46 protein-coding genes and 1 tRNA gene (1 of these 47 only partly in view) are annotated in these 57,671 nt (G+C 66.4%); 24 read left to right on the forward strand and 23 right to left on the reverse strand.

All coding sequences use genetic code 11. The features are described from left to right. Nucleotides 1-66: 66 nt before the first annotated feature. A complete protein-coding gene (locus tag AC58D2_RS19265; RefSeq protein ID WP_497392663.1) occupies nt 67-1,263 on the reverse strand; it encodes a DUF932 domain-containing protein in 1,197 nt (398 codons plus the stop codon). A 312-nt stretch (nt 1,264-1,575) separates the two neighbouring features. Continuing rightward, a tRNA-Gly gene (locus AC58D2_RS19270) sits at nt 1,576-1,650 on the reverse strand. A 251-nt stretch (nt 1,651-1,901) separates the two neighbouring features. Here AC58D2_RS19270 and AC58D2_RS19275 point away from each other — a divergent pair. After that, a complete protein-coding gene (locus tag AC58D2_RS19275; protein ID WP_497392664.1) occupies nt 1,902-2,813 on the forward strand; it encodes a tetratricopeptide repeat protein in 912 nt (303 codons plus the stop codon). Beyond that, nucleotides 2,813-3,463, forward strand: coding sequence for an LON peptidase substrate-binding domain-containing protein (locus AC58D2_RS19280; RefSeq protein WP_497392665.1), 651 nt, complete (start codon nt 2,813-2,815; stop codon nt 3,461-3,463). The genes AC58D2_RS19275 and AC58D2_RS19280 overlap by 1 nt, the downstream gene beginning before the upstream one ends. A 3-nt stretch (nt 3,464-3,466) precedes the next feature. On the opposite strand, the gene AC58D2_RS19285 is transcribed toward AC58D2_RS19280, so the two are convergent. Both AC58D2_RS19285 and AC58D2_RS19290 read right to left on the reverse strand, forming a co-directional pair. Then, nucleotides 3,467-4,135 carry a sigma factor gene (locus AC58D2_RS19285; protein ID WP_497392666.1) on the reverse strand — a complete coding sequence of 223 codons (669 nt, stop codon included), beginning with the start codon at nt 4,133-4,135 and terminating at the stop codon, nt 3,467-3,469. 137 nt (nt 4,136-4,272) lie between these two features. Beyond that, on the reverse strand, nt 4,273-5,502 hold the full coding sequence (locus tag AC58D2_RS19290) for a UbiH/UbiF/VisC/COQ6 family ubiquinone biosynthesis hydroxylase (RefSeq protein WP_497392667.1): 1,230 nt from the start codon (nt 5,500-5,502) through the stop codon (nt 4,273-4,275). A gap of 124 nt (nt 5,503-5,626) precedes the next feature. On the opposite strand from AC58D2_RS19290, the gene AC58D2_RS19295 reads away from it, so the two are divergent. Further along, entirely contained in the window at nt 5,627-7,951 is a 2,325-nt protein-coding gene (locus tag AC58D2_RS19295; RefSeq protein WP_497392668.1) for an FtsK/SpoIIIE family DNA translocase, read from the forward strand. 138 nt (nt 7,952-8,089) lie between these two features. Continuing rightward, nucleotides 8,090-8,746, forward strand: a complete 657-nt coding sequence (locus tag AC58D2_RS19300) for a LolA family protein (protein ID WP_497392669.1) — start codon at nt 8,090-8,092, stop codon at nt 8,744-8,746. 320 nt (nt 8,747-9,066) lie between these two features. On the opposite strand, the gene AC58D2_RS19305 is transcribed toward AC58D2_RS19300, so the two are convergent. The 4 genes from AC58D2_RS19305 to AC58D2_RS19320 all read right to left on the reverse strand — a co-directional run bounded on the left by AC58D2_RS19305 (nt 9,067) and on the right by AC58D2_RS19320 (nt 11,258). Further along, nucleotides 9,067-9,516 carry a Dps family protein gene (locus AC58D2_RS19305; protein ID WP_497392670.1) on the reverse strand — a complete coding sequence of 150 codons (450 nt, stop codon included), beginning with the start codon at nt 9,514-9,516 and terminating at the stop codon, nt 9,067-9,069. A gap of 111 nt (nt 9,517-9,627) precedes the next feature. Beyond that, nucleotides 9,628-10,197 (reverse strand): TMEM165/GDT1 family protein, encoded by a 570-nt coding sequence (locus tag AC58D2_RS19310; protein ID WP_497392671.1) that lies wholly within the window; start codon nt 10,195-10,197, stop codon nt 9,628-9,630. Between the two features lie 25 nt (nt 10,198-10,222). Then, the gene (locus tag AC58D2_RS19315) at nt 10,223-10,537 is read right to left on the reverse strand and encodes a hypothetical protein (RefSeq protein ID WP_497392672.1); all 315 of its coding nucleotides are present in this window, start codon (nt 10,535-10,537) and stop codon (nt 10,223-10,225) included. Between the two features lie 76 nt (nt 10,538-10,613). Continuing rightward, nucleotides 10,614-11,258: a GGDEF domain-containing protein gene (locus AC58D2_RS19320; protein ID WP_497392673.1), complete on the reverse strand. Its 645-nt coding sequence runs from the start codon at nt 11,256-11,258 to the stop codon at nt 10,614-10,616. 188 nt (nt 11,259-11,446) lie between these two features. Between AC58D2_RS19320 and purE the strand changes: the two genes are divergently transcribed. The 10 genes from purE (at nt 11,447) to AC58D2_RS19370 (ending at nt 20,349) form a co-directional block, all read left to right on the forward strand. Further along, the gene (gene purE, locus AC58D2_RS19325; RefSeq protein ID WP_497392674.1) at nt 11,447-11,944 is read left to right on the forward strand and encodes a 5-(carboxyamino)imidazole ribonucleotide mutase; all 498 of its coding nucleotides are present in this window, start codon (nt 11,447-11,449) and stop codon (nt 11,942-11,944) included. Between the two features lie 11 nt (nt 11,945-11,955). Beyond that, nucleotides 11,956-13,038, forward strand: coding sequence for a 5-(carboxyamino)imidazole ribonucleotide synthase (locus AC58D2_RS19330; RefSeq protein WP_497392675.1), 1,083 nt, complete (start codon nt 11,956-11,958; stop codon nt 13,036-13,038). Then, entirely contained in the window at nt 13,025-13,516 is a 492-nt protein-coding gene (locus tag AC58D2_RS19335) for a dihydrofolate reductase (RefSeq protein ID WP_497392676.1), read from the forward strand. Before AC58D2_RS19330 ends, AC58D2_RS19335 begins: the two co-directional genes overlap by 14 nt. Next, nucleotides 13,516-14,709: a dipeptidase gene (locus AC58D2_RS19340; RefSeq protein ID WP_497392677.1), complete on the forward strand. Its 1,194-nt coding sequence runs from the start codon at nt 13,516-13,518 to the stop codon at nt 14,707-14,709. Before AC58D2_RS19335 ends, AC58D2_RS19340 begins: the two co-directional genes overlap by 1 nt. 118 nt (nt 14,710-14,827) lie before the next feature. Beyond that, a complete protein-coding gene (locus AC58D2_RS19345) occupies nt 14,828-15,757 on the forward strand; it encodes a bifunctional riboflavin kinase/FAD synthetase (protein WP_497392678.1) in 930 nt (309 codons plus the stop codon). Between the two features lie 46 nt (nt 15,758-15,803). Then, nucleotides 15,804-18,845, forward strand: a complete 3,042-nt coding sequence (ileS, locus tag AC58D2_RS19350) for an isoleucine--tRNA ligase (protein WP_497392679.1) — start codon at nt 15,804-15,806, stop codon at nt 18,843-18,845. Continuing rightward, nucleotides 18,845-19,372 (forward strand): signal peptidase II, encoded by a 528-nt coding sequence (gene lspA / locus AC58D2_RS19355; RefSeq protein ID WP_497392680.1) that lies wholly within the window; start codon nt 18,845-18,847, stop codon nt 19,370-19,372. Before ileS ends, lspA begins: the two co-directional genes overlap by 1 nt. A 26-nt stretch (nt 19,373-19,398) precedes the next feature. Next, nucleotides 19,399-19,818, forward strand: coding sequence for a DUF3035 domain-containing protein (locus AC58D2_RS19360; RefSeq protein WP_497392681.1), 420 nt, complete (start codon nt 19,399-19,401; stop codon nt 19,816-19,818). 65 nt (nt 19,819-19,883) lie between these two features. Continuing rightward, nucleotides 19,884-20,102: a type II toxin-antitoxin system RelB family antitoxin gene (gene relB, locus AC58D2_RS19365; RefSeq protein ID WP_497392682.1), complete on the forward strand. Its 219-nt coding sequence runs from the start codon at nt 19,884-19,886 to the stop codon at nt 20,100-20,102. After that, the gene (locus AC58D2_RS19370; RefSeq protein WP_497392683.1) at nt 20,086-20,349 is read left to right on the forward strand and encodes a type II toxin-antitoxin system RelE family toxin; all 264 of its coding nucleotides are present in this window, start codon (nt 20,086-20,088) and stop codon (nt 20,347-20,349) included. Before relB ends, AC58D2_RS19370 begins: the two co-directional genes overlap by 17 nt. On the opposite strand, the gene AC58D2_RS19375 is transcribed toward AC58D2_RS19370, so the two are convergent. Together AC58D2_RS19375 and dxs are read right to left on the reverse strand one after the other, a co-directional pair. Then, a complete protein-coding gene (locus tag AC58D2_RS19375) occupies nt 20,346-20,753 on the reverse strand; it encodes a hypothetical protein (protein ID WP_497392684.1) in 408 nt (135 codons plus the stop codon). The genes AC58D2_RS19370 and AC58D2_RS19375 overlap by 4 nt on opposite strands. After that, complete coding sequence (dxs, locus tag AC58D2_RS19380; RefSeq protein ID WP_497392685.1) at nt 20,750-22,678, reverse strand: 1-deoxy-D-xylulose-5-phosphate synthase; 1,929 nt, start codon at nt 22,676-22,678, stop codon at nt 20,750-20,752. The genes AC58D2_RS19375 and dxs overlap by 4 nt, the downstream gene beginning before the upstream one ends. A gap of 114 nt (nt 22,679-22,792) precedes the next feature. Between dxs and AC58D2_RS19385 the strand changes: the two genes are divergently transcribed. Both AC58D2_RS19385 and ribA read left to right on the forward strand, forming a co-directional pair. Next, nucleotides 22,793-23,584: an exodeoxyribonuclease III gene (locus tag AC58D2_RS19385; RefSeq protein ID WP_497392686.1), complete on the forward strand. Its 792-nt coding sequence runs from the start codon at nt 22,793-22,795 to the stop codon at nt 23,582-23,584. Further along, nucleotides 23,581-24,654 carry a GTP cyclohydrolase II gene (gene ribA / locus AC58D2_RS19390; protein WP_497392687.1) on the forward strand — a complete coding sequence of 358 codons (1,074 nt, stop codon included), beginning with the start codon at nt 23,581-23,583 and terminating at the stop codon, nt 24,652-24,654. Before AC58D2_RS19385 ends, ribA begins: the two co-directional genes overlap by 4 nt. 101 nt (nt 24,655-24,755) lie before the next feature. Here ribA and AC58D2_RS19395 read toward each other — a convergent pair whose 3' ends face one another. The 4 genes from AC58D2_RS19395 to AC58D2_RS19410 all read right to left on the reverse strand — a co-directional run bounded on the left by AC58D2_RS19395 (nt 24,756) and on the right by AC58D2_RS19410 (nt 28,556). After that, nucleotides 24,756-25,562 carry a LytR/AlgR family response regulator transcription factor gene (locus AC58D2_RS19395; protein ID WP_497392688.1) on the reverse strand — a complete coding sequence of 269 codons (807 nt, stop codon included), beginning with the start codon at nt 25,560-25,562 and terminating at the stop codon, nt 24,756-24,758. Continuing rightward, entirely contained in the window at nt 25,559-26,683 is a 1,125-nt protein-coding gene (locus AC58D2_RS19400; RefSeq protein ID WP_497392689.1) for a sensor histidine kinase, read from the reverse strand. The genes AC58D2_RS19395 and AC58D2_RS19400 overlap by 4 nt, the downstream gene beginning before the upstream one ends. A 62-nt stretch (nt 26,684-26,745) precedes the next feature. Then, on the reverse strand, nt 26,746-27,264 hold the full coding sequence (locus AC58D2_RS19405; RefSeq protein ID WP_497392690.1) for a winged helix-turn-helix transcriptional regulator: 519 nt from the start codon (nt 27,262-27,264) through the stop codon (nt 26,746-26,748). Nucleotides 27,265-27,323: 59 nt separating this feature from the next. After that, nucleotides 27,324-28,556 (reverse strand): glycosyltransferase, encoded by a 1,233-nt coding sequence (locus AC58D2_RS19410; protein ID WP_497392691.1) that lies wholly within the window; start codon nt 28,554-28,556, stop codon nt 27,324-27,326. A 161-nt stretch (nt 28,557-28,717) separates the two neighbouring features. Between AC58D2_RS19410 and AC58D2_RS19415 the strand changes: the two genes are divergently transcribed. Next, nucleotides 28,718-30,811, forward strand: a complete 2,094-nt coding sequence (locus tag AC58D2_RS19415; protein ID WP_497392692.1) for a RelA/SpoT family protein — start codon at nt 28,718-28,720, stop codon at nt 30,809-30,811. 686 nt (nt 30,812-31,497) lie between these two features. On the opposite strand, the gene AC58D2_RS19420 is transcribed toward AC58D2_RS19415, so the two are convergent. The 5 genes from AC58D2_RS19420 to gdhA all read right to left on the reverse strand — a co-directional run bounded on the left by AC58D2_RS19420 (nt 31,498) and on the right by gdhA (nt 42,654). Then, nucleotides 31,498-35,733: an LVIVD repeat-containing protein gene (locus AC58D2_RS19420; protein WP_497392693.1), complete on the reverse strand. Its 4,236-nt coding sequence runs from the start codon at nt 35,731-35,733 to the stop codon at nt 31,498-31,500. A 2-nt stretch (nt 35,734-35,735) separates the two neighbouring features. Then, nucleotides 35,736-37,655: a hypothetical protein gene (locus AC58D2_RS19425; protein WP_497392694.1), complete on the reverse strand. Its 1,920-nt coding sequence runs from the start codon at nt 37,653-37,655 to the stop codon at nt 35,736-35,738. A 3-nt stretch (nt 37,656-37,658) separates the two neighbouring features. After that, nucleotides 37,659-39,620 carry a heme-binding protein gene (locus tag AC58D2_RS19430; RefSeq protein ID WP_497392712.1) on the reverse strand — a complete coding sequence of 654 codons (1,962 nt, stop codon included), beginning with the start codon at nt 39,618-39,620 and terminating at the stop codon, nt 37,659-37,661. Between the two features lie 212 nt (nt 39,621-39,832). Beyond that, nucleotides 39,833-41,272: a multiheme c-type cytochrome gene (locus AC58D2_RS19435; protein WP_497392695.1), complete on the reverse strand. Its 1,440-nt coding sequence runs from the start codon at nt 41,270-41,272 to the stop codon at nt 39,833-39,835. Nucleotides 41,273-41,298: 26 nt separating this feature from the next. Next, nucleotides 41,299-42,654, reverse strand: coding sequence for an NADP-specific glutamate dehydrogenase (gene gdhA / locus AC58D2_RS19440; RefSeq protein ID WP_497392696.1), 1,356 nt, complete (start codon nt 42,652-42,654; stop codon nt 41,299-41,301). A gap of 160 nt (nt 42,655-42,814) precedes the next feature. Between gdhA and AC58D2_RS19445 the strand changes: the two genes are divergently transcribed. Continuing rightward, nucleotides 42,815-43,741 (forward strand): tetratricopeptide repeat protein, encoded by a 927-nt coding sequence (locus AC58D2_RS19445; protein WP_497392697.1) that lies wholly within the window; start codon nt 42,815-42,817, stop codon nt 43,739-43,741. A 127-nt stretch (nt 43,742-43,868) separates the two neighbouring features. Here AC58D2_RS19445 and putA read toward each other — a convergent pair whose 3' ends face one another. Next, on the reverse strand, nt 43,869-46,961 hold the full coding sequence (putA, locus tag AC58D2_RS19450) for a bifunctional proline dehydrogenase/L-glutamate gamma-semialdehyde dehydrogenase PutA (RefSeq protein ID WP_497392698.1): 3,093 nt from the start codon (nt 46,959-46,961) through the stop codon (nt 43,869-43,871). Between the two features lie 98 nt (nt 46,962-47,059). On the opposite strand from putA, the gene AC58D2_RS19455 reads away from it, so the two are divergent. The 3 genes from AC58D2_RS19455 (at nt 47,060) to AC58D2_RS19465 (ending at nt 51,210) form a co-directional block, all read left to right on the forward strand. After that, nucleotides 47,060-47,530 carry an Lrp/AsnC family transcriptional regulator gene (locus AC58D2_RS19455; RefSeq protein ID WP_497392699.1) on the forward strand — a complete coding sequence of 157 codons (471 nt, stop codon included), beginning with the start codon at nt 47,060-47,062 and terminating at the stop codon, nt 47,528-47,530. Nucleotides 47,531-47,625: 95 nt separating this feature from the next. Continuing rightward, nucleotides 47,626-49,386 (forward strand): class I adenylate-forming enzyme family protein, encoded by a 1,761-nt coding sequence (locus AC58D2_RS19460; RefSeq protein WP_497392700.1) that lies wholly within the window; start codon nt 47,626-47,628, stop codon nt 49,384-49,386. Between the two features lie 69 nt (nt 49,387-49,455). Then, nucleotides 49,456-51,210 carry a GGDEF domain-containing protein gene (locus AC58D2_RS19465; RefSeq protein WP_497392701.1) on the forward strand — a complete coding sequence of 585 codons (1,755 nt, stop codon included), beginning with the start codon at nt 49,456-49,458 and terminating at the stop codon, nt 51,208-51,210. Here the strand turns inward: AC58D2_RS19465 and AC58D2_RS19470 are convergent. The 3 genes from AC58D2_RS19470 to AC58D2_RS19480 all read right to left on the reverse strand — a co-directional run bounded on the left by AC58D2_RS19470 (nt 51,207) and on the right by AC58D2_RS19480 (nt 54,191). Beyond that, nucleotides 51,207-51,941, reverse strand: a complete 735-nt coding sequence (locus AC58D2_RS19470; RefSeq protein ID WP_497392702.1) for a hypothetical protein — start codon at nt 51,939-51,941, stop codon at nt 51,207-51,209. The genes AC58D2_RS19465 and AC58D2_RS19470 overlap by 4 nt on opposite strands. A gap of 16 nt (nt 51,942-51,957) precedes the next feature. Then, entirely contained in the window at nt 51,958-53,169 is a 1,212-nt protein-coding gene (locus AC58D2_RS19475; RefSeq protein ID WP_497392703.1) for a toxic anion resistance protein, read from the reverse strand. A gap of 62 nt (nt 53,170-53,231) precedes the next feature. Further along, nucleotides 53,232-54,191 (reverse strand): bile acid:sodium symporter family protein, encoded by a 960-nt coding sequence (locus AC58D2_RS19480; protein WP_497392704.1) that lies wholly within the window; start codon nt 54,189-54,191, stop codon nt 53,232-53,234. Nucleotides 54,192-54,255: 64 nt separating this feature from the next. Between AC58D2_RS19480 and AC58D2_RS19485 the strand changes: the two genes are divergently transcribed. The 3 genes from AC58D2_RS19485 to typA form a co-directional block, all read left to right on the forward strand. Further along, complete coding sequence (locus AC58D2_RS19485; RefSeq protein ID WP_497392705.1) at nt 54,256-54,954, forward strand: 5'-methylthioadenosine/S-adenosylhomocysteine nucleosidase family protein; 699 nt, start codon at nt 54,256-54,258, stop codon at nt 54,952-54,954. Nucleotides 54,955-55,109: 155 nt separating this feature from the next. Next, nucleotides 55,110-56,318, forward strand: a complete 1,209-nt coding sequence (locus AC58D2_RS19490) for a mechanosensitive ion channel (protein WP_497392706.1) — start codon at nt 55,110-55,112, stop codon at nt 56,316-56,318. A gap of 176 nt (nt 56,319-56,494) precedes the next feature. Beyond that, nucleotides 56,495-57,671 carry the 5' portion of a translational GTPase TypA gene (gene typA, locus AC58D2_RS19495; protein ID WP_497392707.1) on the forward strand. 656 nt of this gene lie beyond the right edge of the window, so the window shows 1,177 of its 1,833 coding nt (coding positions 1-1,177); it begins with the start codon at nt 56,495-56,497; its stop codon lies beyond the right edge, outside the window.

Raw genomic sequence — 57,671 nt, forward strand, 5'->3', positions numbered from 1 at the left:
TGGGCGCGGCGCGGCCCTCTCCCTTTGAAGGAGAAGGACCGCGCCGCACGGTCGCCGAACCGCAGTTCAGCGAACCGCCGCGAGCAGCTTCGCCGCTTTCCCTTCCATCTCGAGGCGTGCGTCCTGATGCGGCTTGTCGCGTGCAAGCGCGGTAATGCCCTGCACGAAATCGAAGATCGACGCCGGGGGATGGCCTTCCTCGTCAAGCACCGTGGCGATGATCTTCTCGGTCTCGGCCTTCGAGAAGCCGCGTTTGCGCAGGAAAGACTGGCGATCGTCATCGTCGCGTGCGACAACCTGTGCTCGCGCCGCCTTGATCCCGGCCATGAAAGGTATCGGCGACGACGACGCGAACCGTTCGAGCGCAGGCGCCGCCTCATGCGCAAAGCGGTTGGCGGCGAACTTGCTGTGCCGGATGCTGATCTCCTCGAACCCCTCCGCGCCCCAGATATTGCGGTTCATGCACACCGCGCGGAGATAGAAGGACGCGATGCCGAGCGTCTTCGAGCCGACCTCACTGTTCCAGGCATAGAAGCCCCGGAAATAGAGATCGGGATCGCCGTTCGGCAGCTTGCCCGCCTCGATCGGATGAGCGTCGTCGACGAGGAACAGGAAGACGTCGCGGTCGCTCGCATAGAGCGTCGTCGTGTCCTTGGTGACATCGACGAACGGGTTGTGGGTCATCGTCGACCAGTCGAGCAGGCCTGGCACCTTCCAGCGCGTATCACCGATGCCATTGCCCGCGATCTTCATCACGGCCGCGACCAGTTCATGATCCCAGATGCGGCCGTAATCGGGACCGGTCACCGCGCGCAACTCGGTGCGGCCGTCCTCGGTTTCGAGGGTCTTCATCAGTTCGGCGCGGTGCGAGAGCAGGCCGTGCTGCATGTTGATGCCGGCGAGCGGCGCTGGAAGCTGGCGCAGATAGCCGGCGGGCGCACCGACCAGGCTCGCAAGCTGTCCGAACGACCAATGGGTCGGCGCCACCGGTTCGTCGCGGCCTGGAATGATGAGCGCCAGCCGCTCGGCATTGTCGCGCGCGGCTTCGACCCGGACGGCGCGAGTCTCGACGGTGCGAGCGGTCGCGCGATCGGCGCGGGCTTTCACCGCGTTATAGAGATCGGACAGCGACAGATAGCGCTCGTCGTCGGGGCGCGAGAACCACTCGGAAGAGACGCGGCCCATACACTGGCCACGCGAGATATCGACCTTGTAGCCAGCCGTGGCGGGCGGACTCGAGGAAAGGGAAGAAACAGATGCCATGGGACGTCTCCGCGACGGACGCCGGAAGACTCTCTCCCGACCCTTCCCGTCACGGCCGTTCCCGTTTAACTCTTCCTCTAACCGGGGGCGTTGCGGGGGCGGAGCCTCCCGCACGAAGGGGTAGCGGGAGACCGCAGGGCTCACGCTCAGGGGAAGTCCTTCCCCACAGACAACTCGAAAAATGCCGCCCGAACTGTCCGATGGCTGGATTTCGGATGGATACGAATTGGATACGACAGCTCGGCGGCTTGGGCTCGTATCCACGAAACGCCGACAGCGCCGTTCCCAATGCGTTGATTTTTATTGAAAATCTGGAGCGGGCGAAGGGATTCGAACCCTCGACCCCAACCTTGGCAAGGTTGTGCTCTACCCCTGAGCTACGCCCGCTCTGGCGGCTGGCGACCGGGAGGTGCCAGCGGGTGAGGCGGGCGATTAGCACCGGCTTCTGGAGTCGGCAAGCCCCCAATATCCCTTTTCTGCGCGATTATGTTCGCGGGGTTGGCATCGACGGCGCAATTCCCACATAAGCGGCAGGACCGAGTCTTCTTCCGCGGTGCGGAAGGCGGTGCCGCACCCTCCCGCACGCGCGGGCGGCGGGCCGGACCAGACCCGAAACATAGGAAACAGGAGCACAGGCCGTGGCCACATTGGGGCTGAACCCGCAGGAAAAGGAAGCCGTCGAAGCGTTTCGGCGCGACGTCGTCGATCCCTCGATGACCAAATTGGTCATCCTCGATTTCTGGGCCGAATGGTGCGGACCGTGCAAGCAGCTTGGCCCGGTGCTCGAAAAGGTCGCCGCCGACTATGCCGACAAGGGGGTCGTTCTGGCCAAGGTCGATGTCGACGCGAACGGCTTTATTGCCAGCCAGTTCCAGGTTCAGTCGATCCCGACCGTCTATGCGATCTTCCAGGGCCAGCCGGTCGCCAACCTGACCAACGCTCGCAGCGAAAGCCAGTTGAAATCGATCCTCGACCAACTGCTGGCGCAACTGCCGATCGAAAGCGAGGCAAAGGATCTCGCGGTGGAGATCGCTCCGCTGATCGAAATGGGCGAGAGCGTCCTTGCGGAGGGCGACGGGGCGCGAGCGGTCGGCATCTTCACGCAAATTCTCGACATGGCGCCCGACAATGCCGCCGCGCATGGCGGCCTCGTACGCGCGCTGCTCGTGGCGGGCGAAGCCGAAGCGGCGCAGGCGGCGCTTGACGCCGTGCCGGCCGAAATGGCGGGAGACCCCGCGATCGCGCAGGCGAAGAGTGCGCTGGCGCTCGCGGCCGATAAACCCGACGATGGCGAACTCGCCGCGCTCGATGCCGCGGTTGCGGCCGATCCGACCGACGCACAGGCGCGCTTTGACCTTGCCGTGGCCCAGATCGGCGCCGGCCAGCGCGATGCGGCGGCCGACAACCTGCTGCGCATCGTCGAGGACGACCGCGAATGGAACGAAGGGGCGGCGCGCGCCAAATTGCTCGAATTGTTCGAGGCGGTGGGTCTGGAAGACCCCTGGGTCGCGGCGCAGCGGCGCCGCCTCTCGCTGATCCTCTTCGGTTGATGAACAGCGAGGCGCCCCTGACTATCCAGCGGATCGCGATCTTTCCGCTTCCCGGCGCGGTGCTGTTTCCAGGGCTGCATCTGCCGCTCCATATTTTCGAGCCACGCTATAAGGCGATGGTTCAGGAAGTGCTGGCACGCGACCGCCAGATCGGGATGATCCAGCCACGCCAGATCCCCGGCGAAGAGGACCGCGAACCCCCGGCGCTGTACGAAGTCGGCTGTGTCGGGCGGATCGTCGACGTCGAGGCGCTCGACGAAGGGCGTTTCAACCTGGTGCTGGAGGGGGTTGCGCGTTTCCGCGTCCGCCGCGAACTCGATGTCACCACGCCGTTCCGGCAGGTCGAGGCCGAGATAGAGCCGGAGATCGACGACGACGCGGTGCTGTCGAGCATCGAGCGCGCCGGGCTCGAACGCGAGGCAAAGCGGTTCGCCGCGCGGCAGGGCTATGTCGTCGATTGGGATTCGGTCGGACAGCTCGATGACGAGACGCTGGTCAACGGCATTGCGCAGGTCGCGCCCTTTGACGCTGCGGCGAAGCAGGCCCTGCTCGAAACCCGCTCGATCGATGCCCGCGCGGAGCTCGTCGTGCAGATGATGCAATTCTTCGGCCGGTTCGACAGCGACGACGGCCGCGCGACCTTGCAATAGCCGTCAGAGCCGCTTGGCGTGACGCGCCATGTCGGCAATCGCCCGGCGCAGGACGTGGCGGTCGGCCTCGCAAAGCCGCGCCGGGATGGAATCGACGTCGAGGAAGTGGCGCTGAAGGAGTGCCCGGTCGGCCTCCAGCTTGCGGTCGCGCCGCGTTGTTTCGGGGTCGCGTATCGCCGTACCGCGCCGCGCGCGCCAATCGGCGACCAGCCGCTGAAGGCACAGGTCGGCAAGGCGATCCGACGCGCCGCCCTCGGTCGCGGACAGTGCTTCGGGATCGGCGAGCCAGTCGTTTGCACCGGCATCGCACAGCGCGTCGAGCGATAGCGGCGCACCCGCCACCGTGCCGCCGTATAATTTCTGCCGCAGTGCCTGAAGTTCTGCCCGGATCTGCCAGTGGGCGAACGTGACGAAGCGCGCGCGGTCCGGGTCGTGGCGTTCGGCCGCGCGGTGCAGCGCGATTGCGCCGGCCTGCTCGGCATCGTCGAGGTGACCCGCAAGCCCATGACGGCGCGCCAGCCACCGAATTTGGGGAGCGGCGAGCCGCGCCAGCCGGGCGAAGCTACGGTCGACGTGCAGGCGCGCTCTGGCGCCGGGCGCCGCTTCGAGCGCGGTCCGCGCCTGGATATACTCGCCCGCCGCCCGTTCGATTGCGTCGCTCTGTGCCGACATGGTCCCGTCCTTCCTGTGCGGCGTGGATGCCGCGAGGACGGACGTAGGCCGGTTTTGGTTAGCGGTACGGTGAGAAACCGATAGGGAGAATACTTAGTACTTAGGGTCAGGGCCCTGGGCCTGACCTCAAGCCGCGGTCAGATCTCTGCGCCCGCAAGCAGTTTCGGCAGGTCGCCGGCTTCGCCGCGGGCCTCGTCCATGAAGAAGCGCTTGAGTGCGGGCATGCGCTGTACCGCGCCCAGGCCCGCGCGGCGTACCGCCGACGCGGTTCGGCCGGGAATGCCGAACAGTCGGGTGAGGCCGTCGGTCGCAAGGCTGACCATCAGATTGTCGAGCCCGCGCCAGCGCTGGTAACGCGCGAGCAGCGCCGCGTCGCCCAGGTCGAGCCCAAGCCTGGCTCCTTCGACGAGCACCTCGGTCAGCGCCGCAACGTCGCGCAGGCCGAGGTTGAGTCCCTGTCCCGCGATCGGATGAATGCCATGCGCGGCATCCCCGACCAGCGCGAGGCGGGGGGCCACGATCCGGGCACTGTGATGAAAGCCCAGCGGATAGGTCATCCGCGGAGCGACGAGTTGCATCGCGCCGAGCACGCCGCCGGCACGCTTTTCCAGTTCGGCGGTGAAGCCGCGATCGCCGAGCTTGGCAAAGCCCGGCCCCTCCCGTTCGGATACCGTCCATACAAAGGCCGAGCGGTGGCGGCCCTGCGCATCGTCGACGAGCGGCAACAGCGCAAAGGGGCCGGAGGGATAGAAGATTTCATGGGCTACCTGACCGTGCGGCCGCTCGTGCGCCACGGCGCCGATCATCGCATGGTGATGATAGGACCAGCCGGCGAGGGTAAAGCCGAGTGCTTCGCGCGTCGGCGACCGGCGCCCTTCGGCGACGATCAGCAGGGGCGCGGCAAGACGGGTTCCGTCGGCAAGCGTCAGCGTCGCGCCATGCGAGCCGATCTCGCGCGCGACAACGGTCGATGGCATGTGAAGCCGCACCAGAGGCGCTTCGGACACCGCGTCGGCCAGCGCGAGGCGAAGCTGGCGATTTTCGACCATCGTGCCGAGCGCGGGGGCGTCGTCGGCGGCGACGAAATCGAGTTCGCCCGCCTGTCCGCCATCGCTGACCTTTATCGCGCGGATCGGGCATCCTTGTTCGGCAAGCCGGTCGGCGATGCCGATCACCTCGAACATCTGCCATACCGCGCTGGCGATCGCCGACGCCCGGCCATCGAAGCCGGGGGCGATCGTGCGGGTCGGGTCGGCGGGGTCGACGATCTGGCTCGACAGGCCGTGGCGGGCAAGGGCGAGGGCAAGCGTCTGGCCGACCAGGCCGCCCCCCGAAATCAGGACATCGCTGCGCAGCGTTTCGCTCATGCCTGCCGCCCTACTCCGACGAACGGCGCGTGGGAAGGGGCGAGAGAGGGGGCGCCATGCTTGACGGCGAGTCCGGCGCATGCGCATATCGCGCGGATTAACCACCAGGGGACCGAGTTTACGCATGGCAAGCCGCAAGGCCGTGACCGCAAAGGCCGATTGGCGCACCGTTTTCCGCCAGAGCATCGCGCGATCGCTGGTGATCGCCGCGGCGGCGGCGCTCGGCCTGTTCACCCTGTTCCTGACCCTTGCCTTCCTGACCCATGACGGCAATGACGCGGCGATCCATACCGCGGCGGGGGGGCGCCCGGCGAACTGGATGGGGGCGAGCGGCGCGTGGTTTGCCGATCTGGGGCTCTTCGTCGGCGGGGTTCCGGTCGTCCTGCTCTTGCCCTTGCTTGGCGTAATGGCGTGGCGATTGTGGGCTGCTGAGGCGCAGCCCTACTGGAAACGCCAGCTTGTCGCCGTGGTTGTCGCGATCACGCTTGTCGGGCTGGGCGCGCAGCTGTGGGCGCCCGACAGCGACGCGCCCTTGCCGGCCGGATGGGGCGGCATCGTGCCGCTGATCCTCGGCAGCGCCATCGCGCCGCTGTTCGACAAGGCGGGTGAACCCGCCGCGGCGCTGCTGCGCATCGGAGCCATAGTCCTGCTTGTCGGGGGGGGCTTGTGGCTCGCCTGGCGTGCGCTTCGCCTCGAACCCGGCTGGTACGGCCGACTGAAATTGCCTGCGGTGGAGCGGCGCCGCGCTCCTTCGCCGGGCGCCGCGATGCCAGCCGCCGCCGCCGCTGAGGACAAGGCGCCGACGTTGATCGACCGCGTCACCCGTCCGCGCCCGCGGGCCGAGCCCAGCGATCGCGCCCCGCCCGAAATCGCCGATCCGGTGCAGCGTTCGGCGCCTTCGAAGTCCAGGCCGAAGCCGCAGAGCGAACTGTTTACCAACTATCAGCTGCCCTCGATCGAGCTGCTCAATCCGCCTGCCGAGGGTCCGACGGGGCAGATCGACAAGGCGGGGCTCGAACGCAATGCGCGCCTGCTCGAATCGGTGCTCGAGGATTTTCAGGTCAAAGGCGTGATTACGGCGGTTCGCCCCGGTCCCGTCGTCACCATGTACGAACTCGAACCCGCGCCGGGGACGAAGGCGAGCCGCGTCTCGAATCTCGCCGACGATATCGCGCGCAACATGTCGGCGCTGTCGGCCCGCATCGCACCCATTCCGGGACGCACGGTGATCGGCATCGAACTGCCCAATGCGCAGCGTGAACCCGTCGTGCTTCACGAGATGATCGGCAGCCAGCTGTTCCAGGACCAGACCGGTGCGCTGCCGATCATTCTGGGAAAGAATATTAGCGGCGATCCCGTCATCGCCGACCTCGCGCCGATGCCGCACCTGCTGATCGCGGGGACCACCGGATCGGGCAAGTCGGTCGGGCTCAATGCCATGATCCTCTCGCTCCTCTATCGCCTCGGTCCCGACCAGGTGAAGATGATCATGATCGATCCCAAGATGCTCGAACTGAGCGTCTACGACGGTATTCCGCACCTGCTCGCACCCGTCGTCACCGAACCGAAAAAGGCGGTGCGCTCGCTCAAATGGGCGGTGGAGCAGATGGAGGATCGCTACCGGATGATGTCGTCGCTGTCCGTCCGCAACCTCGCGGGATACAACGACAAGGTCCGCGCCGCGCTCGCCAAGGGCAAATCGCTCGGCCGCCGCGTCCAGACCGGCTACGACCCCGAAACCGGCCAGCCGGTCTATGAAGAGGAGACGCTCGACTATCAGCCGTTGCCGCAAATCGTCGTTGTTGTCGACGAACTGGCCGATCTGATGATGACCGCGGGCAAGGAGGTGGAATTCCTGATCCAGCGGCTCGCGCAAAAGGCGCGCGCCGCGGGGATCCACCTGATCCTTGCAACGCAGCGCCCGTCGGTCGACGTCATTACAGGCGTGATCAAGGCGAACCTGCCGACGCGAATCAGTTTTCACGTCACCTCGAAGATCGACAGCCGCACGATCCTGGGCGAAGGCGGCGCCGAACAATTGCTCGGCAAAGGCGATATGCTCTATGTTCCCGGCGGCAAGCAGATCACCCGCATCCACGGCCCCTTTGTCTCCGACGACGAGGTGCGCAAGGTCGCCGACCATTGGCGTACGCAGGGTCAGCCCGACTACGTCGAGAGCGTGACCGAAGAACCCGAGGACGGCGGCTTTGCTATGGAGGGTGCGCCTGCGGGGGGCGACAGCGCCGAGGACCGCATGTACGCGAAGGCATGCCAGATAGTCGCCGAAAGCCAAAAGGCCTCGACGAGCTGGCTCCAGCGCCAGCTGCGCATTGGATACAACAGCGCCGCGCGCCTGATCGAACGGATGGAGGACGAGGGACTCGTCAGCCCGCCCAACCACGTGGGCCGCCGCGACGTGCTGACCGACCAATATGGCCAGCCGCGCTGATATCCGTGCCCAGGGTCCTGACCCTATGGAACCAAGTGCGGTTCCCGTGACTTGAACGGCATCTAACCGCCGGGTTCAGCGTCTATTCAACGCCGCGCTGCGATGAACCGGATCGACCATATCCAGAATGAGAACCTTATGACGCCGAAGCCCTCTCGTTTGACAATTACCCGCGCTGCGGCGGCATGGGCGCTTGCGCCGCTTGCCGCGGCGGGCCTTGCGATTGGCATCCCCGCCGCCGCGCAAACCTCCAACACCTTATCGACGGTACAGGCGCATTTGCGCTCCACCAGCTCGATGGTCGCCGATTTCGTACAGACCGACCGCAACGGCCAGCGGCTTTCGGGCACTTTGACGCTGAAGCGTCCGGGCAAAATCCGCTTCCAATATCAAAAGGGCGTGCCGCTTCTGATCGTCGGCGACGGCAGCCGGCTGACCCTGATCGACTATGAGGTGAAGCAGGTACAGAGCTGGCCGGTGAAGAACTCGCCGCTCGGCGTATTGCTCGACCCCGACCGCGACATCTCGCGCTACGCGAAGCTCGTGCCGACCGGGAACGACAATGTGCTGAGCGTCGAGGTCAAAGACCCCAAGCGCCCCGAATATGGCACGATCACCATGGTATTCGTCCGCGATGGATCGGCACCGGCCGGATTGCGCCTGCGCGGATGGGTCGCGCTCGATTCGCAGAGCAATCTTACGCGCATCGACCTGTCGAATCAGAAGTTCAATGTGCCGGTGTCCGACTCGACCTTCCGCTGGACCGATCCCCGGCCCAAGAAACGCGGGCGCTGATCCGGCGACAGGCGCCGTCGTCGCGCCGGAACGGCCCGCCGTTCCCAAGGAAGGCGGGCCGTTCTTCGACGAACGGCGTTCCAGCACGGACGAACGACATGAACGCGCCGGTCGGTCCGGATTCGTTCAGCTTGGGGACAGGGAATATCCCCTATTTGGGTTCTCGAAGGCGCCAACACGGCCCCCGGATTTGGGTTTCCCCCTGTTGCCCCTCCCGGGCTGCCAGGCACCTTCTTTTCAAGAGCGTGACGAACGCTGACCTTGAGCCCCCGTTCCACCGCCCCTGGAACGGGGGTTTATGATTCCGGCGCGCCTCGCGCCTATGCCAGCGTCGCTTTCAGGAACCAGATCCGCTGTTCGGTTTCGTCGGCCCAGCCGTCGACGAGGCCGCTTGTCGCGATGTCGCCGGCGGCTTCGGCAGCGGCTTTGGTTTCCTTGATCTGGGCGAGCAGCGTTTCATTGTCCGCCGCGAGGTTGCGGACCATCGTGTCGGCGTCGACGGCCGCGGCATCGTCGTCCTTGACCGTCTGGTGGCGCGAGACGTCGCCGATGGAACGCAGCGTGGCGGCGCCGTTCTTGCGGACGCGTTCGGCGATCAGGTCGGTCGTCGCCAATATCTGCCCCGCCTGTTCGTCGAACAACAGGTGAAGCTGGCGGAAACGGGGGCCTTCGACGTGCCAGTGATAGTTTTTCGTCTTGAGGTACAGCGCATAGCTGTCGGCGAGCAGCGCGTTGAGGGCGTCGGCGACGGCGGGTTGATTCTGGGACATGGGAGAACTCCTTTCTTGGAGTTCGAATATAATTATCTTGCCTAAGATTGCCCACAAACGCTCACGGATGGTGTAATCGATAAAATCGATCAATCGGTCGATGCGGCAGAGTTATCCCGATAACCCGAACGCCGTCATCGCGGCGCGGATGCCCCAGGCGAGGAGGATGGCCGCGCTGGCCCAGCGGAGTAGGCGCGCAGCGCGGCGGTCGGCGAGGTCGGGGCCGAAGGCGAGGAAGGGCAGCGCCGCGAAGAGCCAACCGATCGTTCCGCCCGCCGCGGCCCACAGGCCCGCCCCGCTCGTCGCCGCGAGGGCGCCGATCAGGAAGTGGCTGCGGTCGCCGACCTGCACCAGCAGCATGCGCAGCGCGAGCAGCGGCGCCGCCGCGCCCATCGCCCGTTCGTCGGAGAGCGTCAATCGGCCCGGCCAGAGCAGCGCGACCGCGGCCCCGCCGAGCGCGAAGGCGACAAGCAGCGCGACGATCCCCTGTCCGATCATCCGGTTGGCGGCCGATCCCGCGATCGCGGCGACGATTGCATTGGCAGCGAAACTGCCGATCGCGACCAGGATAACGGTGCGCCGGTCGTCTCGCGCCGCGAGCAGCCGCGACAGAAAGCGCCCGCTGCGCCCGTCGGCATTGGCGAGCAGCACCGCCACCAGCGTCACCATGATCGCGTCCATCGGCTGATCCTAGCCGCTCGCCGGCCTAGTTGGCGAGGCGTGTCGCGACCGAAGCCAGCCACGCCTCGGCGGCCAGCGTGGACAGCAGACCGGGAACGAAGGCGGCATCGTGCATCGCGTCGAGATAGACGCGGATCGCCGCCCGGTTGCGCCCTGCGCCGACCACCGATTCGAGATGTCCCGCCAGCACCGCCACGGCATCGAAGCCGCTGTCGCGCGCCAGCCGTCGGATCGCGTCGACGCTTTCGGCGATCTGGACCGGCGCCGCGCGCGGCAGCGTGTCGATCAGCGCGTCGATTCGCGATGTAATGTCGTGAGACCGGTCTTCGAAAGCCGTCATGGCGCACCTCCCGTCGATTGCGGACGATCATGCGCGCTTTTGGTTAACGCCCGGTTGAGGATGGGCGCGTGGCGGTTCAGCGATGGCCCGCCGGGCCGTCCTGCATCTGTTTGCAGCGGTACATGTCGCGATCGGCGGCGGCGAGCAGGTCCGATTCGTTCATGTCGGGTTCGAGCATCGCGACCCCGAAACAAGCCGATAAGGGGATTTCCTGCCCGTCGTAGACCGCGGGCGCCGCACTCAGCACATCGGCGAGACGGTCCATCTGCGCGCGCGCGCCGGCTTCGCTGGACTGGTCGAGGATCAATCCGAATTCGTCGCCGCCGATGCGCGCCGCGACGTCGGTCGACCGAATCGACGCGAGCAGGCGATTGGCGATTTCAAGCAGGGCGAAGTCGCCCGCCGCATGACCGAGGCTGTCGTTGATATATTTGAGCTGGTTGACGTCGGCGAACACGACCGCGGCCCGTTCGGCATGACGCTCGAACCGCGCGATGCGCTGGTGGATCGCGGTCAGGAAATAGCGGCGGTTGAACAGCGGGGTCAGCGTGTCGCGTTCAGACACGCGCTCGAGTTCGGCGACCGCGATCTTGAGCACACGATTTTCGCGGCGCAGCGTATCGCGTTCGCGGCGCACGGCGCGAAGCTGGTCCTCGATGGAGTCGACGGGAGCGAAGCCGATCTGGTCGACCGCAATCCGTGCCCCCCCCATACTGTCCATGCGACATCCCCGAATGCGTAGCCGAAAACGCCGCCGGCGAAATGCCGTCGGGCTCGATGGGGCGACGATAGCCATGACTTCATACCAATCGGTAAACGCTGGGCGAATCCGTCGGCGTTGCCCGTCCCTTCGCGAGCCGCTAGGGGACGGACGCGGCGATTCATCGCCGCGGCAGGAGGGATTTGCGAATGGGCGACAGCGCGCCGCGGGTGGGCGTCATCATGGGCAGCCAGTCGGACTGGCCGACGATGGCGCATGCGGTATCGATCCTTGAGGAATTCGGCATCGCGCACGAAGTCCATATCGTGTCCGCGCATCGCACCCCCGACCGGCTGGTCGACTATGCCAAGGGCGCGGCGGACCGCGGCCTGCGCGCGATCATCGCGGGCGCGGGCGGCGCGGCGCACCTGCCCGGCATGGTCGCGTCGATGACGCGGGTCCCGGTGCTTGGCGTGCCCGTCCAGTCGGCGGCCCTGAGCGGCCTCGACAGCCTGTTGTCGATCGTCCAGATGCCCGGCGGCGTGCCCGTCGCGACCTTTGCGATCGGCAAGGCCGGCGCGACCAACGCCGGCCTGTTCGCGGCGGGGCTGCTCGCCGGCGATGACAGCGGCCTGGCGCAGAAACTCGAGGCGTGGCGCGCCGCGCAGACCGAAAGCGTCGCCCCGATCCCCGTTCGCGAAGGCTGAGGATCCCGCGCATGCTGTCTCCCGGCTCGACGATCGGCATTCTGGGCGGCGGCCAGCTCGGCCGGATGCTGGGCGTGGCGGCGGCGCAGCTCGGCTACAAGACGCACATCTATGCCCCCGAACGTGAAAGCGTCGCGGCAGAAGTCGCCGCGCATCACAGCCAGGCCGCCTGGGATGACGAATCGCGCCTCGCAGCGTTTGCCGCGGCTTGCGATGTCGTCACGCTGGAATTCGAGAATGTGCCCGTCGATACCGTCCGCTTCCTGTCGGGCCATGTCGCGGTGCGGCCCGGTGCCGCGAGCCTTGAGATTGCGCAGGACCGGCTGACCGAAAAGCGGTTCGTCGCGGATCTTGGCGGCCGTACCGCCCCCTTCGCCGCGGTCGCCGACCGCGCAGAGCTTGACGCCGCACTCGCCGGCATCGGGGCGCCGGCGATCCTGAAAACGGTGCGCATGGGCTATGACGGGAAGGGGCAGGCGCGGCTGTCGACCGCCACCGACGCCGATGCGGCGTGGGACGCGATCGGCCGTCATCCCGCGATCCTCGAAGGTTTCGTGGACTTCGCTCACGAATTTTCGGTGATCCTGGTGCGCGGCCTCGATGGCGAGACGCGGGTCTGGGATTCGCCGCTCAACGTCCATCAGGACGGCATCCTCAGCACCTCGACGCTGCCCGCACCCGGCATCGTCGCCGCGCAACAGGACGAAGCGCGGGCCATGATGGCAAGGGTCGCCGACGCGCTCGATCATGTCGGCGTCCTGACCGGCGAATTCTTTGCGACCGAAGCGGGGCCGGTGTTCAACGAAATGGCGCCGCGCGTCCACAACAGCGGCCACTGGACGATCGAGGGCGCCGTCGCGAGCCAGTTCGAAAACCATATTCGCGCGGTCGCCGGCCTGCCGCTCGGCGATACCGACGTCTCGATGCTGCCGGTGACGATGCGCAACTTGATCGGCGCCGATATCGAAAGCGTGCCGCGCCTGCTTGCCGAAGGGCGCGTCCATGTGCATCACTATGGCAAGACCGAGGTGCGCGCCGGACGCAAGCTCGGCCACGCAACATGGGTCGGAACCTCTCCCAGTGAATCACCCTGAAATCACGCTGATTCTCGCCCGCGCCGCCAATGGCGTCATCGGGGCCGACGGCAAGATGCCCTGGCACCTGCCCGCCGACCTGCGCCGGTTCAAGCAGCTGACGATGGGACGGCCGATGATCATGGGCCGCAAGACGTTCGACAGCCTGCCCGCGCTGCTCGAAGGGCGGCGGCATATCGTGCTGACGCGCGATAGCGCGTGGCACGAAGAGGGCGCCGAGGTCGCGCATAGCGCGCCCGAAGCGTTGCGCATGGCCAATGCGCCGCAAGTTATGGTGATCGGCGGCGCCGAAATCTATCGCCTGTTCCTGCCGATGGCCGACCGCATCGAATTGACCGAAATCGCGATCGAACCTGCGGGGGACGCGGCGATCGCGCGACCGGACCCCGCCGAATGGCGCGAGGTCGCGCGCGCGGACCATCCCGCCGCCGAGGGTCGCCCAGCCCATAGTTTCGTGACCCTGACCCGGATTCGCTGATGCGCCGCTGGCTTTCCGTCCTGATCGTCCTGTTCCTCGTTGCCGCCGGCGCCTTCTTCCTGCTCGGCCCCGGGATGATCGAGCGCAGCATGAACAAGGTCGAGGGCGGCGCGCTGCCGCCGGTGAGCGAGCATGCGCGGGCGCTCCACCGCACGCTCACCATCGTCGACCTGCACAGCGACACCCTGTTGTGGAAGCGCAGCCTGCTGACCCGCGCCGGGCGCGGCCATGTCGACCTGCCGCGGCTCGAAGAGGGCCATGTCGCGCTGCAGGTCTTCTCGAGCGTCAGCAAGACGCCGAAGGGGCAGAATTACGACGCGAACAGCGCCGAGGGCGACAATATCACCAGCCTCGTCATCGCGCAGCTCCAGCCGGTCCGCACCTGGGGCTCGCTGCTCGAACGCTCGCTGTGGCACGCCGAAAAGCTGCTCCGCGCCGAAACGGCGTCGAACGGACAGTTGCGCGCCGTCGCGAGCCCGGTCGATCTGGACGCGCTGCTCGCCGCGCGGCGCGGCGGCAAGGCGGTGCCGGTCGGGGCGCTGCTCAGCATCGAGGGGCTTCAGGACCTGGAAGGCGACATCGCGAATCTGGACAAGCTCCATGCCGCGGGCTTCCGCATGGCGGGGCTGACCCATTTCTTCGACAACCGTCTCGCGGGGTCGATGCACGGGCTGAAGAAGGGCGGGCTCACCCCCTTCGGGCGCCGGGTCGTGCGCGCGATGGAGGCGAAGGGCATGATCGTCGATCTCGCCCATCTGAGCCATGCGGGGGTCGCCGACGTGCTCGCGATGGCGCGGCGCCCGGTGGTGTCGAGCCACGGCGGGGTGCAGGCGACGTGCAAGGTCAACCGCAACCTCTCCGACGCCGAGATTCGCGGCGTCGCCGCGACCGGCGGCCTCGTCGGCATCGGGTACTGGGACGCCGCGGTGTGCGACCTGTCGCCCGCGAGCATCGCGAAGGCGATGAAGCATGTGCGCGACCTCGTCGGGATCGAACATGTCGCTCTCGGCAGCGATTACGACGGCGCGACGACGGTGCGCTTCGATACCTCGCAGCTTGTCCAGGTGACGCAGGCGCTGATCGACGCGGGCTTCAGCGACGACGAGATACGCGCCGCGATGGGCGGCAACGCGATCCGCGTGCTGCGCGCGGGGATCGTCCCGATGGACGCAGGCGAGCGAGCCGCGAAATGACTCTTGCCTTCCAATCCGTTCGCCCTGAGCTTGTCGAAGGGCCGTTCTTTCTTTCCGCGTTGGAGGAGGAAAGAGCGGTGCTTCGACAAGCTCAGCACGAACGGAGTGAGGGGGAGCGATGATCCGCCTCGACGGTCACGAGCGCATCGCCGACCTGCTGCGCGGCGGGGTGATCGCGCTCGGCAATTTCGACGGCTTCCACGCCGGGCACCAGGCGGTCGTCGGCCGCGCGGTGCGCCATGCGAAGGACGTGGGGCGGCCGGCGATCGTCGCGACCTTCGACCCGCATCCGGTACGCTTTTTCAAGCCCGACGTCGCGCCCTTTCGCCTGACCACGCTCGACCAGAGGCAGGAGCTTTTCGGCGCGGCGGGGGCCGACGCGATGCTCGTCCTGCCCTTCGACGCCGCGCTCGCGGGGACAACGGCCGAGGATTTCATCACCGGCCTGCTCCTCGATCGCTACGGCGCGGCGGGGGTGGTCACCGGCAGCGACTTCGTGTTCGGCAAGGGGCGCGGCGGCAATGTCGTGACGCTCGCCGACCATGCCCGCCGCCTGGGCTTCTTCACCGAGATGGTGTCGCCGGTCGACGACGCCGAAGAGGTGATTTCGTCGAGCCGCATCCGCGACGCGTTGCAGGCGGGCGACTGCGCGACCGCGACGCGCCTCCTCACGCGGCCCTTCACCGTGCGCGGCACCGTCCAGCACGGCGACAAGAACGGCCGGCTGCTCGGCTTTCCGACCGCGAACCTCGACATGGGATCCTATCTGCGCCCGCGCTACGGCATCTATGCCGTGACCGGCCGCCTGCCCGATGGGCGCGTGCTGAAGGGCGCGGCGAACCTGGGCATTCGCCCGAGCTTCGATCCGCCGAAGGAATTGCTCGAGCCGCATTTCTTCGACTTTTCGGGCGACCTTTACGGACAGGACATCGACGTCGCCTTCCACGCCTTCCTGCGCGGCGAAGCGAAGTTCGACGACATGGATGCACTGACGGCGCAGATCGCGGCGGATTGCGACGCGGCGCGGGACCTGCTCGCGCATCTGTAACGCCGCTGTTTGCTCGCTCGCAAAACTAGGCTAAGCGCGCCCGACCATGACCGACAGCACGACCGCCCCCGAAACGCGCGACTATCGCGACACCGTCTTCCTGCCCAAGACCGACTTTCCGATGAAGGCCGGCCTGCCGCAGAAGGAGCCGGCGATTCTGGCCAAATGGCTCGAGCAGGACCTGGAAGGACAGATTCGCGAGAGCCGCAAGGACCGGGCGCAGTTCATCCTCCACGACGGCCCGCCCTATGCCAATGGCGACATGCACATCGGCCATGCGCTCAATCATATATTGAAGGACATGGTCGTCCGCACCCAGACGCTGAAGGGCAAGGACGCGCCTTACGTCCCCGGCTGGGATTGCCACGGGCTGCCGATCGAGTGGAAGGTCGAGGAGCAGTATCGCAAGAAAAAGCTGAACAAGGACGAGGTTCCGGTCGAGGAATTCCGCGCCGAATGCCGCGCCTATGCGCAGCATTGGGTCGACGTTCAGCGCGAGCAGCTGAAGCGGCTCGGCATCGGTGGCGACTGGGATCATCCGTACCTCACGATGGATTTCGACGCCGAAGCGACGATCGTCCGCGAGCTGATGAAGTTCGCGGAGTCGGGCCAGCTCTATCGCGGCGCCAAGCCGGTGATGTGGTCCCCGGTCGAAAAAACCGCGCTCGCCGAGGCCGAGGTCGAATATGAGGATATCGTCTCGACCCAGATCGACGTGGCGTTCGAGATTGTTGAGAGCCCGATTCCCGAACTGGTCGGCGCGCATGCGGTGATCTGGACGACGACCCCGTGGACGATCCCGGTCAACCAGGCTTTGGCCTATGGGCCGGACGTCGAATACGACCTCTTCAAACTGAACCTCGCCGAGGGCGAGAATGTTCGAGAGATGCGTGTACTCGTTGCCCGACCACTCGTCGGTGCCTTCATGAGCCGTCTCACGGCCGATCTTAAGGCAAAGTTTGGCGACAAAGGCTATCCGGCTGGCTTCGACTTCAAGAGCTTCAAAGGCTCCGACCTCGCCGGCACCATCGCCCGCCACCCGATGCACCATCTCGGCGGCTTCTTCGCGCGCCCGCGCCCCTTCCTGCCCGGCGATTTCGTCACCACCGACAGCGGCACCGGGCTCGTCCATATGTCGCCCGACCATGGCGAGGACGACTTCGACCTCTGCAAGGCGCACGGCATCGACCCCGTCTTCGCGGTCGAGGGCGACGGCAAATATCGCGCCGACTGGGCCTGGCTCGGCGGGCAGGGCAGCGTTATCAATCCGAAATTCAACGCGCCCGACGGCCCGATCTGCTCGGACCTGCGCGATGCCGGCGCGCTGCTCGCCGCGAGCGCCGATTACAAGCACAGCTATCCGCACAGCTGGCGCTCGAAGGCGAAGGTCATCTATCGCTGCACCTCACAATGGTTCGTGCCGATGGACAAGGTCATCGACCGCGACACGCCGCGCTGCGCCGACGAAGCGCAAATCCGCGCCGCGCAGGGCGAGGGCGAAACGCTGCGCGAACTCGCGATGCAGGCGATCGCCGACACGCGCTTCGTCCCGGCCAAGGGCCGCAACCGCATCGGCAGCATGGTCGAGGGACGTCCCGACTGGGTGCTCTCGCGCCAGCGCGCGTGGGGCGTGCCGATCACCTTGTTCGTGAACCGCAAGACCGGGCAATATCTGATCGATCCCGCGGTCAATGACCGTATTGTCGCGGGGGTGAAGGCGGGCGGGGTCGATGCGTGGAGCGACGCGCGCGCGCAGGAGTATCTGGGCGACGCCTATGACGCCGCCGATTATGAGCGCGTCACCGACATCCTGGATGTGTGGTTCGATTCGGGCTGCACCCACGCCTTCGTGCTCGAAAGCGGCAAATGGCCCGCGCTCGTCCGCCGCGACGGCGCGACGCACAGCGCCGACCTCTATCTCGAAGGATCGGACCAACATCGCGGCTGGTTCCAGTCGTCGCTGCTCGAAAGCTGCGGCACACGCGGCCGCGCGCCGTACAAGGCGGTGCTGACCCACGGCTTCACGATGGATGCCAAGGGCCTGAAGATGTCGAAGTCGCTCGGCAACACGATCAGCCCGATCAAGGTGATGGAATCGAGCGGCGCCGACATCATCCGCCTGTGGGCGCTGTCGGTCGACTTCACCGAGGATCACCGCATCGGCGACGAGATATTGAAAGGCGTCGCCGACCAGTACCGCAAGCTGCGCAACACCTTTCGCTACCTGCTCGGCGCGCTCGAAGGCTTCGGCGAGGACGAGCGCGTCGCCGACGTCGCGGCGATGCCCGAGCTCGAACGCTATATGCTGTCGCTGCTCGCCGACCTCGACGCAAAGCTCGCCCGCGCGGTCGACGATTTCGACTTCAACGCCTACACGCGCGCGCTTGCCGATTTCTGCAACGAGGATTTGTCGGCCTTTTACTTCGATATCCGCAAGGACCGGCTCTATTGCGACGTCAACCCGGCGAGCGGGTACCAGACGGCGGAGCGCGCCGCGTATCGCACCGTGCTCGATATCCTGTTCCACGCGCTCGTCCGCTACGCGGCGCCGGTGCTCGTGTTCACCGCCGAGGAAGTGTGGGGCACGCGCTATCCCGACGGCGGCAGCGTGCATTTGCTCGAGTGGCCGACGCTTCCCATCCAGCATCGTCATCCCGGCGAAGGCCGGGATCTCGACGGTGGAGATCCCGGCCTTCGCCGGGATGACGCGCTAGTGAAGCGATGGGCGGAATTGCGGGCACTGCGCGATCAACTCACGGAAGCTATCGAACCCTATCGTCGCGACAAGACGATTCGATCGAGCCTCGAAGCCAACGTTGTTGCCGTGGTTTATAGCCCGACTTCAAGGCACCTGCTCGACAGTGTCGATTTCTCGGAGATCGGTATTGTTTCACGTTGCAAAGCCATGACGGGCGAAGGTGATTCCGTGTCCCTTGAGACCATGTCCCGAACACACGGGCATCATCTCGTCCATTTTGAGATTGCTCGAACGGATGACCATAAATGCGGGCGCTGCTGGCGCCACTTGCCCGAAGTCGAAAGCGATGGCGCCTTGTGCCGTCGCTGCACCGATGTATTGGACGCCTGATGACTGAGACACGTTCGCCGCACCTGCGTTTCGGCCTGCTCCTCGCGGCGGCCGCTTTCCTGCTCGATCAGGTCAGCAAATGGATCGTGATCGTGCCGCTGTCGCTGAAGACGCAGCCCGGCGGGGTGATCGAACTTGCGCCGATCTTCAATCTGCGCTGGGCCGAGAACACGGGCATATCGCTGTCGATGTTCGCCGATGGCGGCGAGACGGTGCGTTGGATCCTCGTCGCGGTTACCGCGATCGTCGCGCTCGCCGTGGCTTTCTGGATGACCCGCGAAAAGGCCAAGGGCGACGTGGTCGCGCTGGCGCTGATCCTCGGCGGAGCCATCGGAAATATCCTCGACCGCATCCGTTATGGCTATGTCGTCGATTTCGCCGACCTGCATTTCGGCGATTTCCGCCCCTTCCTCATCTTCAACGTCGCCGACGCCTGCATCACGATCGGGGTGCTTTTGCTGGTTGCGCGCGCGCTGCTCTTGCGCGAAAAGGCCCCTTCGGCGGCCGACGAAGCCGTCACGGATTAAACGGGGCGTATCAGGAGAGATTTTCAGTGAACCGGACCACCCTCATCCTTGCCAGCGCCCTGACCGCGACGACGTTGTCGGCGTGCGGCTCGAACAGCCTGTTCAGCCGCGACCGGCCCGACGAATTTGCGGTGACGCGCCAGGCGCCGCTCGTCGTGCCCCCAGATTTCGCGCTGGTTCCGCCGGCGCCGGGGGCCGCGCGCACCGGCGGCGAAACCGCGGCCGAGCAGACGCTGCGCGCGCTGTTCGGCGGCGCCGCCCCGCGCAGCGCGAGCGAGACCGAAGTGCTCGACGAGGCCGACAGCGCGCGCGCCGACCCCGGCATCCGCAGCGAAGTCGGCAGCGCCGAGACGCAGGTCGTCGATAAGGGCCTCGTCACCCGCGACATCCTGGCCGCGCCCGAAGGCGACGGCCGCGACGCCAGCGCCGCGATCCCGGGAAGCTGAGCGTTTTACCGCGATCTTGCGAGGCCGGCTCCTCTGCTATACATGTATAGCAAAGGAGTGTCGTTATGCTCGCCATTCGCCTGGACAAGGCCCTCGAAGAGCGGCTGACCGCGGCTGCGAAGAAATCGGGCCGCACCAAGACCGCGCTCGCGCGCAGGGCGATCGAGGAATATATCGACGAGCTCGAAGACATCGCGTTGCTCGAAGCGGCCTTGGCGGACTATGATCCCAGCAAGAATATTTCGATGGAGCAGATGAGGCGGGAACTTGGTCTGGACGCTTGAGGTCTCGGATCAGGCGCGCAAGCAGCTTCGCAAGATCGACATAAAACAGGCGGACCGCATCACCCGCGCGATGACCGACGTCGCCCAATTGGATAATCCCCGCCAGCGCGGCCACGCTCTCGTCGGCGACTACGCCGGGCACTGGCGCTATCGCATCGGCGACTATCGCGTGATCGCGAAGATCGAGGACGGCCGGTTGGTGATCGTCGTCATCGCGGTCGGCCACCGGCGTGAGGTTTATCGTTAGGCCTGTGCTTCCGGCCGGGTTGCAAGCCAACGGGAAAACTGCCGCACCGTCGTCGGCCAGTGCGCATTCCACTCGGGCCAGTATTTCGCGTCGTAGCCGGCCATCTCGCAATAGCGTTCCAGCCAATCCTGCGGCTCCTCGCGGTCGATCGGCAGGTCGTTGACGAAATCATCGTCGGGATGTGGTGTCAGGCCGGGTGCCCAATAGGGAGCCAGTTCGTCCCACAGAAATTCCGCGATGTCCGTCCCCGCGTCTTCGGAAAGCAATGCGACAAATTCCGCGCGTGTCGGGTTCGGGCGTCGTGCTGCGAGCGCCGCTGCGTCGCGCTTCCATTTTCGGCCGAACCAGAACCAGATCAGGACATAGAGCGCGATACAACCGGCTGCAAACCACCAGCCACTCACGCCCGCGCGCCCGCTTCCTCGACCCCTGCGCTGTTGTGGCGGAGCGCCTTCAACACGCATTCGACGATCTGCGGGGCGTTGAGCCCGGCGGCGTCATATTGCGCGTCGGGCTTGTCCTGGTCCTGGAAGACGTCGGGCAGGCGCATCGTGCGCAGTTTCAACCCCGCGTCGATCAGCCCGGCGTCGCTGGCCAGCGTCAGCACATGCGCGCCGAGTCCGCCGATGCTGGCTTCCTCGATCGTCACGCACACCTCGTGGTTACCCAGCGTCTTGCGGATCAGTTCCTCGTCGAGCGGCTTGGCGAAGCGCAGGTCGATCACGCTGGTCGACAGGCCGCGCGCTTCGAGCGTATCGGCGGCCTTGAGCGCCTCGGCGAGCCGGGTGCCGAGCGACAGGATCGCCACGGTCTTGCCCTGTCGCACGATGCGGCCCTTGCCGATTGCCAGCTTTTCGGGAACCTCCGGCAACGCGACGCCGGTGCCGCCGCCGCGCGGATAACGAAAGGCGATCGGGCCGTCGTCATATTCGGCCGCCGTATAGGTCATGTGAACGAGTTCGGCCTCGTCGGCGGCCGCCATCACCACCATGTTCGGCAGGGTGGCGAGATAGGTGACGTCGAAGCTGCCGGCATGGGTCGACCCGTCGGCGCCGACGAGCCCGGCGCGGTCGATCGCAAAGCGCACCGGAAGGTTCTGGATCGCGACGTCGTGGACGACCTGGTCGTAGGCGCGCTGGAGGAAGGTCGAATAGATCGCCGCGAACGGCCGCATCCCCTGCGCCGCGAGCCCCGCGGCAAAGGTTACCGCATGCTGTTCGGCGATGCCGACGTCGAACGCCCTGTCCGGGTGCGCCCGGGCGAATTTGTCGACCCCGGTGCCCGACGGCATCGCCGCGGTAATCGCGACGATGCGCGGGTCATTGTCGGCGAGTTTGGCGAGCGTTTCGCCAAAGACATTCTGATAGGCGGGCGGCCCGGGGGGCGCCTTTGCCTGCTGGCCGGTGATGACGTCGAATTTCTGGACGCCGTGATATTTGTCCGCGGCGGCTTCGGCGGGGGCATAGCCCTTGCCCTTTTGCGTGACCGCGTGGATCAGGACCGGGCCATGTTCGCTGTCGCGGACATTTTCGAGCACCGGGATCAGATGCTCGAGATTGTGCCCGTCGATCGGCCCCACATAATAGAAGCCCAGCTCTTCGAACAGCGTGCCGCCCATCGCCATGCCGCGTGCATATTCGTCGGTGCGCCGGGCCGCCTTGTGCAGCGGCGGCGGCAGGCGGCGCGCGAAGCGGCGCGCGATCTCGCGCAGTTCGAGGAAGGGGCGCGACGATACCAGCCGCGCGAGATAGGCCGAAAGCCCGCCGACGGGCGGCGCGATCGACATGTCATTGTCGTTCAGGATGACGACCAGCCGGTTGCCCGCCTGACGGGCGTTGTTCATCGCCTCGTACGCCATGCCCGCCGACATCGATCCGTCGCCGATCACCGCGATCGCGCGCCCCGGCTGATTCCGGAGCTTGTTCGCGACCGCGAAGCCGAGCGCGGCGCTGATCGACGTCGAACTGTGCGCGGCGCCGAACGGGTCATATTCGCTCTCGGCGCGCTTGGTGAAGCCCGACAGCCCGCCGCCCTGTCGCAGGGTGCGGATGCGGTCGCGGCGACCGGTGACGATCTTGTGCGGATAGCATTGGTGCCCGACGTCCCAGATCAGCTTGTCGTCGGGCGTATCGAAGACATAGTGGAGTGCGACGGTCAGCTCGACGACCCCGAGCCCCGAGCCGAGGTGCCCGCCCGTCGTCCCGACGGCCGAAATCATCTCGGCCCGCAATTCGTCGGCGAACTGGCGCAGTTGTTCGGGCTTGAGCTTGCGAAGATCGGCGGGGACATCCACCGTGTCGAGCAGCGGCGTAGGCGGTCGATCGGTCATGCCGCCGTCATAAAGCCAAGCCCCCGGATAGTCGAACGAAAAGGATCGTCATCCGGCGCGGCACGGCCGCAGCGGCATTGCGAAGCCCCGTCCGCACCGATAGAGGCAGAGCCCATGACCCGCACCAGCATCGCATCGTGGAACATCAACAGCGTCCGCGCCCGCATCGGCATCGTCGAGAAATTCCTGCGCGAGGAAGCCCCCGACGTGCTGTGCCTCCAGGAAACCAAGGTCGAGTGCGGCCTGTTCCCGAAGCAGATGTTCGAGGCGCTCGGCTATCGCCACATCGTCACGAATGGCCAGCGCATGCACCACGGCGTCGCGATCGTCAGCCGGGTGCCGGTGGCCGACGTGCGAAAATATGACTGGCAGGCGAATGGCGAGGCGCGCCATATCGGCGTGACGCTGCCCTCCGGGGTGCGGCTCGACAATGTCTACATCCCTGCGGGCGGCGACATCCCCGATCGCGAAGTCAATCCCAAGTTCGGGCAGAAACTCGACTTTTTCGGCCGAATGACGGACTGGTCGAGTGCGCTGGAGGAGCCGACGGTGCTGACCGGCGACTTCAACGTCGCGCCGTTGGAAAGCGACGTGTGGAATCACAAGGCGCTGCTTGACGTGGTCAGTCATACGCCGATCGAGGTCGAAACGCTCGGCCGGTTGCAGGCGGCGTCGGACTGGGTCGACCTCGGCCGTCACTTCATCGCCGCGCCGGAGCCGCTCTATACCTGGTGGAGTTACCGGGCGAAGGACTGGCTCGCCTCGAACCGCGGCCGGCGGCTCGACCATATGTGGGTGACGCCCGACCTGAAGCCCCAAGCGATCGCGCACCGGGTGGTTCAGCCGGCGCGCAGCTGGGAACGGCCGTCGGACCATATCCCGCTGGTGACGGAGTTCGCCTTTTGAACGAGGCGGGCGAAGCCGCCGCCGCAAGACGGGCGGCGCGCGCGATCGACGCGCTGCGTCGCGGCTGGCCCCTTCGTATCGAGGGCGCCGACGGATCGCTCGACCTGCTCGCGGTCGAGAGCGCGCGCGACGCGGCGCTCGCCGGGTTCGCTGACGGCGCGGCCGACGTGCTGATTTCGGGCGAGCGCGCGGCGACGCTCAAGCTCACCAACCAGCGGGCGGCGGCGACGCCCGGGCCGGTGCGGATCGAACGGGCGGCGGAGCGTGTCGCCGCGGCGATGGCGATCGCCGACCCCGCGCTCGATCTCGCGAATCCGCTGAAAGGGCCGTTCCGCACCGCCCCGGCCGGCGGCGAGGCGGCGGCCGCGGCGGCGATGACGATGGCGCGCCATGCGGGACTGCTTCCCGCCTTCTTCGTGCGCGCTCCCCGGGGCGAGGCGGAAACGGCGTGCCGCGTCGAGGATGTCGCGGCTCTGCTCGATCCGGCGCGGCTCGAAATCGCGGCGCGTGCGCGCTTGCCGGTCGCGGCCAGCGAGACCGCCGAAATCGTCGCCTTCCGAACGCCCGAGGAGGCATCGGACCACGTCGCGCTGGTGATCGGCAAGCGCGATGCCAACCCGCCGGTGGTGCGGCTGCACAGCGAATGCCTGACCGGCGACGTGCTCGGCAGCCTGAAATGCGATTGCGGGCCGCAACTGCACGCCGCGCTGCACGCGATGGCCGACGCGCCGTGGGGGGTGCTGCTTTATCTGCGGCAGGAGGGGCGTGGGATCGGGCTGGTCAACAAGCTGCGCGCCTATGCGCTACAGGATCAGGGCTATGACACCGTCGACGCCAATCTGCGGCTTGGCTTTCCGATCGAGGCGCGCGATTTCGCGATCGCCGCGCGGATGCTGGACCTGCTGAACGTCCCGCGCATCCGGCTGATGACCAACAACCCGGACAAGGTCGCCCGGCTGGAGAAGGAGGGCGTCGACGTGATCGAACGCATCCCCCTCGCGCTGCCGACGAACCCGCACAACGAGCATTATCTGGCGACGAAGCGGGACAGGACGGGGCATCAGCTCTGAACAGGCGTCGGCCCCGCGAAGGCGGGAGCCGCAGGCAGCCTGGCGCTGAGCCGACAGCGGCCCCCCCGCTTTCGCGGGGGCGACGGTTTTCCCTCTATGCCTTAATGCACGAACCTTGCCACCACGTCGCGGTAGCTGCGGCTGACTTTCACCTGCGCGCCCGATCCGAGCACAAGGAAGCATTCGCCGTTGGTGTGCGGCTTGACCTGCTTGACCTGGCTGAGGTTGACGATCGTCGAGCGATGGACGCGCTGGAAGTTGCGCGGGTCGAGCCGCTTTTCCAGATCCTTCATCGTTTCGCGCAGGATCAGGCTGTTGTCGGCGGTGTAGATGCACATATAGTCGCCGGCCGCGTCGATGCGTTCGATGCTGTCGACGTCGACCCGGAAGATCTGGCCGCGATCCTTGATGTTGATCATCTTTTCATAGCGGTCGGCGGCGGGCGCTTCGGCGGCATGGTCGCTGTCGAACCCCTCGACCGCCTCCGGCGCGACCTCGGCCAGGACGGTCTTGAGCCGCTCGACCTCGGCGGCGCCCCGCTTTTCGGCGAGACGCTGGCGGACACGCTCGAGCGCGTCGGCAAGCCGTTCGGGCTCGACCGGCTTGACCAGATAATCGACCGCCTGCGCCTCGAAAGCGCGGATCGCATGGTCCGAATAGGCGGTGACGAAGACGACGAGCGGCGGTTCGACTTCCATCAATCCCTGGATCACCGAAAAGCCGTCGAACCCCGGCATCTGGATGTCGAGGAAGACAAGGTCGGGCTTGTGCGTCTTGATCTTGCGAATGGCCTCTCGGCCGTTCTGCGCGGTGTCGACCACCTCGACATCGCCATGCGCTTCGAGCCGCAGTTGCAGGCCCTGGGTCGCCAATTTCTCATCATCCACGAGGATGGTTCTGATCGTCATGTCTGTCCGGTTCCAATCGTCGCTTGTCCATCGGGCTGAAACGGAAATTCGACCACGACCGTGAAGCCGCCGTCGCCGCCCGCCTGCGCCTCGAAACGCTGCTGGTCGCCATAAGCCTGCGCCAGCCGGTCTCGGATGTTGGCTAAACCCACACCGGTCGATTCCGTTGCATGCCCCGTGGTGGGGTCGGGGCTGCCCGGTGGCAATCCCGTCCCCGTGTCCGACACGGTAATCCGAACCTTTTCACCGGCCAGCTGTGCCGAAATGGTGATGTCGGCCCCTTCTTCCTGGGGGGTGACGGCATATTTGATCGCATTTTCGATCAGCGGCTGGAGCAAAAGCGACGGCAGGCGTGCACGCGATACCGCAGGGTCGATTTCGAAATGCGGGCGCAGCCGGTCCTCGAACCGCATCTTTTCGATGTCGAGATAGAGTTTCAGCGTCTCGATCTCCTGCGCCAGCGTCACGCGCGCCGTCGGTTCGTTGGCGAGCGTGTAGCGCAGGAACGCGGACAGGCGCGACAGCATCGCGTTCGCGGGCTCGGACTGTTTGAGCAGCACGAGGGTCGAAATGCTGTTGAGCGTATTGAACAGGAAATGCGGATTGAGCTGGTAGCGCAGCATCGCGAGCTGGGCCGAGGCGGCCTGCGCCTCGAGCCGCAACATGCGATCATTCTGTTCCTCGAGTTGCAGGAAATAGTTGATCGCATAATAGAGCGCCGACCAGGCCGCGAGCGAGGTCCCGTCGACATAGACGAGCGCAAGCAGCAGCCCGGTAAAGCCCGATTCGCTGTCGGGCTTCAGGATCTGGAGGAACGAGGCGTCGATGAACGCCCAGATCGCCGTGGCGAGCGCGAGCAGGCCGAAACTGGCGCCCCACATCAGGATCGGGCGGCGATTGATGAGCGCGCGGTAGCAGACCGACAGCAGCAGGGTCAGCGAAAAGCCGGTGATCGCCGAAACGAGAACCGGCAGCAGAAAGTCGAAGCTCTGCCCCCCCGCGAGGCCCGACACGCCGCGCAGGCCGAGCCACGCGACCCAGCCGACGATCTGGAGGTTCCAGAAGGCGCGGACCTTGTTGCCGAAAAAGGGGCCCGGCGAAGAAAGACCGAAAAGCGGCATGGAGGCGGCTTGGCTCGCTATGGCTTATCGTCCCGGCGCGGTACGCCGGTCCTTGCGCGACATCATTCGGCGGCAACCGGCGCCACGTCGGCGGCGCTGCGCTGCCGTGCCTGGCCCAGCGGCTGCAATTCGGACCGATGCTTCCACATCAATTCGCCATAGCCGAGCGCGCGGCCGTCGTGCGCGGTGATCGTGACCGGGCCGATCGGCTGTTCGTCGTCCGCGTCGACGAGCACCGGGGTCGAGGGCACGCCGGCGCCCCATTTTTCGCCCCATTGGCGCAGCGCAATCATCGCGGGAAGCAGCTCGACGCCTTTTTGCGTGAGCTGGTACCGGACCTTGCGCCGGTCCTCGGCCATCACTTCGCGGGCCATGATGCCGTGGTCGACGAGCCGCGACAGCCGGTTCGACAGGATGTTGCGCGCGATGCTGAGTTCCTGCTGGAATTCCTCGAAATGGTGAACGCCGTTGAAGGCGGCGCGCAGGATCATGAACGACCAGCGTTCGCCCATCGCCTCGAGCGCGAGCGGCAGGGCGCAGCTTCCATTCAGGTCGTTGAGCGGTTCGCGTAGCTTGTCCATGCACCAGCACTAAACGATTATCGGCGCCAACGCCAAATTTTTTGACGCTGCGGCATGGCCTAGGCCGCGGTCCGGCACATCGCCGCGAGCCGCGCTTCGAGCAGCCCGAGCTGGCTCTCGCGCCGGAGCTCGGACGGAATGGTCGACCGCGAAGCGATCCCGTCGCCGGCCAGCCGCGCCAGGAAGGCGGCAATCTCGCGCTCGTCGGTCGTCGCGATGCCAAGACCGTGCCGCGCGATCAGGCGCCCCGAGTCCGATTCGGCGTTCGCCAGCGCGATGATCGGCCGGCCCGACCCGACATATTCGAACAGCTTCCCGGGCAGCAGCGTGTCTTCCCACGGATCGGTGCCGACCACCAGGATCGCCGCATCGGCGCGGGCCTGGGCCGCGAGCGCCGCGTCGCGCGACACCCTGCCGCGATCGGCGATGTCGAGAGTCGGGAAATCGGCGGCGATCTGGCGCACGATGTCGGGCTCGGACCCGTAGAAATCGATCGCGACCGGCAGGTCGAGTGCCGCCGCGGCCCGCAGCAGCGGGGTCGCGTCGCGGCGGTCGCCATAGAGGATACCGGTATAGACGAGTCGGAGCCGGCGGGGTTCGGCGACGTAGCGATCGGCGGGGACCGCGGCATCGACGCCGTTCATCACGGTCAACAGCTTGTCGGCGAGTTCGGGATAGGCGGCCCGATATTGCGCGCTCATCCCCTCGCTGACCGCGACGACAAGATCGGCCGAGGACAGCATCGCCCGCTCGTGATGCGCCTCGAACGGTTCGTAGAAAGGGGCCGCCCATTTATAGGGATTGCGCGCCCAGATGTCGCGATTGTCGGCGACGAACAGCGCGCCCGACGCCCGCGCCACCGCGCGCGCCGCGGCATGAAGCGAAAAGGGCAGGGCGGTCGACAGGACGACGTCGGGTGCCGGACCCGTTTCGAGCAGGGCAAGGCCGCGCCGTTTCATGGCGCGGGCGACCGGCCAGACATGGTCCGGCCACGACAGCAACCGCACCCCGGTGCTCAGCCGCTGTGCCAGCGGGCCGCGCTCGGGCCGGAAGCTCGACAGGCGCGTCAGGCGGGTATCGGAGACATAATGGACCTCGAAACCCGACATATCCGCCGCAAAATCCTGCGGAACCGCCGTCGAGGCCCCAGCGACGACGCTGACTTTCCATCCCTGCGCCGCGAAATGGCGCGCCATTGCAACCGGGCGCGACGACCCGACCGCGTTGGCGGGCGGAAACCAATAGGCGAAAAGCATCAGATGCGGGCGCGCATCGTCCGGCGTCGGCCGCACGCCGGGCGGCCGCGAATCAAGAGCATCGGTCCCCATCGGTTTCGGTCCTAGAGCGCGCGACCGATGCTTCCAACCGGCTTTACCAAAGTTGCTAACCTGTCCCGAAGGGCGCACATAACTTTCGCGTTGCAATTGGTGCGCCAGAGCCGACATTAGAGGCGATGCTGAGGCAGTATGAACTTGTCGAGCGCGTCCGCGCTTATGATCCCGACGTCGACGAGGCGTTGCTCAACCGTGCCTATGTCTTCACGGTCCAGAAGCATGGCAGCCAGAAACGCGCGTCGGGCGATCCCTATTTCAGCCATCCGGTCGAAGTGGCCGGAATCCTGACCGATCTTCATCTCGACAGCGAAACGATCGTCACCGCGCTGCTTCACGACACGCTCGAGGATACGCTGACGACCGCCGACGAGATCGAACGCTTGTTCGGTCCCGACGTCACGCGGCTCGTCGACGGGGTGACGAAGCTGTCGAAGATCGAGGCGCAGACCGAAAACGAGCGCGCGGCGGAGAATCTGCGCAAGTTCCTGCTCGCGATGTCGGACGATATCCGCGTGCTGCTGGTCAAGCTGGCCGACCGGCTGCACAATATGCGCACGCTGCATTTCATCCAGAATCCCGACAAGAGGCGGCGCATCGCCAGGGAGACGATGGATATCTATGCCCCGCTCGCCGAGCGGATCGGCATGTACGAATATATGCGCGAGATGCAGCTGCTCGCCTTTCGCGAACTCGAACCCGAAGCCTATGCGACGATCACCGGGCGGCTGGCCAAACTGACCGCCGGGGGCAAGGACAAGGTTGCCGCGATCAGCCGCGAGTTCAAGGAATTGCTCGCCGAAAAGGGTATCGAGGCCGAGGTGTCGGGGCGCGAGAAGCACCCCTATTCGATCTGGCGCAAGATGCAGGAGCGGCACGTCAGCTTCGAACAGGTGACCGACATCATCGCGTTTCGCATTGTCACCCCGACCGAGGCCGATTGCTACGCCGCGCTCGGGGTCATCCACCGCAAGTGGAAAATGGTCCCGGGCCGGTTCAAGGACTATATCTCGACCCCGAAGCGCAACGGCTATGAATCGCTGCACACGACGATCATGCACAACCAGAATATGCGGATCGAGATCCAGATCCGCAGCCGCGCGATGCACGAACGGTCCGAATTCGGCCTTGCCGCACACTGGGCCTACAAGCAGGGGGGCGGCACCCCCGACGGGCAGGCGGGGTGGATTCGCGACCTCATCGAAATCCTGGACCAGACGCACGATCCCGAAGAGCTGCTCGAAAACACGCGCATCGCGATGTACCAGGACCGCATCTTCGCGTTCACGCCGAAGGGCAGCCTGCACCAGTTGCCGAAGGGCGCGACGCCGATCGATTTCGCCTATGCCGTGCATACCGAACTGGGCGACCGCACGGTCGGGGCGAAGATCAACGGCCGGCTGGTACCGCTGCGCACCCAGATCGCGAACGGCGATACGGTCGAGATCCTGTCGTCGGACAAACAGACGCCGCAGCCGGCCTGGCTGGGATTCGCGGTGACGGGCAAGGCGCGGGCGGCGATCCGACGCCATGTGCGTTCGAAGGAGAAGGTCGAACTCGCGGCGCTCGGGCGCAAGATGTACGACGAGATCGTCGCGCGCCTGCCGGGCCGGATCGGCGACAAGGCGCGCGCCGCGGCGATCGAGCGGCTGAAGCTGGACGACGATATCGCGCTCTATGTCGCGATCGGCAAGCGGCACCTGTCCGCCGACGCGGTGATGGAGGCGCTCGTTCCCGGGATCACCGCCGAGATGAAGTCGAAACCGGGCAAGCTGCGCCAGGGGGCGGCGGTGTCGATCGAAGGCCTGACCCCCGGTGTCGCCTACAAGCTCGCCGATTGCTGCCACCCGGTTCCCGGCGACCGGATCGTCGGTCTCGCACGGCCCGACGAAGGGATCGAGGTGCATGTCATCGACTGTCCCAGCCTGGCCGACGGGGTCGATGCCGACTGGATCGACCTGAGGTGGCAGGAAGACAGCGAGGGCGGCAGCGCGCGGCTGTGCGTGGTGATCCGCAACGAGCCCGGGACGCTCGCCGAAATGTCGGGCATCCTTGCCGCCAATTCGGCGAACATCACCAATTTACGCCTGTCGAACCGCGAGGGCGAGTTCCACACCTATGACATCGTCGTCGAGGTGCGCGACGTCCATCATGTGATGCGCATCCTGTCAGCGCTCCGCGCGTCGGACACGGTGGTTCAGGCGGAGCGGCTTTAGGCGGGATAGCGACGTCGCGTTCGGGGTAGGAAGCGGACGTTGCGGTGAATCAAGCCCCTCCCCTTCAGGGGAGGGGTTGGGGTGGGGTCCATCGGCCTCGCGCAAGGCCGATGGACCCCACCCCACTACGACTAGGCAGCAAGCTGCCAAGTCTTCGTTGCCCCTCCCCTGAAGGGGAGGGGCTTGCATCTTGCATGTCCGCAATCGGTCGACCTGTTGCCATTGCGGTCTTCGGCCGTCGCGGGCCGGGTGGCGTCGTCGTTTCAAAGTTCAGTAAAGGTCAGCCTTGTGCGTCCTGTGATCTGGATCTTCGGGTGTGTTCGACGCGCTGGGCACTCTTCCGTTGAAAAAGCCCGATGAAGGCTGGCACAGCGGGATAATGTAGGAAAGCCTTATTTGATGGCGACGGCCGATTTGGGGTGGGGAGCTGCCATTTCCCCGCTTTGTCATTCCCGCGAAAGCGGGAATCCAGCGTGGGGTCAGCCGACGCACGCTCTGGGTCCCCGCTTTCGCGGGGATGACAATGTTGAAGATGCGGTTCGTCCCCAATCGGTCGATCCGATCACATCGGCAGCGATCGCGCCGTTCGGGGTGGGGAGCGGACGTGGCGGCGAATCAAGCCCCTCCCCTGAAGGGAGGGGCTTGCATCTCGCACGGCCGCAACCCGTCGTTAGCTGCCTTCGCCGTCAGTCCGGATAGGCCAGCGGCGGCCGCCAGCCCTTTTCGTCCACCGCGTCGCTGACCTTGTAGACCAGCCCCTTGCTGTTCAGGAACAGCTTTTCCATCTCGCTGCGCGTGAAGGGGCGCGAGCCGACGCGGCCGAAGATGGCGATCTGGCCGCCGGTTTCGTCGACCGCGCGGTCGCGGTCGAGGCCTTTCGACAGCGACAGCGCCGGGGCGGGGGTTTTCGCCCACGCGATCAGTTCGGGCGTCGGCTTCGGCGAAAAGCCATAGAGGCCCGGATTGTCGGGACTGGTCAGCTGGAGCACCTTGATGCCGCTGCGCCCGTCGGCGACATAGGCGAAGAGCGAGGCGTTGGTCGTCCCGACGATCACATCCTCGGCGTCGGTCATCGCGCCGTCGAAGGTCAGCGGCGGCCACGCGACGGGCGCATCGGGCCGGGTGACGTCGACGATCACCAGCCCGTCGGCCTTGGCCGCGACATACATATAGGTGCGCGCGAGATAGAGTTTGCGCGCGTCGGCGAGCCGCACCGTGCCCGCGGGCACCGGCACCGGCCGGTCCATATGGGTGATGTCGAACAGCTTCACCCCCTCGGCGTCGGTGACCCACAGGTAGCGGAACTGCACCGCGCTCGCGCGCGCGTCGGTGAGCGGCAGTTCGGCGGTGATCTTCGGTTCGAGCGGCGTCGACAGGTCGACGACGATCAGGCCGCGCTCGGCGGCGATATAGGCGTAATTGCCCGCGAGCGTGATGTGCCGCGCCCCGGCGAGCGCATTGCCGGGATTCCACGTCAGCGCGCGGTCGAGCTTGTTGTTGCGGAACTCGCCGTCGGCCATCGTGTCGATATCGACGAGGATCAGCCCCTCGACGCTGTCGGTGATCACCGCATAGCGATAGAGGGGCGCGAGCGCCTGTTCGTGATTTTCCGGGAAATTCTGGCGGATATAATCGTTGCGCGCGACGCTGATCGGCTGGGTGGTGCCGATCGCCATGCAGGTCGCGTTGGCCGTCTTCACATGCGTGTCGTGGCCGAGCGGCGAGAAGGGCGCGCGGACGATGCGTTCGGAGAAGCCCTTGTTGCCGATCGAGGCGATGTCATAGACGCGAAAGCCGCCCTTGCCCTCGGCTACGAACATATATTCGCCGCGCTGTTGCAGGCAGTTCACCCGGCCGCTCGTGTCCTGGACGATGTTGGCGAATTCCTCGAGCGCGTGGCTTTCGCCCGACCCCTTCTTGTCGAAGGTCTTGCCGCGCACCCAGTTCTTGAGCTCGCGGTGGTTCTGTTCGACGTGCAGCTTCCAGTAATCGGGATAGGCATAGCGTTGCAGATAGCTGCCGATCACCGCCTGCGGTTCGTCCCATTCGGTGACGCGCGTCGCCTGAAAGCCCTCTTCGAGCCCCGACCAGACGTTCAGCCCGACGAAATTGACGAAATTCGTGCCCATCAGCAGCAGCTGCGACATGATCGCATTATTATCGTCGGCGTCGGACAGGTGGCAGTCGGTGCACTGTTTGGTTTCCTGGAGGCGCACCGTATGCGGGAAATGCGGCGCGAAGGCCTGGCTCGAAAAGCCCGCGGCGGAGATCGGCGGCTGCTGCACATAGATACGCTCGCGGTTGATGTTCGTCGACGACAGGATCAGCGCCGAGGACGATCGGATCGGCGCAATGATGCCGCGCGGATTGCCGCCAGCGTCGGGCTCGCCGGGCTTGGTGAGCATGTGCCGGCCGAGCTGGAACATCTCGTCGCGCGCCACTTGCGGGTTATAGGTCGCGAAGTTGCGCGTCTCCTCCCCCTCGAAATGGTGCATGCTGGTCTTCCAGTTCGCCTCGATCGGCAAGTGACAGCCGCCGCAGCTCGTCGTCCACGACAAATGGCAGGTGAAGCAGGCCATGCGGTCGTCGCCGTGCGCGCGATCCGACTTCGCCACGCCCGGCCCCCAGCCGAAGCCGCCGTCGTCGGCGCCCGAGCGCGACATCAGCTTGGCGCGCGCCGCCCTGGCATTGAAATGCGGCCCCGGCGTCACCGATTGCTTGACCAGGCTGACCTGCCATTCGAGCTTCGGATCGACGATCGAGCGCTGGATCAGCCCGGTGATCTCGCCGTCGTCGCCATATTGAAATTCGAAGCGCCGCCGCCCGTCGGGGTTGCGCAGCAGCGCGAGGTTGGTGCCCTGCGGCCGTGCCGCGACGTTCGAGGTCAAGAGGTTCGGATACGCATCGGCGGTGCCGTGGCAATCCTTGCAGCCGATCTCGACCGCATTCGCGACCTCGCCCTGGATATAGCCGTTGCCGTGCGCGTCCTGCGCGAAATGGCAGTCGGCACACTGCATCCCCTTTTCGGCGTGGATGTCCATCATATGGACCGCCTTGCCGGGGTTGATCCCCGGCGGCACGAACTTGCCCTCGACCCCGGGCTTTGCGGGATCGGCGCTCGCGAGACACAGCTCGCGCTGCTTGGCGTCGCTGTAGCTCGCGCAGCTCTTGCGCCATTTCTCGGGATCCTTGGGATCGACGATATGCGCGGTGTCGGTGCCATAGGTCGACATGTTGCCGCCCTGGTCGAGCAGATTGCCGTTGCGGTCGCGCTTGAAGATGCCGCGGAAGTTCCAGCCGTGACCGTGATAGTCGGCGAACTGGGTATCCTTGTTGCTGTCGTTGACGTCATAGACGTCGCGCAGAAATTCGACGTCGGACCACAGGCCGCGCGGGCTCGCCCCCTCGGGATTGCGTTCGAGCACCTCGTGGACCTCGGCGGCGCCCGGATAGCGCTGCCGTTTATAGGTCCGTTCATACTCCTCGTCGCTCATCCCCGGCGGGCGCGGCGCGCTGTTCTCCGGCCCGGGCCACATCTGCGGCGCGTCGGATTCATAGTCCCACATCGTGTAGCCGAGGTATGAGTTCAGGAAGATGTTCGGCTGGTGCATGTGGCAGGTCATGCACTGCGCGGTCGGGATCGCACGGGTGAAGGCGTGGGCGATCGGGTGGCCCGATTCGCTACGCCCCGGCTCTTCGGGATGCGCGGGGTCGATCAGTGCGCCATGCCCTTTGCCATGCCCCGCGCCGCCGCCGTGCGCGCGCTTGCCCGCGATCGTCGGGTCGATCGTCGCGCTCTGGCCGTCGCGGCCAAAGCCCGCGTAGAGCAGGCTGTGCCGCGGCTCGCGGTCGTTGGCATAGACGACATGGCACCCCGCACAGCCCGACTGGCGATAATCGCCGGGCTGGTCGTTGGTCCCCATGAACCACATATAGGGGTCGTTGAGGCGGGTCTTGTGGATGTTGAGGACCGCGATCGCGATGCGCAGCCCGGTGCCGGGACCGCGATTCGATTGCTTGAGGTCGGGGCGGCCGGGCTCCTCGAGCCGCTGGATGCTCCCGGTCGGGTTCGGCAGGCCGATCTCCGAAAATTGCGTGCTGATGTTGCGGCCGCCGCGCTCGAACACGCGGAACACGTCGCTCGGCGGGACGACGTTCCAGCGCGGCAGCGGATAGAGCCGCGCCAGCGCCCCGCGCTTCGTTTCGCTGTCGGTCAATATCTTGTCCGAGGGAAAAGCGGGCTTGCACGCCTCCTTATACTCCTCCGCGCTGAGCCGCGACGAGGGCGACAGGATGCAGGCGGCTTCGCCGGTGCGGGTATAGGCCTCACCGAACACATAATTTTTGAAGGGCACGATTCCGTTGTTGTACGCGCCGCCGCCCCACAGCATCGCGCCGGTCGACATCAGCGAACGTTCGGTCGCCTCGATGACCTCGAGGTGGCACGCGCCGCACGCCTCGCGCGCGACCCGATAGTCGCTGGGATTGACGAAGCGGATATATTCGGGCGCTTCCTTGTTGAGCAAAGTATAGCTGCGCTGCGGGTTCGCCGAGCTGTCGTGCCACGCGCCGGGCAACGTCGGTTGCGGATGCGCGCGCTTCATCACCGCCAGGTTGCGCGGGTCGTCATAGCCGAGCGTCGGGTCGCCGAATTCGGCCGCGTCGCCGCCATGACAATCGGTGCAGCCGAGGCGGACCGCCGGGGTCGCGTGCATCGTCGGGCGGTCGGTCCGGACGTGGCAGCTGTAACAGCCCTCCGACTTCGCCATCATGTCGGCCTCGCTCTGCTCGCGCGGCGCGGGCGGGGTGAAGCGATACTCGACCTTGACCGGCTTTTCCTCTTCGGACGCACGGCCGGACTGCCCGCCGAAGGACAGCGACATCAGGAGGACGGCGAAGAAGGCGAGGAGCTTGCGCGTCATCATCAGAAACTCAGGATCGCATTGGCGAGGATCGACACATAGACGGTGTCGCGGCGCTTGTTTTCGAACAGATCCCTGAAGCCCTTGCCCGGCACGAGGACCGCGGCGCTGAGGCGCCCGACGATATTCTGCGTCGCTTTCGGCCGCCAGATGCCGGCAACCGACAGGTCCCAGCCGATATCCTTCGGGATCGACCCTTCGCTGCGCAGGGCCTGCAGCGTCGCCGTATTCTGGAACCACAGATGATTGGCGTTGCCGCTCACCCGCACCTCGGGCGACAGGTCGAAATCGGCACCGGCGCCGAGCAGGATGGTGCCCGGATTGTTGAAGTTCGACTGCCCCTCCTCCTTCGACGAGCGCAGCGAATTCAGGAGGCCGTTGCGGCCGTTGATCGAAATGACGCGCCCGCCGCCGGCAAAGGGAATCGTCTGGCGAATCCAGTAGCTCGTGTCGGCGCCGGCAAAGATCGGGTTTTCGAAGATCGCGTCGAAGCCGCCCTCGGTATCGTTATAGGGGTCGCCGTCGCCGGTCGCGTAGAGTCCCGACAGGCGGAAGCGCATCCAGTCGTGATCGTAGCTGAACTCGGCGGCGGCGAACCCCGCGCGAATCTTCGCGGGCTCGTTGGTGAAGATGCTGTTCCTATCCTCGCCGAGCGCGGCATAGACGCTCGCGGTGACGTTGATCCGCCCGACGCGCCCGTCGGCGCTATAGCCCAGATAGACGGCGTCATAATCGCGCCCGCGCAAGTTCCCGAGCAGCGCCGGGCGCACCGGAAAGCCATTATGGTCGATCTGGATATCGCCCTTTTCGCGGTTGATGTTCCACGTCGCCGACAGCTGGCTGGTCAGCCCGACGACCGGAAAATCCTGGCGATAGACGTTGGCGGTCAGGACATAATCGTCGCGCGGGCTTTGGGTGACGTCGTTGAGGCCGCTGTTGGTGTCCTTCTCGAGCCGCCAGAAGGCCGCGAGATTATATTGGAAGCGATTGTTGTCGCGATTGCCGAACAGGCGGATGCCGAGCTGGCTGTCGTTGAACAGGAAGCCGCGGAAATCGCTCTGGAACGGCTGGATGCCGACGCGGATCGAATGGAAGTCATAGCGGTCGCTGTCGTTGCCGAGATGCTTGTCGATAAAGGCTTCCTGCACCCCCAGGAAGCTGTCGTACCGATGGCTTTTCTTCGATGGACGCACGTCGAGGACGCGGCGTTCGGGCACGTCGACATAGTTGAAATTATAGGCGAGCGTCAGGCGATATTCGACGTCGGGCGGCTTGAACGCGGTGTTGCCCTTGATCAGCGCCACGCCGCCGATGAAGGTCTGCGCGGCGACGAAGCTGCGGTTCCTGCCGAACACGTCGAGGCTGCCCGGGCGCTCGGTGGTCTGCACCCCAACCGGAATCGGAAAGGTGCGCGGTTCGAACACGCTGTCCGAAATCGCGTTCACAACGAAGAACCAGTCGTCACCCTTGATCGGCAGCCACGGCACCTTGGCGCGGTCGATCGGCCGGTCGCCCTTCAGCGTGTTCTGGTGATAGGGGTCGAACCAGCGTTCCTTGACCACGCCCAGAGTTTCGATCAACCGCCAGCGGTCGGGGATGGGAAGCTGGTCGCGAATGCCCGGGAAAGCCTCCGGCGGCGGCGGGCGCAGCGCACCTTCATTGTCCTGGCTCAGCGGCTCGGGAAGCTCGGGGTTATAGCCCGGGCGGCGGCGCCCCTCGATCAGCTGGGTGACGAGATCGTCGCCGACCATCTGTTGCCATTCGACCGGCGGCGGAGGCGGGGTGAGTTCGTCGAGGGGCTGTTCTTCGGCAGCAGGGGCCGGCTGTTCGGCGGTGGCCGGATCGGCGGGCGGCTCGCTCGCGGGCGCGCCTTGCGCCGCGAGGGTCGCGATCACCGGCCAAAGGCTTCCCCCCGCCATCATGCGCTACAGCCCGTCGCAGACATTCTGCTGCGCCGTGTCGAGGAAGGGCGCAAAGGGACAATTGATATAGCGCAGCCGCACCGTCGCGCCGTCGGTCAGGCGCACGACGACCTGATCGGCGCGGATCGCCGTCGGGGCATTGCCGATCCCGCCGACGCGCGCGCCGGCATTGTGGAGCCCCAGAAAGCTGATCATATCGTCCTGGTCGATGCCGTCGCCCGACACGCCGATCCCGCCGACCAGCCGGTCGCCGCGATAGACGGGAACCGAACCGGGAAAGATCTGGATGCCGTTCTGCAGCCGGTTCTGCCCCGCCGCGACATCGGGCAGCGTCGTGCAGCGCTGCGGCGTGTCGGTCGCGCTTGCGCCCGACACATAGCTAAGATGCGCGCCCAGATTGCCGATGATCAGCGCCGATTGCAGCCCGGTCGAAAAAGGATTGAACTGCGCGATCGGCCGCGACAGCGGGCCGTTCGGCCGCCCGACCTCGCCGTCGGGAAAATAGGGCCGCGACAAATTGCCGCCCGACCGGTCGGCGAAGGCGAACGTGCCGGTGAGCGCCGACGGGTCATTGAGGAAGCTGCGCACCGCGGTGACGAACTGGCGCACGTCGGCGCTCGCGTTCGCCGACAGATCGGCGCCCGCCTGCGCGCCCGAAAAGAAGGTCGCGGTGCGCGCCTTTTGCAACGACACGTCGGTGCCGAAGATCGGCGCATCGGGCGAGCGGACGATACCGAGCACCGCGCCGTTCGTGTCGACGACGCTGATCGACACCTGCGCGCGGCTGTCGAGCGGGCGGCGGATCTGCGCGCGCGCGCGGCTCATCACCGCGAACGCTTCCTCAAGCAGCGCGCGCACCTCGGCGGCGGTCAGCGGCGCGCTATTGCTCGCGCCGTCGGTGGCGGCGCGGATCGGAAAGCGGTTCGCGCCGCCGCCGTTGGTCAGCACATAGGCGTCGGGGTTTGAAAATTCGCTCGTCGTCGCGGGGCGGATGCCCGACGCTTCGCTGCCATAGGCGGTGCCCGCGATGACGGCGGCGTTCGCATAGCCCGTGACCGCGACGAGCGCCCCCGCGCTGGCGCCGAGGCTCGCAAAGCTCGCGCCGCCGCTCGTCTGGAGGCCTGCATAGGTCGCGTCGGAGAAGCGCAGGCTCGTTCCGTCGACGGTGATCTTGTCGGCGGTGATGCTCGCGGGCGCCTCGAAGCCGCGCGTGCCGGAAAGCGCAATATATTCCTCTGCGTCGCTGTCGGTGTCGAGGATGTTCGGGTCGCTGCCGTAATCGCCGTCACCCATCACGCCGATGCCGCCGACGAGCACGCCATTTTTATAGAGCGGCAGCCCGCCCGGATCGGCAGAGAGGCCGAGCGGCGACCGTTTCGGCCCGATCAGTGCCGCGCCGCCGCCGCCGCCGAACCGCGCCGAAAAATCGCTGCACGGAAGCTGGCTGAATTGCACCCCGAACAGCGGTCCGCTTTCGAGCCCCGCGGTGGTCGGGGCGGGCGGGAAATGCTCCTGGACGATCTGGCTAGCGGTGCGCGTCGAAAAGGCGTTGCCGCCGCTCGAGAGGTACGCGCCGGTGACCGCCTTCGCGATCGCGCCGGCTTCGGCGGGGAAGCTGACATTCTGCGCATCGATATCGTCGCCGTTCGGCGCCGCCGAGGTCGTCGCGGTCGCGCGCGCGCCGGTCATCCGATAGACGGCGAGCACATTGCCGACGCGGTCGGTTACCGCGATCACCGACGGCAGGCCGCGTGCCTGCGCTTCGGCGATCGCATTGGCCAGGACCTGCTGGACGTCGGCGACGCTCAGCGCTTCGGCGGCGGGCGGGGTATAGACCCCTGTCGGCGTGGGCGTCGGCGCGGGGGCGGGCGCAGGGCTCGGCGTCGGCGTACCGCCGCCATCCCCGCCGCCGCACGACGCGAGCAGCAGCGCGGCGAGCGCGGCGAAGGTGGTCGAACGAAACAGCGCGGAGCGTTGTCTTCCCCCCTCCCGCTTGCGGGAGGGGTTGGGGGTGGGCAACGACGTCGCTATGGCCCACCCCGCTGCGACTAGCGAGCAAGCTCGCAAGTCTCGCTGCCCCTCCCGCAAGCGGGAGGGGACATTTCGACGCATAGAAATCACATATGCGATGGCCTTGGCTTCGCTCGGGGAGGCGGACGATATATTTCGACGCGCCATTATCTGAGCGCCTGAATCGCGCGCACCGCGCTGCCGAACGATGCCTGGAAGTCGGCGGGGCGATAGCTATTGGGGTCCTTCACCGCGGCATAGGCGCGGTCGATGTCGGCGCGGATGCCCGCCGCGGCGCCGACGGTGATCCGCCCCGACGACACCATCGCGCCGAGCAGGGTATCGACCCCCATCACCGCCTGCGACGATCCGGCATAGTCGGTCAGGCGGTTGCCGACCGTCTTTGCCGCGATCGCATCGACGAGCGCAAAGGCGTCGGTGCCCGCAAAGCTCCGCGCGGCGAAAGCGGCCTTGAGCGCCGACACCGTCCTGGCGAGTTCGCCCGCGGCGGCGACCGCACTCGGGCGATCGGTCGCGAGCCCGCGGTGAAAGGCCGCCGAGCGCGCGGCGAGCTGTTCGGCGAGCGCGGGCGAGGCGAGCCGCGATGCGGCCGACAGCATGATCAGATTCTCGTCGTTATAGGGCGGCATGCCTTCGGGCATCCCCGGGCGGCCGGGATTGTCGAGGCTCGTCTTCACCGGCTTCGCCTGGTCATAGATGCGGCGGTGGCAGCTGTGGCAGTCGAGGAAGTAGAATTCGGGGAACATCCCCTCGGTCCCGCGCTTCGACTGGAACAGCGCGAGACTGCGTTCGAGCGCCGTCGCCTGGCCGACCGCCCACATCTGGACATGGTCGGTGCGCGTCGCGGGCGCGCCGAACTTGCGCCAGCCATAATCGGCGTCCTCCTGATGATGCGCCTGCAGCGCCGAGAAGAGGTCGAGCTCGAACGAAATGCGCGGATGCCCCGCCGCCATGATGCGGTGCGTGACGAACTGCCCCTCTCCCGCCGAGCCGAAGTGACAGTCGACGCAGACGCCCGCGCGGACCACGGGGTCTTCGAGCTTGCGCAGCCCTGCGCGCAAGTTGGCGAGGTGCTTTTCGCGCATTTCGGCGCCCGGGTCGGGGTTGTCGCCGACCCCGGCATAATGGGTCGCGATCCAGCCGCCCGCGGGGCCGTGGCACGATTCGCACGTCACCCCGTCGGCGAGCGGCGCGGTGCCGCGGCTCGCCGCGGCGTCGCTGTGGCAGCCGAGGCACATCGCAGCGCGGCTCGGGTCGCCTATGCCGAGGTTCGCCGCGATGAAGCGGCTGCGGCCGTTCGACAGCACCGCCCACGCGCGGCTGTGTGCGCCGCCGGGAGTCGAAGGCTCCTGCCAGCGCATCAGCTCGTCCTGGCGGACGATCGTGCCGTCCGCTTCCATCCGGCCGTGGCACGTCGATCCGGCGCACGAAGCGACGCCGAGGAAGCGGCCGCCGCTTTCGCCCTGCGAGCGCGCCGGCGGCGCGGCGAGCGTCGCGGCCAGGATCAGCATCGCGAGCACGGCGGCGAAAACGGCGATCGCCGTCCATCGCCGTTCGCCGCGCTGTCCTGCCGCGTGCATCGTCATGCCTGCCCCCCTGGACCGTCTAGCCGCTAAACCACCCCGAACGCCAGCATCGCGTCGGCGACCTTCTTGAATCCCGCGATATTGGCGCCCTTCACATAATCGACATAGCCGCCGCCCTGGTCGCCATAGGTCAGGCAGCGGTCGTGGATTCCGGCCATGATGTCCTTGAGCATCTGTTGCAGCTCGTCTTCCTGCCAGCTCCGCCGCTCGCTGTTCTGGCTCATTTCGAGCCCCGATACCGCGACGCCGCCGGCGTTGGCCGCCTTGCCCGGCGCATAGAGGATTTTCGCATCCTTGAAGATGTGGACGCCCTCCAGGTCGGTCGGCATGTTCGCGCCCTCGCTCACCGCGATGCAGCCGTTCTTCACCAGCGTCTTCGCATCGTCGCCAAGCAGTTCGTTCTGCGTCGCACAGGGCAGCGCAACGTCGCACGGCACGCCCCACGGCGTCTTGCCGGGGGTGAAGGTCGCACCTTTGAACTCGCTCGCATAATCCTCGATACGGCCGCGGCGGTGCGTCTTGTGCGCCTTTACCCAGTCGATCTTTTCCTGGGTGATGCCGTCGGGATCGTGGATGAAGCCCCCCGAGTCGGAGAGGGTGAGCACCTTGCCGCCCAGCTGGACGATCTTTTCGGCGGCGTGCGTCGCGACATTGCCCGACCCCGAAATCACCGCACGCTTGCCAATGAGATCCCGGTCCTGCACCGCGAGCATATTGGCGAGGAAATAGACCGCGCCATAGCCGGTCGCCTCTGGCCGGATCAGCGAGCCGCCCCATTCGATGCCCTTGCCGGTCAGGACCCCGGTAAACTGGTTCGTGATCCGCTTATACTGTCCGAACATGAAGCCGATCTCGCGCCCGCCGACCCCGATGTCGCCCGCCGGCACGTCGACGTCCGCGCCGATGTGGCGATAGAGTTCGGTCATGAAGCTCTGGCAAAAGCGCATGATCTCGCGCACGCTCTTGCCCTTGGGATTGAAGTTCGCGCCCCCCTTGCCGCCGCCCATCGGCAGGCCGGTCAGCGCATTTTTGAACGTCTGTTCGAACGCCAGGAATTTGAGCACGCTTTCGGTCACGCTCGGGTGAAAGCGGATGCCGCCCTTGTAGGGGCCGATCGCATTGTTGTTCTGAACCCGCCAGCCGCGCTGAACGCGAATATTGCCGTTGTCGTCTTCCCAGCACACGCGGAAAGAGACGACGCGATCGGGTTCGGCCATGCGCCGCAGGATCTGCTGCGCATGATAATCTTCCTTGTCGCCAATGAAGTCGAAAATATCCTCGGCGACTTCCTGCACCGCCTGCACGAACTCGGGCTGCCCCGGGTTGCGCCGCTTAACGCCTTCCATGAACGTCGGAAAATCGACGTGATCGGAAACTGCCATGGCACCCCTCCCCCTCCAAAAAAAGACTGGGAAAACCGGTGCGACCCGCTGTTATGACGATTTTCGTTGACCGACCTCAACGCGTCAAGGCTACACCATCGCGAGGCAAAGGCAAGTCGCCACCGCGTCTTTATGCCGGGGCGGCAGGGGAGCCGAGAACATGAGCGAGACGAGGACAATGACGCGCGCCAATCGCACGATCCTGATAGCGGCATTCCTGCTGCTCGTCGCGGCGGTCGGCTATGCGATATGGCGGGATTCCGGGCCGGCGGCGCTCGACTCCGCGTCCCCGGCCGCTGTGCCGCCCGGCGATCGGCTGACGGCTCTCGCGGCGCAGGCCCAGGCGACCCCCGGCGACGCCGATGCCTGGACGAAGCTGGGCGCGGCGCGGTTCGACACGAGCGATTATGCCGGTGCCGCCGCGGCCTATGAAAAGGCGGTGGCGATCGCCCCCGATTCGGCCGGTCTCTGGTCCGCTCTCGGCGAGGCGCGGGTGATGGCGAGCGCGCGCGATCCGATGCCCCCGGCGGCGCTGGCGGCGTTCGAGAAGGCCGTGGCGCTCGATGCCGGCGACCCGCGCGCGCGCTATTTCCTCGCCGTCAAAAAGGACGTCGGCGGCGATCACAAGGGTGCGATCGAAGACTGGTTCGCGCTGCTCGCCGACACGCCGCAGGGCGCGCCGTGGGAAGCCGACCTGCGCCGCACGATCGAGCAGGTCGGCGCGATCCACAAGATCGCGGTCGCCGACCGGCTTGCGAACACGCGGGCGCGTGCGCTCACCCCGAGCGAAATGCCCGTCGCGGCGCGCGCGATTCCCGGTCCCTCGCGCGCCGAGATGGAAGCCGCGTCGCAACTCCCGAAGGGTCAGCAGGACGCGATGATCGCCGGGATGGTCGACGGGCTAGAGGCCAAGCTGAAGGCGAACCCCGCCGACGTCGACCGCTGGATCATGCTGATGCGCAGCCGCATGACGCTGGGCGAGACGGCGAAGGCGGCGCAGGCGCTGAAGGACGCGGTTGCCGCGAACCCCGGTGCGGCGGAGCGATTGAAGGCGCAGGCCCAGATGCTCGGGGTGCCGGGGGCGTGAAGCCCAACCGCCATTGAAAACGCAGTGTGCTCCCGCGAAGGCGGGAGCCCATGATCCGGCCGTGCAAGGTGGCGTCAATCGGAGATGGGTCCCGCCTTCGCGGGGACACACTCAATACAAGGCGCATCTACCCCGCCATCAGCGCCGCATTGCCGCCCGCCGCGGTGATATCGGTGCTGATCGACTTTTCCTCGGCAAAGCGGCGAAGGTAGTTCGGCCCGCCGGCTTTCGGTCCGGTGCCGGACAGGCCGCGGCCCCCGAAGGGCTGCGAGCCGACGATTGCGCCGATCTGGTTGCGGTTGACATAGACGTTGCCGACCTGCGCACGCGCGGCGACATGCGCGGCAACGGCGTCGATCCGCGTGTGGACGCCGAGCGTGAGCCCATAGCCCGACGCATTGATCGCGTCGATCAGGGCGTCGAGTTCGCCGCCCTTCCATGTGGCGACATGGAGCACGGGGCCGAATATTTCGCGCCGGAGGTCGGTGACATGATCGAGGCGGATCATGGCCGGCGCCACGAAGGTGCCGCCGGCCGGCAGGTCGAGGCGCCGCGCTTCGGCGATCAGGCGACCCGCTGCCCGTGCTTCGTCGATATAGGCGGCGATGCCCGCGCGCGCCTCTTCGTCGATGATCGGGCCGACGTCGGTCGCAAGGATCGCGGGATCGCCCACGGTCAGCTCGGCCATCGCGCCGGCCACGATGTCGATCATCGTCGCGGCGACATCGTCCTGTACGCAGAGCAGGCGCAGGGCCGAACAGCGTTGGCCGGCGGACTGAAAAGCGCTCGCCACCGCGTCGCGCGCAACCTGTTCGGGCAGCGCGGTCGAATCGACGATCATCGCGTTCGCGCCCCCGGTTTCGGCGATCAGCGTCGCGATCGGGCCATCGCGCATCGCGAGGCCCCGGTTGATCGCGCGCGCGACGTCGGTCGAACCGGTAAAGGCGACGCCGATGACGTCGTCATGCCCGGTCAGCGCCGCGCCGACCGTTTCGCCGCGGCCGGGCAGATAGTGAAGGATGTCGCCCGGAACCCCGGCTTCGAGCAGTATCTCGATCGCGACGTGCGCGATCAGCGGCGTCTGCTCGGCGGGCTTGGCCAGCACGGCGTTGCCCGCCGCAAGCGCGGCCGACACCTGCCCCAGAAAGATCGCGAGCGGGAAGTTCCAGGGGCTGACGCATGCGAAGATGCCCTTGCCTTCGAGGATCAGCTCGTTGCGTTCGCCGGTCGGACCGGGGAGGGGGGTCGGGCAGGTGAAGTCGGCGCGCGCCTGAACCGCATAATAGCGCAGGAAATCGACCGCTTCGCGTATCTCTGCGACGGCGTCGACCAGCGTCTTGCCCGCTTCGTCCATCGCGAGGCCCAGGAACAGCGCGTCGCGGTCCTCGATCAGATCCGCGGCGCGTTCGAGCCGCTCGGCGCGAAAGGCGCCGCCGGCAAGGCTCCAGTCGTCCTGCGCCTTGCGCGCGGCGGCGACGGCGTCATCGATCGCCCTCGCGTCCGCCTCGATCACATGTCCGACCGTCGTTCCGGTCGCGGGATTGCGGACCGGCTCCGCCGGACCGTCGCGGGTGACGCCGCCGACGACCGGCGCGGCGACAAGATCGCCGCGCCGCGCTTTGGCGATCGCGGTCATCAGCGCCTCGGGCACGCCGGGCTCGCCCAGGTCGTAACCGCGCGAGTTGTGCCGGACCGGATCATAGAGCTGGAGTCCGGTCGGCAATTTGGAGGGGGCGCTCGCGACGCTGCGCGGATCGACCGCCAGCTGTTCGGCGGTAACGTCGGGATCGGAGAATTGGTGGACGAAGCTGGAGTTCGCACCATTTTCGAGCAGGCGGCGGACGAGATAGGCGAGCAGGTCGCGGTGGGTCCCGACGGGCGCGTATATGCGGACGGGACGCGGTGGCGGGAACAGCGCCATGATCGCGTCGTGCGCGCCTTCGCCCATTCCGTGCAGCCGCTGCAGCTCGTAATCGGCACCGGCGAACAATTCGGTGACAAAGGCAAGCGTCATCGCGTTGTGGCTCGCGAAGGCCGGGAACAGGCAGTCCTGGCATTCGCGCAGGATTTGCGCGCAGGCGAGATAGTTGAGGTCGGTGTGAAGCTTTGCCGTGAACACCGGAAAATCGCCGAGCCCCAGCGTCTGCGCGCGCTTGATCTCGGTATCCCAATAGGCGCCCTTGACGAGCCGCATCGACAGCATGACGCCGCGCCGCCGCGCGCGCGCCGCGACCCAGCGGATGACCTCGCTGGCGCGTTTCTGATAGGCCTGGACGACGATGCCGAGCCCGGTCCAGCCGTCGGCGATGCCGGCGTCGATGAGCGCGCCGTAGACGTCGAGGTGCGGTTCGAGCCGGTCGCTCTCCTCGGCGTCGATCATCAGCGGGATGTTCACGCCCCTGGCCGCCTGCGCGAGTTCGATCACGCGGGGGATCAGTTCGTCCCGCACGCGCACTCCCTGCAAATATTCGTAGCGTGGGTGGAGCGCCGACAGCTTGATCGAAATGCCGTGGTTCGCGAACGGATCGCCCGGTTTCGCGTCGCGTCCGATACGCGCGATCGCCGCGGCATAGCTGTCGTAATAGCGCCGCGCGTCGTCGGCGGTGCGCGCCGCCTCGCCCAGCATGTCGAAGCTTGCAAGCTCGCTCTTGTCCCGGTCGGCGCGCTTGACCGCCGCGTCGATGCTTTCGCCCATCACGAATTGCTGGCCGAGCAGCTTCATCGCCGCCAGCGCCGCCTGCCGGATCACCGGCTCGCCCGAGCGGCGAATCATCGACTTCAGCAGGGTAAGCGGTTTGGCCTGGCTGCCCATCGCGTCGAGCATCAGGGTGGCCGATCCCAGGGACAAGCCGCGCGCCGACAGCGCGACGACCAGCGGGCTGTCCTCGTCATCGCCTTCGGCCCAGTGGCGCCCGGCGATCTTGTCGCGGATCAGCGCGTTCGCGGTGGCGCTGTCGGGGACGCGCAGCAAGGCCTCGGCAAGGCACATCAGCACGACGCCTTCCTCGGTCGAAAGGCGATACCGGTTCATCAGCTGTGCGACGAGTGTCTCGCGCTCGCCCTCGGCCTTCGCCTTGCGGATCAGCGTCAGGCCGCGCGCCGTCACCGCCTCGACGGTCGCGGGCGAACGGGCGAGGTCGTTCCGCAGCGCGGCGACGATGTCGGCTTCGCTGCGGCGGGCGAGGGCGCGGATGGCGGCGCGATCGGTGGGCTGTGTCATCGCGCGAGCATAGCAAATCGCCATCTTGCGGTCCGCCTTCAAAATATGGAAAACCATTATGCTTTGACCTATTTTTCGAAAAATATTAGTCGATTTGCATGAAGATCAAGCCATCAGCAGTCGATCTTGATGAATTCGACCGGCGAATCCTTGCGATTCTGGGGCAAAATGGCCGCATCACCTTTACCGACCTTGCGCAGCAGATCGGGCTGTCGAAGACCCCGTGCCAGCAGCGGGTCAAGCGGATGCAGGAAAGCGGGCTGATCACCGGCTTTCGCGCGATCGTCGATCCGGCGAAAGTCGGCCTCGACCACATCGCCTTTACCGAGGTCAAGCTGACCGATACGCGCGAGGAAGCGCTACGCGAATTCAACGCCGCGGTGCGCCGCCTGCCCGAAGTCGAGGAATGCCACATGATCGCGAGCAGCTTCGACTATCTGCTCAAGGTCCGCACCGCCGACATTCGCCGCTATCGCATCGTGCTGGGCGAGAAAATATCGACCCTGCCGCACGTCGCGAGCACGTCGACCTTCGTCGCGATGGAAACGATCTGCGAGGCGGCGCGCTGACGCCTGCTCCACGCTTGTCGCGCAGCGCGAGCGATTATAACGTCATCGCCGACTCCGCCGGCACGAACCGGCCAGCACAAAGGGAGAAGGACGGCATGGCGAACGAGACGAGCGGAGAGGCCGTGGTGCCCCTCGACCCCGCGTGGCCCAGCATGTCGCTCGCCGAGGCGACCGCGCTGTTGACCGCGCCGGGGGCCAGGTTCGAAATGGAGACGGCGACGATCCGCGGAATCCCGACGCGGGTGTGGAAAAATGCCCCGGCCGACCTTGGCGCGCTGCTGGACATCTCGCGGGCCCATGGCGAGCGCCTCTTCACGATACTCGACGACGAGCGGGTCAGCTTCGAGGCGAACTGGCGCGCGACCGCCCTGCTGGCGCAGGCGCTTCGGGACGCCGGTGTGGACAAGGGCGATCGCGTCGCCTTTGCGATGCGCAACCTGCCCGAATGGCCGATGATCTTTTTTGCGATCACCACCCTGGGTGCGATCGCGGTGCCGCTCAACGCCTGGTGGACGGGGGCAGAGCTTGCCTATGGCATCGCCGATTCGGGCGCGAAGATCGTGATCGTCGACGATGAACGCCACGAACGCCTGATCGACCAACTCGGTGCGCTGGATGCGGTCGAGCATATGATCGTCGTGCGAGGCAAAGCGGGGGTGCCCGGCACGCGCGCCCTCGAAGACATTGTCGGCGTACCGCGCGACTGGGCCGCCTTGCCCGCGATCGACCGGCCGCAAGCGGCGATCGATCCCGACGACGAGGCGACGATCTTCTATACCAGCGGGACGACGGGTCATCCGAAGGGTGCGCTGGGTACGCATCGCAACCTGATGAGCAATATCCTGTCGGGCGGCTTCTCGGCGGCGCGCAATTTCCTGCGCCGCGGGGAGCCGGTCCCCGAGCCCCAGCCGCGGACGGCCCTGACCGTCATCCCGATGTTCCATGTCACCGCCTGCTCGGCGAGCCTGATGGGCAGCATGGCGGCGGGCCATACGACGATCTTCATGCGCAAATGGGACGCCGAGCAGGCGATGACGATCATCGAGCGCGAGAAGGTCAACGTCACTGGCGGTGTTCCGACGATCGCATGGCAGCTGATCGAGCATCCCGACCGCGCCAGATACGACCTGTCTTCGATCGAGGCGATCGCCTATGGCGGTGCGCCCTCGGCGCCCGAACTCGTCAAGCGCATCTTCGAGGAATTTGGCGCGCTGCCCGGTAATGGCTGGGGCATGACCGAGACGATGGCGACGGTTACCTCGCATTCGTCCGAAGACTATCTCAATCGCCCGACGAGTGCGGGACCGCCGGTCGCGGTCGCCGATCTTGAAATTCGGGCCGACGACGGGACAACCGTTCTGCCCACGGGGGCGGTTGGCGAATTGTGGGCACGCGGCCCGATGATCGTCAAGGGCTATTGGAACAAGCCACAGGCGACCGCCGAAACCTTCGTCGACGGCTGGGTTCGCACCGGCGACCTGGCGCGCGTCGACGAGGAGGGATTCCTCTATATCGTCGACCGCGCGAAGGACATGGTGCTGCGCGGGGGCGAAAACATCTATTCGTCCGAGGTCGAGAATATTCTGTACGAACACCCCGCCGTGACCGATTGCGCGATCATCGGCATTCCCCATCGCACGCTGGGCGAAGAGCCCGCCGCGGTCGTGCATCTTGCACCCGGTACGTCGGCCACCGCGGCCGAATTGCAGGACTGGGTACGCGCCCGCCTGGCGGCGTTCAAGGTTCCCGTGGCCATCCATTTCGTCGCCGCGACGCTGCCGCGCAATGCCAACGGCAAGATACTGAAGAAGGATCTGAAGGCGCTTTTCGCCGATCGCGACGCGGCAGCCGCCTGAGACTTGACTCCCCCTCGCCACACTGGTCGGTAAAGATATACCAAGGAATTGGGGGCATAGGGTCGTGCCATGATGGTCTTGCGACAAGATCGGGAGCGCCGATGGCGCGTGCTGGCGTTCGCGCTCGCCTGGCTCGTCGCGGCGTGCCTTGCGACCCCGGCGACCGCGCGTGCTCTCCACCTCGATGCGCCTTTTTGCCATGCCGTCACAGACGTTTCCGTTCCGGACGACGATCTGGCTGCGCTTCCTTTTGCCTGCACGGGGGAGCCGCAGGATTATCGGAAGCGCAGCCTGTGGCTGCGCTTCCCGGTCGACGACGGTGCGACGGGCAGGATGCCGGCGGTCATGGTCCACTATACGCGCTTTGACCGGCTGGCGGTCGGCTTCGTCTATGCCGACGGCGCGGTTCGCTGGCAGGATGTCCGGCAGGGTGATTACGGTTCGCACTGGCGCGTCGGCGGCCAGCTGTTGTTCGAGGCCCAGGGCCGCGTCGCGCCGCCGGTCGCGATGGCCATACGGTCCGATGGGTTGGCGGATTATCACCTGCTGCGTCCGCGCCTCGTTTCGGGCGACAGTGCCGGGTTGCAGGCCGCCGGAATGGCCGCCGTAGTCGGAGCATCGCTGACGCTGCTGCTCGTCAGCGGCATCTACAGCCTTTCGCTCGCGATCGGGGTGCGCCGCCAATATCTGGCCTGGCAGGCGCTCTGGTCCGGAGTGATGATCGCGTGGGGCGCGCTCTGGTCGCAAGTCCATCTTGCCCTGTGGCCTGCCGCCGCCGGGACGCCCTCTGCACAGGCGGCGACGCTGCTGGCCTGCCTGGCGATCGGCATCGCCACCGCCAGCGCGGTCACGGCGATCGATCGCGGCCGGATTCCGGGCTGCCTGCGCTATGCGACGCTCGGGTTGGGCCTGTCGATCGCGATCGCGGGTGTCCCGCTGGCCCTGGCACGCGGCATCGACCTCAGCCTCTGGGCCGATATCCTGGGCGTGGCCGTGCTCGCAGACCTGCTTGCGGTGGTCCTCTGCATCGGATGGGGCTGGCGCCGGGGCTCGATCGAAGCGCGCGATTTCGCGCTGGCGTGGTGCTTGCCGATGGCGATGCTCGCGCTGGTCCACATCGTCGATGTCGAGGACAGCTTCTGGGGCGGCGGATCGAAGCTGATCGTGCTCGTCGCGGCGACGTGGCAGGCCTTGTGGTTGGCGGCGGCGGCGACGCGCCGGCTGTCGCATCTGCGCATCGAGCGCGACGATGCGCGCGCCGCAGAAGCCGAGGCACAGGCGCTCGCACGGCGCGACCCCCTGACCGGCCTGCCCAACCGCCGCGCCTTTGTCGAGCGCGTGACACCGCTCCTCGAACGCGCGGGTGCGGGCGGTCTGCCGGCGGCGTTGTTGCTCGTCGACATCGACCGGTTCAAGTCGATCAACGACCAGCATGGCCATGAGGTCGGCGATGCGGTGCTGTGCCGGATCGCGAAGCGGATCGAACGCTGGGAAGGGGCGATGTGTACCGTGTCCCGCCTGGGCGGCGAAGAGTTCGGGCTGCTCACGGTCGGCATGGAGGGAATCATGCTCGACCGCTTCGCCGAAAGCATTCGCCGCGAAATCGAAGCCTGCGACCACGGCGACGTTCTGGGCGCGCGCGTGGTGACGGTCAGCGTCGGCGTTGCCGAAACCAACCCCGCCGCCGATTTCCAACAGCTTTACCGCTTCGCCGACGCGGCGCTCTATGAAGCCAAGCGCGCCGGGCGCAACCGTGTCGATGTTCGGCGGTACGGCGCGGTCGCCGGCGATGAATCGGACGGCTGCGTCGCCTTTTCGAGCTAGGTTCCGGGGGTTGGGGCGGGTTGGTCCTCGCTGTCCAGCCCCTCATATTTGAGCTGGAGATAGCGTTCGCGCGTCGCGAGCTTGTCGATTTCGCCCGCGGCGAGGTTGCGCGCGGCATCGCCGATCTCGCGCTCAAGCATGCGGAGCCCGCCGACGAGCGTGTCGTCGGGCGTGCGGCCGCCGTGGGCTTCGCTGCGCAATCCCGCCGGGATACGCTGATAACCCGCGACGAGTTCGGGCAGGTCTTCGCCGACGAGCTTGCGGATATTTGCCGCCGCCAGCGTCGCAGCATCGAGCGTCTGGAGCTGCGGCGCGAGCAGGTCGAGCTGGACGCCGATCCCGTCGACGAGCTGACGTGCGGGTGCGGGAAGCGCCGGACGCTGCGCCTCGAGCCAGATTTCGGTACGGCCGGCGAGCTGTTTCAGATCGGCCTTCGGCAGGTCGGCCTGACGCGGTTCGGGGAAGGGCGGCCATTTGCCGAACAGCACTGCGACGCCAACGAGCAGCAGCGTGACCGCCATCACGCCGGTGAAGCCCAGCGGCTGGATCACCGCGCCGAAAATCGCCGCCGCGATGAGCACCGCGCCGCCCGCCATGAACATGCGGCCGATCTTTTTGAACAGATGCTGGCGCCGCAGCGCCAGGCTCTTGGTGCCGATCGGCCGGCGCCGTTCGCGCGACCGCTCGATCGCGGCACTGCCGAGCATGATCGTCTGGTCGGTTTCGCTCATTGCCATCTCCGGACCGTCAGCCTTCGAGCGCGGCGAGCGGGCTGTTTTCGCCACCGACGCTCGCCTGCGCCTGGCTCGCGCCTTCGGCGCGCGCGATATAGCCCTTCGACTTCGCGACTTCGCCTTCGAGCGCGCCCACGGTGGTCTTCATCGTGTCGAGCGCCTTCAGCTTGAAGGTGTCGATCGCGTCCATCGTATCGTAGATATTCTGGAAGGCGCGGCTCAGCGTCTCCATCGGGATCGTGCTCGACGCGGCCTGTTCGTGGATGCGTGCGGTATTGTCCTTGAGCATCTTCGACGTGCCGTCGATGATGTTCGCGGTCGTGGTGTTGAGCGCGGTGATCTGTTCGAGCACCAGCTTCTGGTTGGTCATCGCCTGCGCGACGGTGATTGCGGTCTTGAGCGCGCCGACGGTGGTGGTCGAAGCGCGGTCGACGCCCTTAACGAGCTCGACATTATTCTTTTTGACGAGGTCGAGCGCCAGATAGCCCTGAACCGTCACCGCCATTTGGGTGAGCAGATCCTGCGTACGCTGACGCGCATAGAAGAGCGCATTCTCGCGCAGGATCTTCGCCTTGGCCGGATCGGTGCCGTCGAGCTCGATCGCTTTCGCCTCGAGCCGTTCGTCGAGCGTCTTGGCGATGTGCACCATCTGCTCGAGCTTGCCCATCGATTCCCACATCTTGCGCCGCTCGACATCGATCGCGGCATTGTCCATCAGCAGCTCGTCCTTGCCATTGGCGAGCGCGGTCAGGATGCCGCCGATATGCGTCTGGGCGCTGCGGTACTGCGCGAAATAATTGCTGATCTTGCTACCGAAGATCTTGTCGAGGAAGCCGCGCTTCGACAGCAGCTTGCCATTCGCCGAGGGATCGAGCCGTTCGACGGTGCTGCGCAGTTCGATCAGATTCTGGCCGATGTCGTTGTCGCGTTCTATCGCCTTGACCGGGCGGTCGAGGAAACGGTTCGAATGGTTCGCCGCGTCGAGCATTTCCTTGCGGCCCATGTTGGTGATCTGGTCGACCCGCTTGCCGAATTCGGGCGAATTTTCATCCTGCGCCACCAGGTCGTCGATGAAGCCGTCGACGCGTTCTTCGAGTTTCGATTTCTGCTCGGCCGACAGCGGCACGAGGCCCGCCGCCTTTTCGGGGGCGAGGGGGTTCAGCGGCTCGGGCGGGGTCAGCTTCAGTTCTGCGCTTTCGGTCGCCGTCGCGGTCTCTTCGCTCATGTCTTTCCTTCCAACCCCAAGCCACTTGCCAATATGGCATGCGTGACTGTGTTATTCAAGCATCACACTGAGGCGGATCGATTCAGCGCCGGTGCGATCCATGCCGAAACGATCAGCTGGCTCATATGATAGACGAGGATTGGCAGCAGCACCATGCCGGCCGTCGCGGGCGGAAAGAGTGTCGCGGCGAGCGGCGCGCCGACCGCAAGGCTTTTCTGGGCGCCCGAGAAGAGCAGGGTGATGCGATCGGTCCGCGCGAGCGAAAGCAGGCGTCCGAGAAACCATGTCCCTCCGAAAGCGCATGTGAGGAGGAGCACGGCCATGCCGACCACGATCGTAATCTCGCGCGTGTCGAGCCGGTTCCAGATGCCGCCGACAACCGCAGCCGAAAAGGCGACATATACCGCAGTTGCGATCGCGGTGCGATCCATCAGGGTCGCGAGCCCGCGATGCCGCAACACAAGCGGGCGTAGCCAGTGCTGCGCCACCTGCCCGGTCAGAAAGGGAAGCAGCAGGATCGCGACGATGCGCAATGCCGCGGCGCCGTGGATTTCGCCCGCATTGCCCGCGAGCAGCGCGAAGAGCAGGGGTGAGAGGAACACGCCCGAAAGGTTGAGCAGTGCTGCCGCAACGACGCTGGCCGCGACGTTGCCGCCGGCCATCGAACTTGCGGCGGTTGCCGATTGGACCGTCGAAGGCAGGATGCCGAGGAAGAGGAATCCGAGCGCCAGCGTCGCCGGCAGAAACGGAGCGGTGATCAGGTGCGCGCCGAATCCGAGCAGGGCCATCGCGCCGAAGCAGAAACCGAAGGCGGCGCCTTGCAGTTTCCAGTTGCGGATGCCGTGGAGCACTTCGTCGCGAGGCAGCCGCACGCCGTTGAGGAAGAAGAGCAGCACGATCGAAGCGGTAGAAACCGCTTGCGCGACGGGAACGGCGTCGCCGCGCACCGGCAGCAGGCTGGCGAGCAGGATCGTGGCGAGCAGGACCGGCACGAAGCGGTCGGGAAAGATGCGCGAAAGCATGGCGCGGAGCGATGGCGTCCGCATTGCCGCTTGGCAAGCGGCGATCCCGCGATAGACAGGCAGCATGGCCGATATCCTGATCCTCGCCGCGCTGCCCGAAGAGGGCGACGCGCTCTTCCCCGGTAGCGGACGCCGCGACGGCGGTGTCTTCGCCGTCCGCCGCCTGGCGGCGCATGGCCACGACATCGCGATCGCCTGCTGCGGGCTCGGCAAGGTCAACGCGGCGCTGTGCGCGGGCATGTTGGGTGCCGGTGCCGACCTGTTCTTGATGAGCGGCACGTGCGGGGCTCTCGGCGGAGCGGCGCCGGGCGCCTATTGGCTCGCCGAAGCCGTGCAACATGATTATGGCGCGGCGCATCCAGGGACATTTCGCCGCTATCGGGCGGGCGAATGGCCGATGGGAGACGCGGGCGAAACACATTTCACGGCCTTGCCCGATCCCGGGCTTGGCCTCCCGCACGCGCGGATCGCGAGCGGCGACAGCTTCGTGGCGTGCCCCGCCGCCGCTGCGGATCTGGCGGCGGGCGTCGGCGCGGTCCTTGTCGACATGGAGGTCGGTGCGCTGGCGCAAGTCGCGACACGGCTCGGCAAGCCCTGGGCGGCGGTGAAGGCCGTCACCGACGAAGCGAATGGCGAAAGCGGCGGCGATTTTCACGCGAATCTGGGCCGTGCGGCGCGCGCGGCGGCGCGCGAAGTCGAGCGGCTGGTCGCCCTGGTGCGCGCTGCGCCGGCGGTCGGGGACGCGGCGGAGCATGCAAACTGATTGCAGCGGCAGCCCTGCGCTGACCCGTGCCAAACTGGCATATTTTCAATAAATGTGATACTCATCAGCCCTTATCGCGATTTTCCGGAAATCCAGGACCATCCGGAATAAGGAACCAGGGACCGATCGCGAGTGAAAATGGGGAAATCACATATATGAACGATATTCAGATCGGTAACTTTATTATCGAAGGCGATCGTATCCTTGGATATGGCCGCATGGCCTTTATTGCTTTACTGATACTTCTGGCAACGTGGGTGCTTGCCAAGGCGGCGAAGTGGGCCTTCGCCAAACTGGTCGAAACGGTGCCGGTGCTGCGGCGGGAGACGTCGACGGGCGAAAGCTTCGGCCTGTCGCTCGGCCGCATCGTCTCGCTGTTGATCTGGCTGCTCGGCCTGATCGCGATCCTCAATGTCCTCAATCTCGGGTCGGTGACCGGACCGATGGAGGTGATGCTCGGCAAGGCGATGGGCTTCATTCCCAATATCGTCGGTGCGGGACTGATCCTGTTCATAGGCCATATGCTCGCGCGGATCGCGAAGGAACTGGTCGAGACCGTGCTGTCGACGGTGGATTTCGACCGCTGGGCCAATCGTGGCGGCGTCGACCAGGTTACCGGCAACAGCACGATCAGCCGGACAATCGGCACGATCGTCTATGTGGTTCTGATCATCCCGACCGTTATCGGAGCGCTTCAGGCTTTGCAGATAGAGGCGGTCAGCGGGCCGCTCGTCGCGATGCTGACGCGGATTCTCGACGCGGTTCCGAACATCATCGGCGCTTCGCTCGTGCTCGGTCTGGGCTTCGTCATCGCGCGCTGGGTCGCTTCGCTGGTCGAGGACCTCGTGGCGGGGCTCGGTGCCGACCAGTCGGTCGCCGCGATCGGCTTGCTGCCCGCCGGCGTCAAGGTTTCGGCGGTTGCGAGCAAGATCGTCATGGTGACGATCCTGCTGGTCGCCGCGATCGCTGCGACGCGTCTGCTCGACTTCCCCGAATTGACGGCGGTTGTCGACGAAGTGCTGCGCCTTGGCGGGGCTGTGCTGTTCGGCGGGGTGATTATTGCGATCGGCTTCCTCGTCGCCAATTTCCTCGCATCGCTGATCGGCGGAGCGGCCGGTGAGGGCGTGGGGCCGCGCGTCGTCCGCTATGCGACGATCCTGCTCTTCTCGGCGATGGGCCTCAAATATATGGGGATCGCCGACAGCATTATCGAAATGGCATTCGGTGCGCTCGTCATCGGGACGGCGGCCGCCGCGGCGCTCGCCTTCGGGCTGGGCGGCCGCGATGCGGCGGCGCGGGTGCTCGACGATATGCGCGGCGCGCCTCCGGCGGGGCGGCGCAAGGCGTCACCGCCCGCCGAATAGACTCTTCGGCCTTTCGTCAGAATCGGGGCGCGGTTGTCCTTCGGGGCAGCCGCGCTCCGCTTTTTCGGCCCTGCACGCCCTCCGGCAATTTTGTTGCGGCGCAGCGGCGCTTCTGTTAGGGGCGCGGCCGATTGCGGCGCCTGTTGCGCCGCCCGCTCCCAAAAGGCCGAATCCGCATGTCTCTGCGCAATATCGCCATCATCGCGCACGTCGATCATGGCAAGACCACCCTCGTCGACCAGCTCTTTCGCCAGTCCGGTACCTTTCGCGACAACCAGCGTGTCGAGGAAAGAGCGATGGATTCCAATGACCTGGAGAAAGAACGTGGGATCACCATCCTGGCGAAATGCACCAGCGTCGAATGGGGTGAGGGCGCCGATACCACCCGTATCAACATCGTCGATACGCCGGGCCACGCCGATTTCGGCGCCGAGGTCGAGCGCATCCTGTCGATGGTCGACGGGGTCATCCTGCTCGTCGACGCCGCCGAAGGCCCGATGCCGCAGACCAAGTTCGTCACCGGCAAGGCGCTCGCGCTCGGCCTGAAGCCGATCGTCGTCGTCAACAAGATCGACCGCAGCGATGCGCGCCCCGCCGAAGTGCTCGACGAGGTGTTCGAACTGTTCCTCACCCTCGACGCGAGCGACGAACAGCTCGATTTCCCGATCCTTTACGCCTCGGGCCGCGCCGGCTTCGCCTCGCCCGACCCCGAAGCGCGCGAGGGCGACCTGACCCCGCTGTTCGAGACGATCGTCGGCCACGTCCCGACCCCCGGCCTTGACGAAAACGGTCCCTTCACCTTCCTCGCGACCCTGCTCGATCGCGACAATTTCATCGGCCGCGTGCTGACCGGCCGCGTCCAGTCGGGGACGGTCAAGGTCAACCAGCCGATCCACGCGATCGACATGGACGGCAAGGTCATCGAGACCGGGCGCGCGTCGAAGCTGCTCGCCTTCCGCGGGCTCGACCGCGTTCCCGTCGAGGAAGCGCGCGCGGGCGACATCGTCGCGATCGCGGGGCTCGCGCAGGCAACGGTCGCGAACACGATCGCCGACACCAGCGTTGGCGAGCCGATCGCCGCGCAGCCGATTGACCCGCCGACGCTGTCGATGCGCTTTGCCGTCAACGACAGCCCGATGGCGGGGCGCGAAGGCAGCAAGGTGACGAGCCGCATGATCCGCGACCGCCTGCTCCGCGAGGCCGAAACCAATGTCGCGATCCGCATCACCGAAAGCGCCGACAAGGACAGCTTCGAAGTCGCGGGCCGCGGCGAGCTTCAGCTCGGCGTGCTGATCGAGACGATGCGCCGCGAAGGCTTCGAACTCGGGATCAGCCGCCCGCGCGTGCTGTTCC

The organism is Sphingopyxis sp. CR5 (assembly GCF_059693785.1).

Excerpts from the sequence above, each read along its gene's own strand:
- AC58D2_RS19265 (WP_497392663.1), bottom strand. The coding sequence starts at position 1,263 with ATGGCATCTGTTTCTTCCCTTTCCTCGAGTCCGCCCGCCACGGCTGGC.
- AC58D2_RS19280 (WP_497392665.1), top strand. The coding sequence starts at position 2,813 with ATGAACAGCGAGGCGCCCCTGACTATCCAGCGGATCGCGATCTTTCCG.
- AC58D2_RS19285 (WP_497392666.1), bottom strand. The coding sequence starts at position 4,135 with ATGTCGGCACAGAGCGACGCAATCGAACGGGCGGCGGGCGAGTATATC.
- AC58D2_RS19290 (WP_497392667.1), bottom strand. The coding sequence starts at position 5,502 with ATGAGCGAAACGCTGCGCAGCGATGTCCTGATTTCGGGGGGCGGCCTG.
- AC58D2_RS19295 (WP_497392668.1), top strand. The coding sequence starts at position 5,627 with ATGGCAAGCCGCAAGGCCGTGACCGCAAAGGCCGATTGGCGCACCGTT.
- AC58D2_RS19300 (WP_497392669.1), top strand. The coding sequence starts at position 8,090 with ATGACGCCGAAGCCCTCTCGTTTGACAATTACCCGCGCTGCGGCGGCA.
- AC58D2_RS19305 (WP_497392670.1), bottom strand. The coding sequence starts at position 9,516 with ATGTCCCAGAATCAACCCGCCGTCGCCGACGCCCTCAACGCGCTGCTC.
- AC58D2_RS19310 (WP_497392671.1), bottom strand. The coding sequence starts at position 10,197 with ATGGACGCGATCATGGTGACGCTGGTGGCGGTGCTGCTCGCCAATGCC.
- AC58D2_RS19315 (WP_497392672.1), bottom strand. The coding sequence starts at position 10,537 with ATGACGGCTTTCGAAGACCGGTCTCACGACATTACATCGCGAATCGAC.
- AC58D2_RS19320 (WP_497392673.1), bottom strand. The coding sequence starts at position 11,258 with ATGGACAGTATGGGGGGGGCACGGATTGCGGTCGACCAGATCGGCTTC.
- purE (WP_497392674.1), top strand. The coding sequence starts at position 11,447 with ATGGGCGACAGCGCGCCGCGGGTGGGCGTCATCATGGGCAGCCAGTCG.
- AC58D2_RS19330 (WP_497392675.1), top strand. The coding sequence starts at position 11,956 with ATGCTGTCTCCCGGCTCGACGATCGGCATTCTGGGCGGCGGCCAGCTC.
- AC58D2_RS19340 (WP_497392677.1), top strand. The coding sequence starts at position 13,516 with ATGCGCCGCTGGCTTTCCGTCCTGATCGTCCTGTTCCTCGTTGCCGCC.
- AC58D2_RS19345 (WP_497392678.1), top strand. The coding sequence starts at position 14,828 with ATGATCCGCCTCGACGGTCACGAGCGCATCGCCGACCTGCTGCGCGGC.
- ileS (WP_497392679.1), top strand. The coding sequence starts at position 15,804 with ATGACCGACAGCACGACCGCCCCCGAAACGCGCGACTATCGCGACACC.
- lspA (WP_497392680.1), top strand. The coding sequence starts at position 18,845 with ATGACTGAGACACGTTCGCCGCACCTGCGTTTCGGCCTGCTCCTCGCG.
- relB (WP_497392682.1), top strand. The coding sequence starts at position 19,884 with ATGCTCGCCATTCGCCTGGACAAGGCCCTCGAAGAGCGGCTGACCGCG.
- dxs (WP_497392685.1), bottom strand. The coding sequence starts at position 22,678 with ATGACCGATCGACCGCCTACGCCGCTGCTCGACACGGTGGATGTCCCC.
- AC58D2_RS19385 (WP_497392686.1), top strand. The coding sequence starts at position 22,793 with ATGACCCGCACCAGCATCGCATCGTGGAACATCAACAGCGTCCGCGCC.
- AC58D2_RS19395 (WP_497392688.1), bottom strand. The coding sequence starts at position 25,562 with ATGACGATCAGAACCATCCTCGTGGATGATGAGAAATTGGCGACCCAG.
- AC58D2_RS19400 (WP_497392689.1), bottom strand. The coding sequence starts at position 26,683 with ATGCCGCTTTTCGGTCTTTCTTCGCCGGGCCCCTTTTTCGGCAACAAG.
- AC58D2_RS19405 (WP_497392690.1), bottom strand. The coding sequence starts at position 27,264 with ATGGACAAGCTACGCGAACCGCTCAACGACCTGAATGGAAGCTGCGCC.
- AC58D2_RS19415 (WP_497392692.1), top strand. The coding sequence starts at position 28,718 with ATGCTGAGGCAGTATGAACTTGTCGAGCGCGTCCGCGCTTATGATCCC.
- AC58D2_RS19420 (WP_497392693.1), bottom strand. The coding sequence starts at position 35,733 with ATGACGCGCAAGCTCCTCGCCTTCTTCGCCGTCCTCCTGATGTCGCTG.
- AC58D2_RS19425 (WP_497392694.1), bottom strand. The coding sequence starts at position 37,655 with ATGATGGCGGGGGGAAGCCTTTGGCCGGTGATCGCGACCCTCGCGGCG.
- AC58D2_RS19435 (WP_497392695.1), bottom strand. The coding sequence starts at position 41,272 with ATGACGATGCACGCGGCAGGACAGCGCGGCGAACGGCGATGGACGGCG.
- gdhA (WP_497392696.1), bottom strand. The coding sequence starts at position 42,654 with ATGGCAGTTTCCGATCACGTCGATTTTCCGACGTTCATGGAAGGCGTT.
- AC58D2_RS19445 (WP_497392697.1), top strand. The coding sequence starts at position 42,815 with ATGAGCGAGACGAGGACAATGACGCGCGCCAATCGCACGATCCTGATA.
- putA (WP_497392698.1), bottom strand. The coding sequence starts at position 46,961 with ATGACACAGCCCACCGATCGCGCCGCCATCCGCGCCCTCGCCCGCCGC.
- AC58D2_RS19455 (WP_497392699.1), top strand. The coding sequence starts at position 47,060 with ATGAAGATCAAGCCATCAGCAGTCGATCTTGATGAATTCGACCGGCGA.
- AC58D2_RS19460 (WP_497392700.1), top strand. The coding sequence starts at position 47,626 with ATGGCGAACGAGACGAGCGGAGAGGCCGTGGTGCCCCTCGACCCCGCG.
- AC58D2_RS19465 (WP_497392701.1), top strand. The coding sequence starts at position 49,456 with ATGATGGTCTTGCGACAAGATCGGGAGCGCCGATGGCGCGTGCTGGCG.
- AC58D2_RS19470 (WP_497392702.1), bottom strand. The coding sequence starts at position 51,941 with ATGAGCGAAACCGACCAGACGATCATGCTCGGCAGTGCCGCGATCGAG.
- AC58D2_RS19475 (WP_497392703.1), bottom strand. The coding sequence starts at position 53,169 with ATGAGCGAAGAGACCGCGACGGCGACCGAAAGCGCAGAACTGAAGCTG.
- AC58D2_RS19480 (WP_497392704.1), bottom strand. The coding sequence starts at position 54,191 with ATGCTTTCGCGCATCTTTCCCGACCGCTTCGTGCCGGTCCTGCTCGCC.
- AC58D2_RS19485 (WP_497392705.1), top strand. The coding sequence starts at position 54,256 with ATGGCCGATATCCTGATCCTCGCCGCGCTGCCCGAAGAGGGCGACGCG.
- AC58D2_RS19490 (WP_497392706.1), top strand. The coding sequence starts at position 55,110 with ATGAACGATATTCAGATCGGTAACTTTATTATCGAAGGCGATCGTATC.